Origin of the sequence: Nitrosomonas sp. Nm33, assembly GCF_900107265.1 — a bacterium.
Classification (GTDB): domain Bacteria; phylum Pseudomonadota; class Gammaproteobacteria; order Burkholderiales; family Nitrosomonadaceae; genus Nitrosomonas.
In genome coordinates this window covers 1-42643 of sequence record NZ_FNPJ01000018.1, presented here as the reverse complement: position 1 = coordinate 42643, position 42643 = coordinate 1, and the positions used below count along the sequence as shown (strand labels likewise).

General features: G+C 46.3%; 36 protein-coding genes, 1 tRNA gene and 1 pseudogene. 13 read left to right on the top strand and 25 right to left on the bottom strand.

Annotated elements, in window-relative coordinates; translation table 11 throughout:
- Positions 1 to 79 precede the first annotated feature (79 nt).
- Together BLV54_RS16715 and BLV54_RS05875 are read right to left on the bottom strand one after the other, a co-directional pair.
- Positions 80 to 559, bottom strand: a complete 480-nt coding sequence (locus BLV54_RS16715; RefSeq protein ID WP_256329185.1) for a hypothetical protein — start codon at positions 557 to 559, stop codon at positions 80 to 82.
- A 15-nt stretch (positions 560 to 574) separates the two neighbouring features.
- Positions 575 to 766 (bottom strand): hypothetical protein, encoded by a 192-nt coding sequence (locus tag BLV54_RS05875; RefSeq protein ID WP_090569130.1) that lies wholly within the window; start codon positions 764 to 766, stop codon positions 575 to 577.
- 168 nt (positions 767 to 934) lie between these two features.
- On the opposite strand from BLV54_RS05875, the gene BLV54_RS05870 reads away from it, so the two are divergent.
- The 4 genes from BLV54_RS05870 (at position 935) to BLV54_RS05855 (ending at position 5574) form a co-directional block, all read left to right on the top strand.
- Entirely contained in the window at positions 935 to 1459 is a 525-nt protein-coding gene (locus BLV54_RS05870; RefSeq protein WP_218132324.1) for a transposase, read from the top strand.
- Positions 1460 to 1627: 168 nt separating this feature from the next.
- Complete coding sequence (locus BLV54_RS05865; RefSeq protein WP_090569127.1) at positions 1628 to 2716, top strand: CobW family GTP-binding protein; 1089 nt, start codon at positions 1628 to 1630, stop codon at positions 2714 to 2716.
- Between the two features lie 254 nt (positions 2717 to 2970).
- Positions 2971 to 4599, top strand: a complete 1629-nt coding sequence (locus BLV54_RS05860) for a SagB/ThcOx family dehydrogenase (protein ID WP_090569123.1) — start codon at positions 2971 to 2973, stop codon at positions 4597 to 4599.
- A gap of 321 nt (positions 4600 to 4920) precedes the next feature.
- Positions 4921 to 5574 carry a hypothetical protein gene (locus tag BLV54_RS05855; protein ID WP_090569119.1) on the top strand — a complete coding sequence of 218 codons (654 nt, stop codon included), beginning with the start codon at positions 4921 to 4923 and terminating at the stop codon, positions 5572 to 5574.
- A gap of 414 nt (positions 5575 to 5988) precedes the next feature.
- Here the strand turns inward: BLV54_RS05855 and BLV54_RS05845 are convergent, their stop codons facing one another.
- The 3 genes from BLV54_RS05845 to zigA are packed head-to-tail and all read right to left on the bottom strand — an operon-like array spanning position 5989 to position 8407.
- Positions 5989 to 6453 carry a Fur family transcriptional regulator gene (locus BLV54_RS05845; RefSeq protein ID WP_090569113.1) on the bottom strand — a complete coding sequence of 155 codons (465 nt, stop codon included), beginning with the start codon at positions 6451 to 6453 and terminating at the stop codon, positions 5989 to 5991.
- A gap of 54 nt (positions 6454 to 6507) precedes the next feature.
- A complete protein-coding gene (locus tag BLV54_RS05840) occupies positions 6508 to 7179 on the bottom strand; it encodes a DUF1826 domain-containing protein (protein ID WP_176969690.1) in 672 nt (223 codons plus the stop codon).
- Between the two features lies 1 nt (position 7180).
- Positions 7181 to 8407: a zinc metallochaperone GTPase ZigA gene (gene zigA, locus BLV54_RS05835; RefSeq protein WP_090569107.1), complete on the bottom strand. Its 1227-nt coding sequence runs from the start codon at positions 8405 to 8407 to the stop codon at positions 7181 to 7183.
- Positions 8408 to 8658: 251 nt separating this feature from the next.
- On the opposite strand from zigA, the gene BLV54_RS05830 reads away from it, so the two are divergent.
- Entirely contained in the window at positions 8659 to 9474 is an 816-nt protein-coding gene (locus BLV54_RS05830; protein WP_090569104.1) for an SDR family NAD(P)-dependent oxidoreductase, read from the top strand.
- Between the two features lie 193 nt (positions 9475 to 9667).
- On the opposite strand, the gene BLV54_RS05825 is transcribed toward BLV54_RS05830, so the two are convergent.
- The 13 genes from BLV54_RS05825 to adk all read right to left on the bottom strand — a co-directional run bounded on the left by BLV54_RS05825 (position 9668) and on the right by adk (position 25414).
- On the bottom strand, positions 9668 to 10489 hold the full coding sequence (locus BLV54_RS05825; RefSeq protein WP_090569102.1) for a DODA-type extradiol aromatic ring-opening family dioxygenase: 822 nt from the start codon (positions 10487 to 10489) through the stop codon (positions 9668 to 9670).
- A 244-nt stretch (positions 10490 to 10733) separates the two neighbouring features.
- Positions 10734 to 11591 (bottom strand): hypothetical protein, encoded by an 858-nt coding sequence (locus BLV54_RS05820; RefSeq protein WP_090569099.1) that lies wholly within the window; start codon positions 11589 to 11591, stop codon positions 10734 to 10736.
- A gap of 460 nt (positions 11592 to 12051) precedes the next feature.
- Complete coding sequence (locus tag BLV54_RS15995) at positions 12052 to 12201, bottom strand: hypothetical protein (protein ID WP_176969689.1); 150 nt, start codon at positions 12199 to 12201, stop codon at positions 12052 to 12054.
- A gap of 262 nt (positions 12202 to 12463) precedes the next feature.
- Positions 12464 to 13564 (bottom strand): acetyltransferase domain-containing protein, encoded by a 1101-nt coding sequence (locus BLV54_RS05815; RefSeq protein ID WP_256329178.1) that lies wholly within the window; start codon positions 13562 to 13564, stop codon positions 12464 to 12466.
- A 40-nt stretch (positions 13565 to 13604) separates the two neighbouring features.
- Complete coding sequence (locus BLV54_RS05810; protein WP_090569093.1) at positions 13605 to 13946, bottom strand: P-II family nitrogen regulator; 342 nt, start codon at positions 13944 to 13946, stop codon at positions 13605 to 13607.
- Positions 13943 to 17020, bottom strand: a complete 3078-nt coding sequence (locus BLV54_RS05805; protein WP_090569090.1) for an efflux RND transporter permease subunit — start codon at positions 17018 to 17020, stop codon at positions 13943 to 13945. Before BLV54_RS05805 ends, BLV54_RS05810 begins: the two co-directional genes overlap by 4 nt.
- The gene (locus BLV54_RS05800; RefSeq protein WP_256329175.1) at positions 17010 to 18179 is read right to left on the bottom strand and encodes an efflux RND transporter periplasmic adaptor subunit; all 1170 of its coding nucleotides are present in this window, start codon (positions 18177 to 18179) and stop codon (positions 17010 to 17012) included. The genes BLV54_RS05805 and BLV54_RS05800 overlap by 11 nt, the downstream gene beginning before the upstream one ends.
- A 126-nt stretch (positions 18180 to 18305) precedes the next feature.
- Positions 18306 to 18437 (bottom strand): hypothetical protein, encoded by a 132-nt coding sequence (locus tag BLV54_RS16710; RefSeq protein WP_256329174.1) that lies wholly within the window; start codon positions 18435 to 18437, stop codon positions 18306 to 18308.
- Positions 18438 to 18702: 265 nt separating this feature from the next.
- The gene (locus tag BLV54_RS05790; RefSeq protein ID WP_090569085.1) at positions 18703 to 20457 is read right to left on the bottom strand and encodes a tetratricopeptide repeat protein; all 1755 of its coding nucleotides are present in this window, start codon (positions 20455 to 20457) and stop codon (positions 18703 to 18705) included.
- A gap of 212 nt (positions 20458 to 20669) precedes the next feature.
- Positions 20670 to 20951 carry a hypothetical protein gene (locus BLV54_RS05785; protein WP_090569082.1) on the bottom strand — a complete coding sequence of 94 codons (282 nt, stop codon included), beginning with the start codon at positions 20949 to 20951 and terminating at the stop codon, positions 20670 to 20672.
- A 251-nt stretch (positions 20952 to 21202) separates the two neighbouring features.
- Complete coding sequence (locus tag BLV54_RS05780) at positions 21203 to 23260, bottom strand: sodium-translocating pyrophosphatase (RefSeq protein ID WP_090569078.1); 2058 nt, start codon at positions 23258 to 23260, stop codon at positions 21203 to 21205.
- Between the two features lie 143 nt (positions 23261 to 23403).
- A complete protein-coding gene (locus BLV54_RS05775; RefSeq protein ID WP_090569075.1) occupies positions 23404 to 24663 on the bottom strand; it encodes a 6-phosphofructokinase in 1260 nt (419 codons plus the stop codon).
- An 88-nt stretch (positions 24664 to 24751) separates the two neighbouring features.
- On the bottom strand, positions 24752 to 25414 hold the full coding sequence (gene adk, locus BLV54_RS05770; RefSeq protein ID WP_090569136.1) for an adenylate kinase: 663 nt from the start codon (positions 25412 to 25414) through the stop codon (positions 24752 to 24754).
- A gap of 207 nt (positions 25415 to 25621) precedes the next feature.
- Here adk and recA point away from each other — a divergent pair, with 207 nt between their 5' ends.
- From recA to BLV54_RS05740, 6 genes are all read left to right on the top strand, one after another.
- A complete protein-coding gene (gene recA / locus BLV54_RS05765) occupies positions 25622 to 26656 on the top strand; it encodes a recombinase RecA (RefSeq protein ID WP_090569072.1) in 1035 nt (344 codons plus the stop codon).
- Entirely contained in the window at positions 26656 to 27105 is a 450-nt protein-coding gene (gene recX / locus BLV54_RS05760; protein WP_090569069.1) for a recombination regulator RecX, read from the top strand. Before recA ends, recX begins: the two co-directional genes overlap by 1 nt.
- 42 nt (positions 27106 to 27147) lie before the next feature.
- Positions 27148 to 29739 (top strand): alanine--tRNA ligase, encoded by a 2592-nt coding sequence (gene alaS, locus BLV54_RS05755; RefSeq protein WP_090569066.1) that lies wholly within the window; start codon positions 27148 to 27150, stop codon positions 29737 to 29739.
- Between the two features lie 75 nt (positions 29740 to 29814).
- Positions 29815 to 30477, top strand: coding sequence for a dioxygenase family protein (locus BLV54_RS05750; RefSeq protein ID WP_090569064.1), 663 nt, complete (start codon positions 29815 to 29817; stop codon positions 30475 to 30477).
- Between the two features lie 25 nt (positions 30478 to 30502).
- On the top strand, positions 30503 to 31453 hold the full coding sequence (gene trxB / locus BLV54_RS05745) for a thioredoxin-disulfide reductase (RefSeq protein WP_090569061.1): 951 nt from the start codon (positions 30503 to 30505) through the stop codon (positions 31451 to 31453).
- Positions 31450 to 32010 (top strand): Smr/MutS family protein, encoded by a 561-nt coding sequence (locus BLV54_RS05740; protein ID WP_256329173.1) that lies wholly within the window; start codon positions 31450 to 31452, stop codon positions 32008 to 32010. Before trxB ends, BLV54_RS05740 begins: the two co-directional genes overlap by 4 nt.
- On the opposite strand, the gene BLV54_RS05735 is transcribed toward BLV54_RS05740, so the two are convergent.
- Positions 32007 to 33254, bottom strand: coding sequence for an MFS transporter (locus tag BLV54_RS05735; protein ID WP_090569058.1), 1248 nt, complete (start codon positions 33252 to 33254; stop codon positions 32007 to 32009). The genes BLV54_RS05740 and BLV54_RS05735 overlap by 4 nt on opposite strands.
- Positions 33255 to 33284: 30 nt before the next feature.
- On the opposite strand from BLV54_RS05735, the gene BLV54_RS05730 reads away from it, so the two are divergent.
- Positions 33285 to 33360: transfer RNA gene (locus BLV54_RS05730), tRNA-Arg, on the top strand.
- Between the two features lie 419 nt (positions 33361 to 33779).
- On the opposite strand, the gene BLV54_RS05725 is transcribed toward BLV54_RS05730, so the two are convergent.
- From BLV54_RS05725 to BLV54_RS05700, 6 genes and pseudogenes are all read right to left on the bottom strand, one after another.
- Positions 33780 to 36923: a type I restriction endonuclease subunit R gene (locus BLV54_RS05725; protein WP_090569056.1), complete on the bottom strand. Its 3144-nt coding sequence runs from the start codon at positions 36921 to 36923 to the stop codon at positions 33780 to 33782.
- Positions 36920 to 38077, bottom strand: a complete 1158-nt coding sequence (locus tag BLV54_RS15990) for a restriction endonuclease subunit S (RefSeq protein WP_176969688.1) — start codon at positions 38075 to 38077, stop codon at positions 36920 to 36922. The genes BLV54_RS05725 and BLV54_RS15990 overlap by 4 nt, the downstream gene beginning before the upstream one ends.
- Positions 38061 to 39632 (bottom strand): annotated as a pseudogene (locus BLV54_RS05715) (N-6 DNA methylase). The gene BLV54_RS15990 and the pseudogene BLV54_RS05715 overlap by 17 nt, the downstream one beginning before the upstream one ends.
- A 1114-nt stretch (positions 39633 to 40746) precedes the next feature.
- Entirely contained in the window at positions 40747 to 41124 is a 378-nt protein-coding gene (locus BLV54_RS05710) for a hypothetical protein (RefSeq protein WP_090569053.1), read from the bottom strand.
- Positions 41125 to 41248: 124 nt separating this feature from the next.
- The gene (locus BLV54_RS05705) at positions 41249 to 41875 is read right to left on the bottom strand and encodes a deoxynucleoside kinase (protein ID WP_090569051.1); all 627 of its coding nucleotides are present in this window, start codon (positions 41873 to 41875) and stop codon (positions 41249 to 41251) included.
- A gap of 9 nt (positions 41876 to 41884) precedes the next feature.
- Positions 41885 to 42106, bottom strand: coding sequence for a hypothetical protein (locus BLV54_RS05700; RefSeq protein WP_090569047.1), 222 nt, complete (start codon positions 42104 to 42106; stop codon positions 41885 to 41887).
- A gap of 133 nt (positions 42107 to 42239) precedes the next feature.
- On the opposite strand from BLV54_RS05700, the gene BLV54_RS05695 reads away from it, so the two are divergent.
- On the top strand, positions 42240 to 42643 hold a 404-nt coding region (locus BLV54_RS05695; protein WP_143032426.1), incomplete at its 3' end, for an IS5 family transposase.

Sequence of the window (42643 nt, the reverse complement as noted above, 5' to 3'; positions counted from 1 at the left end):
ACCTACCGCCTTGACTACTCCTTTTTCCTCAAAATCCTTTTCACCCATTAGGTGACTCCTTCATCCAACCGTAAAACCTTTACAGTACTACGTTTGCAGCTGTTTTTATAGGGTCAACTGAGGAAAATAGGTTAATCGTTGCTTCGCGCTGATGCGGCAATTTAACCAACCGAGGCCAGCGATCATGTATCCAGCAATATTCAGGGGGCGTGTTGACCGTAACCACATAGACTCGCTGCTCCCCGTTTCTTTCTGCCAGAAGCCCCTGAATCACCATTTTGGTGCCCAATGGTATCCAGTGAGTTTGCTTCTCATGATCTTTCTCCATGAAACTATCGGCGGCTATAAGCACTGGTCTTGGGTGCCAAGGCTTCCATTTACCTATTTTTATGGATTCGATGCTTGCCCAGCCACCATTGGGAAAGCACCCTGGATCCTGATCTTTACGCCTTCCCCAGATAATCCAGATCACTCCGCCATTTCGCAGCCTGATGGGTAACCGGGCATCCAATTGCGGAAAATATATTTTTTGATGCTGGAATTCAATACCACCACACATAAACTAATTGCTATGCTAACGCCCACGGCCGCTAAAGTTTATCCACCCGCCATCTTCCGTAATCGCGCCTGTTCTGATTTTCCCGAACAAACCGTCCTGATGTCCTCTAAAATGAACATATCCCTCCTCACAAAGTGTGAAGGATTTTTCAGAACCATTCATAGCGATGACATCCCGTAACACCCCATGTTCAACTGCGCTTATCAATTTAGAGTGTCTGATATTGCTCCTATCCGTCACTGCAAAAACCGAGTTTATCCCGGAATTTCTGGCAAAACGCCGCAAATGTCCATGCAGTAGGTGATCCGATCTTTCTAGAACTCATTTCATAAATGCCGCTGTTCACAATGACGGAAGAATGTTAACTTCCGGTGGATGAGCAGATACGAACGACTGACAGACGAACAATGGACCATTCTTTCACCGCTGATTCCGCCATCGCCGGTTCGTGCCGACGGGAGAGGAAGACCGGAAGTCCACGACGACCGAGCAGTAATGGATGGCGTACTTTGGGTATTGCGCGCAGGCGCCTCGTGGGCTGATCTTTCCGACCGATTTCCCTCTCCCTCGACCTGCTTCCGACGGTTCAGCCGCTGGGTGAAGGCGGGCGTACTACGCAAGATACTGGAAGAACTGGCGAGAGATCTGGAGGAGCGAGGCGGAATCGATCTCACGGAATGCTTCATCGACGGCACCTTCGCGGTGGCGAAAATTGTGGGGGATCGTGCCTACGACAGTGATCCGCTCGATCAGCAGTTGGCAGCCCAAGGAATCGAGCTGATTGGCTTTGCACCGAAAGAACCGTGTCCGCCTGGCAACTCAGGATGGTCGTCGCCCACTCAGGCGCTACCGGCGTCGATGGAAAATCGAACGTTTATTTGCGTGGATGAACAAGTATAAGCGAACCCTGATCCGTTGGGATCGCTGTCATGAGCGTTTCACAGCCTTCGTTCATCTCGCCTTCTCGATGATCCTGATGCGCAAACTGCTGCGATTTATGAAATGAGTTCTAGTGATTTGGAGTATGCTAAAGTAGCAGCTGGCTTTATTCTACCCAGATAATTTACCATGACACTTACGTCCACTACCCCTTCGCTGATTCCTGTGACGTTGCTGACGGGTTATTTAGGTAGTGGCAAAACCACAATCCTGAACCATATCATGCAGCAATCCATGATGGCGGATACCTTGGTGATCATCAATGAATTCGGGGAAATCGCATTAGATCACCTGTTGGTCGTGCATAGCACTGACAACGTGGTGATGGAGATGGGCAGTGGTTGCCTGTGTTGCACTATTCGCAGCGATCTTGTTAAAACGCTGCAAGATCTCACCTGGCGGTTCTCGCGCAATGGAAAACGGCAATTTCATCGCGTTTTGATCGAAACGACCGGCCTGGCTGATCCAACTCCTATCATCCATACTTTGATGACGAATCTGCAGATTAGCAGCCGTTATCGGCTGGATGGTATCGTGGCAACCATCGACATGGCCACGGGAAACCACACCCTGAGCACGTATAATGAAGCGATCAAGCAAGCTGCGATTGCAGACTGCCTGCTGTTGACCAAGGCTGATCTGGTGACACCTCAAAACAAAACCGATCTGCTCCAGCGACTGAACGTCATTAACCCTGCCGCTTCACGCTGGCAAGTTGCACATGGTCAGATTGAAGCAGAAAAATTGTTGGATTTGGGATTATTCTCAACCCAGGAAAAAACGCCCGATGTGGAACGCTGGCTCCGGGAAGAAGCCTATTTGGCAGACGTTGCGAACAAGCCTCGCCATGATGAACAGGGTCATACAGAGGATCATCATGATCACGATAGCCACGTGCACGACATCAATCGCCATGATGATCATGTCCGGGCATATTGCTTCACCACCGATCAACCGGTTATCAAACAAATCTACCCGACCTTGCTGGATCTGCTGTTTTGTATGGGCAGCAATATCCTGCGTATCAAGGGTATCCTGAATATCCAAGGTAATGACCACCCTATGGTTCTGCATGGGGTACAGCACATACTCCACCCGCTGGTGCCATTGCCCGCCTGGCCGGGTGAAGACCGGCGCTCGAAAATCGTCTTCATTACCCGAGACATCGAGCGGGAAACAGTCGAAAATATTTTCAAATCCATTACTAATCATGTCTAATCGCAACTAAAGGAAGCCTCACATCAATTCGCTCACCCTGCTGCATAATGCGCTGCCCTGCTTTAGGGGAATGACTTAACTGGAACGCACTGCTCCATACTTATCGCATTCCAGAATTTTGCACGCCTGGCCTGGGTTTGCAGATGGCTTGATCGCGGCCGCCAACGAAACTTGGTGCAAGAAGAACAATAGAAACCAATCCCGAAAAATTGAAATTAGCAAGTACAGCGAAATATAATTTTTGTTAGTGAGCCATGAGTAAGAACGCATTATCAACCATTATCGCCTATCACGAAGCCAGTAAGCACCGTTTGGATGGCTATGCACCGGGGCCTGGTGGCCTGGACTGGGCTAATCAACCTGATCCGTTTCGCCGCTATGCAGGAACGCAACTCTGTAAGTTGCCTTTACGGATTGCTCCCTTGCAGATTCCGTTTACCGAGGTCCGCAGCGGCCGGCGGCAAATACTGGCAGTGATCAATCTGGCCGGTTTGGCGACGCTGCTGGAACTGAGTTTTGGCTTGTCTGCATGGAAAGAATACGGCGGCTCACGCTGGGCGTTGCGCTGCAATCCTTCCAGCGGAAATTTGCATCCTACTGAGTGCTATGTGCTCGCCGCTGCATGCAACGGCCTTCCGAGCGGCGTGCATCACTATGTCAGCTACGACCACAGCCTGGAACGGCGTGCCGAGGCCAATCCCGATTGGGGTGACATGCTGACTGGCGGCTTCGTGCTGATTCTTACTTCTATTCATTGGCGCGAAGCCTGGAAGTATGGCCTGCGCGCCTACCGCTATTGTCAACACGACTGCGGTCATGCCCTGGCGGCAGTCAGCTATGCTGCTGCCACGCTTGGCTGGCGTGCCCAGGTACTGGAGAACTGGCATGATGCGGTGCTTACTGCGCTAACTGGCGTCGCGCGCATGGGCGATTTTGCAGAGCATGAAAACGAAGCGGTAGATGTGGCGCTCTGGATTGGTTGCGGAAATATGCCTGAGTTTTTGGATTCAGCTCAGACAGCCGTAGCCCTGGCTAGCGAATTGAATTTTATCGGCGAGGCCAATCGTCTCAGCGCTAAACATGTCCATTGGGCGGGAATCGATACGGTGCACCATGCTGCTGAACGGCCTGTTCCTCCTTCCTCATCGTTGACTTTGTCAACGCAGTGGCCACCTCTAGCAGCGATTGATTGTTCGCAAGATGCAGGCTCACTGATTCGCCAGCGCCGAAGTGCTGTCGGTTTCGATGGCGTGACCACCATGCCGGCAGAACGGTGGTTCGCATTGCTCGACGCCCTGCTACCCCGTTCCGGGCTACCGCCTTGGGAGATTTGGCAGCGGCCACCGCGGGTGCATCTCATCCTATTCGTGCATCGTGTCGAAGGTGTGGCAGCAGGTGTCTACCTGCTTCTGCGGGATAAATCCGTCGCTCCCGCTTTACGCCAGGCGATACGCGAAGATGCCGAATGGGCCGAAGTGCCCGGTGCACCTCAGCATCTTGGCTTGTTTCGATTATTCTCCACCGATGCCCGAGATGCGGCGCGCTTGATCAGTTGTCACCAGGACATCGCTGCCGATAGCTGCTTTTCGCTGGGTATGCTGGCTGAATTCGAAGCCGCGTTAAACGAGGGAGCCTGGCGTTATCGCGAACTGTTTCATGAAGCCGGCATGCTCGGTCAGGTGCTCTACCTGGAAGCGGAAGCCGCAGGTCTGCGCGGCACTGGCATCGGCTGCTATTTCGATGATGCGCTGCACGCCATGCTCGGCTTATCAGGCCATGCGTGGCAGTCGCTCTATCATTTCACCGTCGGCGGCCCGCTGGATGACCCACGCCTGCGCACGCTGCCGCCTTATGCGCATCTTAGCGGCAGGGAGGTATGTTGATAAGATCAACCAGCCAAAAGCAGTAGAAGTATGGTAAAAGGATCACCCTTATAGCTAGCCGAAGTTACCAATTGCTCGTAAGTGGATCTAACAAAGTTTGTTGTCACGAAAGCCAAATCGATCTATTACCATAAAAAATAAGGAGATAGTATGAAGCTTAGCGTATTAGCTTTTATAATTGACGTCATAAATTGCGTCATTTCGGAGGCCTAATTCTAGTTAGCTGTAAATTTTTCCACCTGATACCCAGCCCAGGTTTTCTCTATAGAAAAATTAGCAAATTTACATATATTATCAAAGACCAAATAGAAGGATAAATGTATGAAACTATTTAGCTATTTTATTTTCTTAATTTCTCTATTTATTGGAAATGCTATCGCTAGCTCAGAAAATGATTATAAACAAATCGGGAAATTAGAGGACATAAGTTTAGCTAGCACTAAAAGGGTTCTAATTCGTATTGCGGTTCCTGATGGGCTATCTAGGGCGGAATTAACTACTATGCTTACAAATATAGCCATACAAGTTGATAATCAGCAAAGTGCAGCGGCTACGAACGTTTTTGCATATCGCCTTGAAGATATTAAAGTTGCAGGAAAGACTTCCTATACAGCAGGCATGGCAACATATGCTCCTAATGGAAGATGGGAAGATTCAATGGAAAATAGCCCAAAAAAGGTTACTATAAAACTCGCTGATATATATTTCCAACAAAAAAACAAGGTTAAAAACACTGGCGAAGACGTTACGCTTGTATCAAAAAATGGTGGAGATATATACGTTTCTAGCTCAAAGAGCAATTGGGGAGATGAGTATATTATCGGAAAAATTGCTAACGGAACAAAAGCAAAGGTATTAGAAATATATGAATTTCCCGTTTCATCGTCTCATATTTTTGTTAGATATAAAATTAGTCTCACGTATAAGAGAAAAAATATCGAAGGATGGATTTCTGATCATAATATAAAAATGTAGATAGATATGAATACTAGAGTTTAGAGTAAACCAACTCCACAGTTGGAGTTTTTTCCAACCTGAAAGATATAAAGCGCTTGATCTTTTTGTTGTATTACATGCTGTTGCATTATTCATATCCTGAATTCCAGTTTTTATTCCAACCTGGGGGCATGAATTTCTTACATTTTGCATTCCACCATGAGCGGATAGCGATATGCCTTAAAATATTGACCAGTCCTGTACGAATCTGCCCGACAGCTTGAGGCTGATGCTTGCGCCATGGGGAATACTGACACAGGCTTAGGATCAAGTCTTGCCTTTTGCCATCTTTGGCTGTTTCACAATACGATTCACCCAAGAATAGTGCAACCCAAAATAACACCTCATCTCTTTCATACGTTCAAGAGATGAAAATCTTGTGAGGCATGGCCATTACATGGAATCACCTTGACAGCGCTCGCAAAGTCCATGCAGCTCGAGTTGCTGATGGGCCAGGGTAAAGCCGGTGTTTTGAATGCTGCGCGCGAGTTCCGCCATGACATGCTTTTTGATTCCGATCTCTTTAACGCTATGACAGCGGTCACAAATCAGGAATTGCGGGGTTTCGTGCTGATGATCACAGGCGATATGGGCGCATGCTATATACAGACTAGTCGTTTCGAGCTTGTGGACCAATTTTTCATGAATCAGAAAATCCAGTATGCGGTAAACCGACATGACTGGCAATGATTCATTAAACTGTGTTTTATATCTTTCCGCGATTTCATATGCGGATAGGGGTATCGAGGAACGCAGCAACACGATGAGCACATTTTTGCGCTTGGTGGTTAATTTAACCCCTGCCGATATACATGCCTCTTGAGATTTCTTGATGATATGGTCGATATCGACGGTCATTTCTCACCACTTCCTGTGACTTAATTAAACGATTAAGCAGTATTCATAGTCGGTTCAAGCAAGGTCTAAAGTAAGCAGCAGCCGCGTTTCATTCGTATCAAGCGCAGGTGAACGATGAATCACGCCATGATTATTCTGTTCTCCCCATCGCTCACCTTTGAACAAAGCGATATCCCCTTCCTGCAAGCTCTGAATTGGGTATTGTCTTGCGAATGCTTCTGCCTTTTCTTTGGATTCGTTGCAAGCTGCAAGCATAACACGATCGATAGTTTTGCTATCTAACCATTCCGTCCCTTTGCCAGCATAGGTCGTGATCAGGCGGCAAGGCACTTTGTCCGTATGGAAACGCGGGCACATGGTTGTAGTAAGTATATTCAGCCGCAAGCCGACGCTTTCCAAATCAAATAAGCAGGCAAACATCTCAACCAGCCAGCTTACATCCTCAATGAAGGCATTAAGTGCGTGATGCTGGGGCAGCCATGCATTCAAGCGTTTTCTTATGTGCTCTATATTGATTGACTGCGCCAACTCGAAGCCAACGTGTTCTTTCCGTAAATACGCGACATACTGTTTGATATCGGTGCTGAGCACACGCTGCAAAATGCATATTTTGATAAGGCTATCATAGATTCGCGAGAGTATTTCTGGTTCGTGGCCTATTACACTTATACTTTGCCTGACTGAAAAGTGGGCGGATAAATCGGCTGATAATGTAGACGTACGCATGTCAATTTCTCTCCCAAGAAGGAAATGGGTCCTGCAATGTCGCCCAATAAGCTTTGCCAGCATGGAATTCGACATCGGTCAGTAGACATTCGTCTAACCATTGGTGAATTGCTTGTTCATCAAGATTCTGGCCGATAAAGACCAGTTCCTGTCGCATATCGCCAAATGGTTCTACCCACTGCTCCTTTATCGATGCCAGATAGTCCTCATCCTGGGGCCATTGTGATTTTGGCACCGCTTTCCAGAATATTCCGCCATAACCATAGCGCGCGATGCCTCCTGCCTGATTCCATTGCCCGACATAGTCTGGTCGCGTCGCCAGCCAGAAATAGCCTTTTGAGCGCAGTAATTTGCCCTCTGTCCAGGGTTGGTGAAGAAAATCGTAAAAACGTTGCGGATGAAACGGCCTTCTCGCTGTGTAAACAAAGCTGTTGATGCCATATTCTTCTGTTTCAGGAATATGTTCTCCACGTAATTCCTTGAGCCAGCCAGGCGCTTGTTGGGCACGCTCAAAACTGAATTTACGGGTATTCAGCACTTTGGTTAAATCCACCTGCCCATTTTCAATCGGGATGATCTCAGCTTGCGTATTAAGGCTGCATAAAATACCCTGTAGTTTGGTTAACGCATCTTGTTTAACCAGATCGATCTTATTGATCAGAATAACATCGCTGAACTCGACCTGATCGACCAGCAAATCAGCCACGCTACGCTCATCTCCCTCTCCAAGACTCTCTCCCGTCTCTTGCAGCATTTTCGCTTCTTCAAAATCTTTAAGAAAATTGACCGCATCAACTACGGTGACCATGGCATCCAGCCGCGCGATATCCGATAGACTGACGCCATTTTCATCCTCAAAGGTAAACGTTTCTGCAATCGGCAATGGCTCAGAAATGCCTGTCGACTCGATCACCAGATAATCAAATTTTCTTTCTGAGGCGAGCTTGCGCACCTCAATTAAGAGATCTTCGCGCAATGTGCAGCAAATACAGCCATTACTCATTTCGACTAATTTTTCTTCGGCGCGATTGAACGAGATTTCTTTCTCGATCATCGAGGCATCGATATTGATTTCGCTCATATCATTCACTATCACCGCTACGCGTTGGCCTTGCCGATTATTGAGAATATGATTCAGTACTGTGGTCTTACCTGCACCCAGGAAGCCTGAGAGAATAGTCACGGGCAAGCGGCAGGGAGGTTTATGCGAAACATTCGGAACAGACATACAATCGAACTCCAATATTACTTAATATCATTGATATGATACAACATATCATTTTATGAATGATAGTTTTTTTCTACTCCCTTGATAGATTTTGCCTTCATGGAAAAAAATATCATATAAAGTAAGTCACGAAGGTACGAATGAAGTACGAATCACTCATATATTTACAAACTATGACAATTTGTTGCGCTTTGATTGTCTTTTGGATAATAATTATTTATTATCAATAACTTACACAATTACATTAAATCATGACACAACGCGTTGCATTGGTTACCGGAGCATCCAGCGGTATTGGAAGAGCGACTGCCAAACTTCTTGCCAAGAATGGCTATTACGTATTTGCCATGGCACGGCGCATGCACCGCCTGGAACAGATACGTTCGGCTAATATCGAGCCTATTTGTCTAGATGTAACCGATGCCAATGCTATCCGAGTGGCGGTAAGCCATGCCATGGCAAGCAAAGATCGGATTGACCTGCTCGTGAACAACGCCGGTTATGGTCAGTTGGGTGCAATCGAATGTGTTTCCATGGAGGCTGCCCATCATCAATTTGAAGTTAACGTTTTCGGTTATGCCCGTTTCATTCAGGCAGTTGTGCCCCATATGCGGGCGCAGAAATCCGGTTGCATCATCAATATCACCTCAATCCTGGGGAAAATCTCCATTCCAGGTTTCGGCTGGTATGCTGCTTCCAAGCATGCCGTGGAAGCACTATCGGAAACCTTGCGCGGGGAAGTCATGAAATTTGGTATCAACGTGGTGCTCATTGCCCCAGGCCTGATCAAAACTGAATTTGCTGCAAAGGAGTTTGAATTGCTCAAAACAGTTGCCCATCCGTCCGTTTATCAGAAGTTGCTTACCGCGCTCCCTCGGCTGCTGGCTGGTGAACCCCAAGCACCCGGACCGGAAATTATCGCGAAAGCTGTACTCAATGCAGCTACCGCATCCTTTCCTCCTATGCGGCATGAACTACCTGCAGATTCTAAAATTGCGGTAGTATCAAGATGGCTGCTGGGTGGCCGTATTTTTGACCGGGCAGTTCGTCTTAAAATGAAAATCTGAGAGATTGGACGGCAAATATGGAAGTGATATCAGCGAGAAGGGATAGGGTGCAATTCCATTTCTAAATCAAACTTGACTTAGTCGGTTTGTCCTTGCCGTATTCCATATTATTTATACTGTCTGCGGCTCTCTCTTTCTCGATTCAGCAGCATGTTACTTTACCCTCTTCTGGATAGTTGTAAGGTTACCCATTCTATTGCCACAGTAAGCTCGTAACCCTTTTGCCCATGATTTCCTGATTAAAAACCACTTCGGCTATCGGCGTGTCGGCACAGGCGACACCGTAGCAAACATGTAACGGCAATAAATGATCTTCTCTTGGGTGACAAAATCGAGCAGACGGCGCTTTTTCCCACTCAATCAATCGCTGTTCACGCTCTTCAGGTGAAAGAATCTGGCCGGTGCACGTTTCGATTAGCCAGCTATCAAATTCATTGTTTTCTTTGCTGCCATCAATTTCTCGCGAGAAAAATGCTTTTAAATTATGAAACGACATACCTGAGCCGATAATCAAGATGTTTTTCTTTCGTAAAGACGTGATGGCTTTTCCTAGAGCAATATGCTTTCCAGGGTCTAAATTCTTGAGCAGCGATAACTCGATGCAGGGTATCTGCGCATTCGGATACATCAGCTTGAGCGGCACAAATAAACCATGATCAAAACCTCGCTGTTCATCAAGTCTTACTGGAATGCCATTTGCTGCTATCAGTTCAAACACTTTTTTAGCTAACTGTGGGTGACCAGCTGCAGCGTATTGAATTTGATAAGCTTCAGCAGGAAATCCGTAGTAATCGTAGATTATTCCAGGATGACTGCCACTTGTTATTGTCGCTATATCTTCCTCCCAGTGGGCACTAATGACTAAAATCGCTGACGGCTCACCCAGCTTGCTTACGATCTCTGTCAGAAAAGAAACCATCTTCTCATGTGTTTTATCACCTAGAATGGGCAATGGCCCACCACCATGCGGTAAATACAAAACCGGTGAAAGCGTTTCAGATGTTCGGCTGACCATATGAATTCCTAGTAGTGAAAAATGCTAAAGAAGGTCTGAATAATGAGCTGCTGTGGCACATTATTTCATTTCTAAATCAAACCTGACTTTGCCAACTTCTTTTTGCCGTATTATTTATACTGCCTGCGATTCGTTTTTGTGTCATGTTTGATTTGGAAATGGAATGAGTTCGTTGTGCGGTGCCTCTTCACCTAACTGTGTAGCTCCCCCAAAAGTATCTCCTGATAATGGGTTAGTTCTATGTTTAGGAAAGTAGAGTACGCAGTTTCTGTTCTAACGGATCGAGTACTCCGTCATCTACCCAGTATTGGGTATGAGATAGTGGATTCCAACTCTTTAAGAGCCAACCCATCATCCCTCCTCCTACGTTAATGGGGTGATCAACAACTACTTTTCCATACTGATCAGAAAGTACAGCTAATGGCCAACCCAGGACATCATCTTTGTCATAATAGTTATGCCATTCAAAGCTATTATTTGGGTGGATGGGAAGGATGTCATCCTTTGCATGCGCGGCAACGAAGATAGGGATATTGCAGCCTGTCGTAATGAATACGCGAAAATGCGAGCCTCGAAGAAAAGCAACTTCTTCCTCTTTAAGATTTCTTCCCCCAGTTATGTCCGCCGCTGCATCTGAAATATTCTGCCAGATACCAGTTGTAGGCAGCTTGTCAGGAGTAGTCTGATTGGCATCCCAGAAGTAGCATGAAATTACCTCACAACCAAGAGATTGCGCCAGAAAAACTACAGGGCCGTCGCCCTCCATTGCATCTCGCGCTTTAAGCAATTCCTTCGCGATTGTGACTTGTGCTTTCCAATAATCACTACCATTTCTGTCCTTATTGCTTTCAAGACCTGTTGCGTCGGCAAAGCCAAAAAGTAAAAATTTCCGAAGTTCATCCCATTTTAATTGGCGATCAACACTATGCCAGACGCGATCTTCATTTGATTGAAGAATATCTTGGTAATAAACTTTCCCCATGTAGATATTATCTGATAGTGATCCTAATCGTCTCTTTAGTTTCTGTACGATTTCCTGGTTGTAGTTGAGGTCGGTTCGTCCCATTCCATGAACGGTAATGAATGCAGCCTTCTTTGGCATAGATACCTCCTTTATGTGGTAAGGGTTAACCAGAATTGGGTCTCCGAAATGAAACTTCACTTGGCCGGATCAAAAAGTAAAAAACAACCAACAAAGCAGATCGGCGCTTGAAACTCTGCGGAAGCAACAGATCAAACCAATTCACTTTTATTGCAAGATAATGCTAAGGGATGATAAATAGGCGGGCAATAATGCAACTGTATACAATTTTCACCCCTTGCCATAAAATTGAAAAAAGATCTATCTTTGAGAAATTCTCTAAAACATACAAATTACTTCAATAACTTAATAAGATTTTTATAGGGGAATGGGAAAGCAGATAGTGCTCGTGGATCTGGTTACCATAACGACATCAGACTCTGGCCCCGATTAAGACGCCAATAACAAAAACCGCCCTGAAAGGGCGGTTAAAATATTTTAATCATCATATTTGCATCATATTGGAGCGATATGTTTAGCTCTAGCCTTTTGATTTTTTCTCATCAGCTTTGTCCGGCATAGATTCACGTTCCATCATCGCACTTGGCGGATACTGCCCTGGTTTTGGTTCCATACAGGCAGTTAGGGAAGATGCTGCTAAGAGTACAGCTAGTATGAGTGAAAGTTTCATTTTTGCAGTCTCCTATATAGAGAAAAAATACAAATAACTGAAGTCAGAGTAGCTTAATTATTTGACTCCAATTTTTCTGATTGACACTCCTGAAGCAGAGCAGAAGCAACGCGTCAAACTAATCCAGCTTCACTACATGATCATGCTAAGGGATAAAAAATAGGCAGGCAATAATGCAATTGCATACATTTTTATCCCTTCGTCCCAGAAACATCAGGAAAGAATAGTCACGTGCCCTAAGAGATGTGTGCGCTTACGCCCTTCAAACAAACCGCAGGATACTGTCTGGATAACGCCATTTCAAGGCGCGATAGAGACAACAAACCGGGTAGAGCGCCGCCAGCGTGATGATCGCAGCAAGATAAGCCTGTCCAAGTCCAGCGCGCTCCAGAAACAGGGTGAGCATAGCCAGCACGGGAAAATGCGCGAGGTAGAAAAAAAGTGCTGTCTGGCCGAATACCAGAATGGGACCATATGGACGGATGCCGATCTTCGGCTGCAACCATAGCATAGCCGCCAGCATGATCGCCATCAGTCCCAGTTCCAGTGAAATATAGCTGATGCTCGGCGGATACTTGCTGACATGCAGCCACTGGATGAGCGAATGGTCTTCGCGATACAGCAACATGTTGCCGTAGCCGTTAAAGCCACGCACGAGCAGGAAGCAAGCTAAGGCCAGCAGGCTTCCCACCAATAGTACGCGAGCAACTGACCAGGCGCTTTTCTTGCGGGTTATCAGCCAGTCGCCAAACACCCATCCCAGCATCATGATGGCGAGCCATGGAATCACCGGATAGAGTACCGTAAATGATTCGCTGAACCAGGGAGCGAAGGTCAGTGCCAGCCAAAGCGGCACCTCACCTTGAGGCTGCCAGAACAAGACGGTGAACGCTTCCCCACCAAAGAGCAGGGTCAGCGCGCTGATCAATAGCACGCACTTACCCAAACGATAAAGCAGCGCCATCATCATCATGCTGACACCGATCGCATACAGTACTTGCAGATACAGCTTTCCACTCAGGAATGAAAACACTACGATATCGAGCAGCGCAATGAATGCACCGCGAATGAATAGATCACGATCAATGGCTTTGCTATCCATGCCTTTTTCACGTCGTTGCACAATACTGAGCGCCATGGCTGTTCCCGTCAGGAACACAAAGGTAGGCGCACACAGATGCGTTACCCAGCGGGTGAAAAATTGTTCGGCAACAAAACCTGACCCGACCATATGCGTGACGATGGTATCGTTTGCGACACGCCCTTGGTTGAAAAAAGCGGAAGCGTGATCCAGCGCCATCAGTACCATGACCATACCCCGCATCCAGTCGAGAGCTGCAATGCGATTTATGTTTTTATCCATTTGCTCCAAGGCAATGAACCTTTGTTGCTAGTGATCATTTTTACACATTGTCGGTTGAGTCCCAGGAATATCCTGGAGCGCCCGCGCTAATATGCCCACTTTTTTCAACGTCAATGATGTAGACCCTGCCTGCACCAGGCTGATGCGTATTAGCTGCTGCCATCACTGTATTGAAAATAACATCCACTAATTCATCAGGAGCAAAAATTTCAATGCGCTTTCTCGGCATATACGGAGAATAATCCTGCTTACTGTTAATTTTCTTTTCTCCAAAACCTTCGCAGTCCGAGATACTCATCCCTGGAAAGCCAGGGATGGCTTGCAGAGTCTGAGTGAGTTTCGATAACATGAATGGCTGAATATAGGCACGAATTTCTTTCATGATATCCTCGTGTTGTGTTGTTTATCAAAATTGTGATAGAGCGCAGGAAGCAAGGTCAGAGTCGATATCGTCGCGGTTATCAGTCCACCAATAATAACCACTGCAAAAGGTTTGGCAGTTTCCGATCCCACACCAGTAGAAAGAGCAGCAGGCAATAGCCCCAGCATTGCCATCAACGCTGTCATCAAAATAGGACGCAATCTATCGACGGAACCCTGTAAGACCGCTTCAGAGATTGTCATGCCTTCGCGCCTTAGGGCATTAACATGAGAAACCAGGATTATCCCGTTCTGGACTGCAATACCGAACAACACGATAAACCCGACCGCTGCGGAAATGCTTAAATGGATGCCAGTAAGCAATAAAGTTATCAGTCCACCGATCATGGCGAAGGGCACAATCGACACAATCAGAAAGGCATTTCTGATCGAGAGGAAAGCCCAGAACAGCAACAGGAAAATCATGGTTAAACTGAGCGGTACGATAAACGACAGCCGTTTCATTGCACGCTGCTGATTTTCGAACTGACCACTCCAGACAGTACGATAACCGGGCTGCAGCACAACTTGTTCAGCAATTTTTTTCTGGGCTTCTCTTACAAAACTTCCCTGGTCACGTCCGATTAAATTGCATTTGATAGCGATGCGGCGCATACCACCCTCGCGAGTAATTCGTGAAGCGCCTTGATTAATCCTGATATCGGCTAACTCGGCTAATGGGATATGACTGCCATCCGAAGACAGGACGGTGATATTCTCAATTGCCCCCACCGAATCGCGCGCCGAACTAATTAACCGCACTGTAATGTCAAACAGCCGTTCGCCCTCCAACATTTGCGTAGCCGCTTTTCCTCCAATTGCCATTGCAATCACATTTTCCACATCAGCGATATTAATTCCATAACGTGCAATTTTTGCCCGGTTTATGGTAATGACCATCTGAGACAGACCTGCTTGCTGTTCAGCAGCCACATCCGTAGCACCCTCTGTAGAACGTAGTATATGGGTGATTTTATTCGCTTTTTCTTGCAGGATTTTAAGATTTGGGCCAAAAATTTTGATGGCAATTTCACCCTTGACACCAGAAATGGCTTCCTCTACGTTGTCTTGTATTACTTGAGAGAAATTAAACTGCATGCCAGGGAATATTGCTAGACGATCCTTCATCCTTTTAATCAATTCATCCTTGCTTGCATACCGCCAAGCACTCTTTGGCTTGAGATCTATTAAGACCTCGATGTTATTAAAGCCCTTCGGATCAGTTCCGTCCTCGGGACGTCCCAGTTGTGTAAGCACAGAGCTTGCTTCGGGGAATTCAAGCAAGCGCATACGCACATCTGTTTCCAGTTCTTTAGCTTTTCTCAAGGAAACTGAGGTAGGCATTGTGATTGTTAACCAAATATTGCCTTCGTCGAGCTTGGGCATAAATTCAGTACCAATCCATGGGATCGAAGCCAATGACAACGCCAGAGCCAAGCTCGCGCCCATGAATAACCTGGAAGAATGGCGTAATACCGCTTCCAATAGCTTCTGGTACCATTGTTGCATGCTATGCACCAACGGATTATGTCGTTCAATCAGTTTAGGGCCAATGAAATAACTTAACAGGACGGGGATTAAGGTTAAACTGATGATAAGCGCACCCGCCAAGGCAAAGCTGATTGTGAGCGCCATCGGAGAAAATATCTTTCCCTCGACTTGCTGAAACGTAAAAACAGGTATCATTGCAACAATGATGATGGTCTTAGTAAACAATATGGGGCGGGCCATTTCTCCCGCTGTTATCAGCATGGATTGACGCATATGTGCCACACTCATATGTTGACGCATTTCCAACGTCATTTTAACCATGACCGCCTCGACCATGACTACCGCGCTATCGACAAGGATGCCAAAATCGATAGCGCCGAGGGAAATCAAATTGGCGGAAACATTCGCAATATCAATCAAAATAAAAGCAAATAATAAAGACAGCGGAATAACAATAATGATCACCAATGAAGCTAATATCCGGCGGAGAAAAATAAGTATAATCACCAGAACCAGTGCGATACCCTCCAACATATTCCGCTCAACCGTATGTACAGTTTTCTGGACCAGATCTGTACGATCATAAATGGGAATAATCTTGACCCCGGGAGGTAAGCCATAATGGTTAAGGTGGTTGATTTTTTCTTTTACCCCATTCAACACTTCAATGGCATTTTTTCCTTTGATAAGTAAAACTATCCCCTGGACTACATTATCGTATTTGTTATAGCCAACAATACCACTGTATGTCTGTGGGCCAATAATGACCTCGGCGATATTTTTGACAAAAACAGGCGTGTCCTCCCGAGTAGAAACAACAATTTCTTTGATGTCATCAACAGATTGCAACAAGCCAGTTCCTCGTACTACCAATGCTTCATCACCATGCTCAATAAAACTGCCACCGATATTGGCATTACTGGCAGCGATGGCCTGATAGACTTCAGGAAGAGTGAGTTTGTAATTTTTTAGTTTATGAGGATCAATCTGGATCTGATATTGCTTGATGCCTCCACCGAAGCCCACTACGTCAGCTACCCCGGGAACACTGCGAAGCATAGGCTCAATCGTCCAATCTTGTATTGCTCGCTGTTCTATTAAAGTAGTTTCGGGCGCTTCAATGAGATAACGATAAATTTCACCTATGCCGGTAGTTAAAGGACCGAGTAATGGTGTTACATCCGCTGGCAAATGAATGCCACGTAATCGTTCAAGTACCTGCTGCCGGGAAAAATAATCTTCAGCAGTATCGTCGAAAGTCAACGTTACAACAGATAAGCCAAAAATCGATACGGAACGCATATTGAGCAAATGCGGAAGACCATTCATTGCCCTTTCGATCGGTAAGCTAATCAGTTTTTCCACTTCTTCCGGAGCCTGACCGGGATATTGAGTAACGACTTGTACAAAAACATTTTGTACATCTGGAAAAGCCTGGACTGGCAGACGTTCAAATGATCGAATACCTAGTGCAATCAGTAGGAGAGATGCGCCAATAATAATCAAATGCTGTTGCAGGCAGAATGCGATAACTCTAGTAATCATTGCGTGTTTCTTCTTTTAGCTGCTCAGCTTCTTGCTCGGCGCGCAGCAAGAGCGCGCCATCGGTCACGAGGCGCTCACCAGGCTTCAGGCCTTCATGAATCACTACTTTCTCTTTGAGACGCAACCCCGTTTTGACAAGCCGTTTCTGGTAGTGATAATTACCGATATTGACATATACCCATTCAGATTCATTTTCAGTAAATAATGCTGTTAACGGTACAACTATTGCCAGATCTGTCGGATCGCTTTGCACTTTGACACTGGCAAACATGAAAGGTAACAGACGACCATCTGTGTTAGACAATATGCAGCGCACCTTCACTGTGCGCGTCGTTTCATACACTATCTGACCAATGTAATCAACCGTTGCAGTGAAATCTTCACTGGGATACGCTTCGACGTTCAGCACTGCTTTGGCACCGGTATGGATCAAACCAATATCCTTCTCAAAGATATCAATTTGTACCCATAATCTAGAGAGATCAGAAATAACAAATAATGGTTCGCTCAGATCAGGTTTGATTTCCATGCCTGGATTGATATTGCGCTCTGTGATAACCCCTGAGAGGGGAGCATGTAAAACAAAACGGTTATTCATACGAAGACTGTCGCGTATCCCCAGGTTTGCAAGTCTGAGGCGGGCTCTTTCTGCTTCGCTACGAGCACGGATTAGATCATCTTCTGCTTGCTCCAATTGCTTACGTGGCGCGACATCATTATCGTATAGTAATCGCACACGCTGGAAAGTATGGTTAGCCAGGTTCAAATCAGCTAATGCTCCAGCGTAAGCAGCTTGCGCCTGCCCAAGCTCAGGACTATCCAATTCCGTTAATATGTCACCTATACGAACATGGCTTCCTACTTCGGCAATGGTTCCAACCACTCGCCCTGCAATCGGTGAAGAAACACGAACGGTGCGGGTTTCATCATAAGTAATTTTACCGGTTACTTGCTCCATGAGCGGACGCTGGATTAAGTCGACAACTGCTTCTTTGATATAGCTGTGCTTGGGTGATCTTTCGTCGAGTATCACCTCGTTCTTGGAGTGCGCAGTAGTCTGCTGAAATAATTGTTCATTGTTTTTTGGCTGGCAAGCCAGCAACGAGAGGCATAACAATCCGACGATTAGTTGCGCGATATTGAGAGACATTGTGCCCATAATTTTTCGCCCTAAGCCTATGGAAGTCCGACAACATTTAGCATTCTTGAACCTAGATTCCTCAGTTGATCGCTCGTTCTGATGTTAACATTATGAATATAATAATTTTTCCTACATATTTCATTTTCACCCTCTGGGTGTTTCCGCTGCAGGACGGATTGCGCAATTTTGCAAGCGCATGGCTGCGTTGCAACTCTTTGGAATGGAACGACCATTCCGCATCGTTGTGCCTTGCCCTGCACTCGCAAAATCACACACTCCATCCTGCCCAACTGAGGAATCTAGGTTGAAATATCTCCATTGTTAGGCAAGAAGATATAGATAAAAATCTTAATGCACGTTTTTCAACAAGAGTACTGTTTAGATGGATAAGAATTAAGGAAATTCTTAAGATGGATGCCTTTCAGAGATCACATGATTTTCGCATGGTGATCGACAGGTAAAGGATGTGATTTTCTATCCGGCCTGGAGCAGACAGACCAGCTGGTTCTAATGTACTTCCAGCAGATCTAGCGCGTTGTTATCACTCTCTTTTCATGACAATGGAGTCGACATCCCGCCCAAAGCGTGAGGCATTGAGCATGATGTCAGCACGCTCCCATGCCTTCTTGAAGCGAGCCTCGATAAGGACTGCCTGATCATTTTTCTGCTGAGCACGCAATGCTTGCAGCAGACCGTACAATGCCCAGCCATTATTGCGGTTACGCCGCAGGTCTTCCCAGTAAACTGTTTCTGCTTCGGCTGGACGCCCTGCTTCGAGCAGAATTGCCCCCAGCGCCAGACGTGGCGGGAAATGCCATTCAGCCGGTTCAGTATAAACCAGGCCATCTTCCAGGCGAACAGCGCGATCGAGATGTGCAATTGCTTCATCGAACTTCCCATGGGCAGCTTTGATCTCACCGGCCAATACCTCGAGGCCGATGGCGAGTACCGTGCGAGCTGTATTCTGCGAGAAGAGCGTTGCATCCAGGCTTGGGTTCTGCATGATCTTACGCAATGATGCGAGCTCTTGCTCCGCTTGCTGCAGTTGGCCCGTTGCCACAAATGCGAGACCCCGCACATAGTGCCAACTACCTGTCAGAAACGCATTGCTCGCAGGGGGTGCCGGTTCCTGGAGAACGGCTTGCCAGTGACCAAATCGTGCCAGCGACCAGTACGGGATGACACGAAATATCGCCGTTTCGGGTAACTCGTTCAGCACGGCATCATCAATCTTGGTTGCTGCCTTGCGGGCCGCCTCAATCGCAATCTTGCTTTGTCCATCCAGTGTGGCTGCAAACCAAAGAAAGTGGATGTTGTGCGGATAGTAACCCATCGGATAGATCCCTTGCGCTTGATATTGGGTAAGATAGTGTTCATCCGCAGTGATAGCGAGCTGATTGCTTTTCATCGAGTCTGCATAGCGCCCGATCCGCTGATAAATATGCGAGGGCATGTGTACCGTATGACCCGCATCTGGCATGAGTGTCAACAAGGTATCCGCTGCTTTTTCCGCACGCTCGGGTGTGCAGGTGGGTTCCATAAGATGGATATACATGTGCACGGCGCCGGGATGCTTCGGATTTTTGCGCATGATTTCTTCGGTGATCGCTACAATTTCAGTTGTGCCTTCATAGGGGTGCCCATCTGGCATCCAGTAGCCCCAAGGCCGAAGATCCATCATCGCTTCGACATAGAGCATGGCGATATCAAGATCATCCGGAAAACGTTGGTGTGCAGATCGCATGGCTGCTGCATAAGCTTGATTATTCACGCTGCGATCTTCTGCTTTACCCGAGTAACGCTTTTCCAGTGCACGAATCAGCACCTGTTCTCTCGGTGTTGCGGTTGCCATCAGCGCAACCGCTTTTTGAACAAGCTCAAGTGCCTGTTGCTCTTTCTTTGGATCCATCATTGCATTAATATTGGGCCCCAGCACGAGCGCCTGCCCCCAATAAGCCATTGCCAGGGTAGGATCAAGTCGCGCGGCTTCGCTGAAGGCACGACCTGCTTCGGCATGATTGAATCCATAGGCTAGATTCAATCCTTGATTCATGAATAATTGTGCCTGCGGGTTGTTGGTGCTTACTGGAAAAGTATGAGTGCCAAGATTTTGCAGCCTGGGCGCGAGCTGACCGGATGGTTCTGAATGATGAGCTTGCTCCGTGCGTTCATGCTTATGAACCGATGTGGATTGATCTGGCCCCTTTACTAAATTTGTCTGAGCATGTGCGCTTAACAAGGTAGCAACGGTGATTATGAAAACCCAGCTCAGGAAACGAATGATCTTGTATAACATAATTACCCTTTTCTAGTTTTTTTCCAACTCCAACTCAAAATTTGCTTTACCAGTTTTTCTTTGTTGCATCGTCTGGATAGAATGTGATTCCACCTGAGCATTATGTTTGATTTTGTAACGGAATGAGGTAGAGCTGAATGATTGAGTCGGGTCTGACTGATGATCAGTCAGACCCACAATAATTTGTAGAGTTTTTTAATTCCAGAATTTAGCTATTTGCCTTCTAAAACCAGCCTGCCATTTTTATCGACCTTCATTTTAAAAGTGTCACCGACATGTCTTTTGACATGAACCTCATAAGTGGTGACTGAATTCGCTATTTCCTTTTCAATCTTTTCAGCTTCCCCACCTTGTAAGTTTACAATGATAGTTTTCTGAACAGCTTCTGGAAGCTGATAAAGCTTGACCTCTGTTTCATATTTGTTAGCAAAGGTGAGCGTTGCAAAAGAGGTAAGTCCGATCGCTAGTATAAGTGTACGTGCTTTGACGTTCATCTTGATTCTCCTGTTAATGTTGTTAATACAAACAGTTACATAGAGTTTTGATAAAGATTGTAAACACGAGTGATTGCTGACGAGCTGATAGTACTTTAATTTGCTCACTGGCATTCACGATCAATCCTACGTAATGTAGCCAGAGAATGCAACGACAGGATGATAGCAATGATGAAAACGCAGTTAGTAGTTAGAAAAAAAGCCCACCAGCTTTAAGTGGTGGGCTTTTTCAAAGACCAACAATTATTCCATTACAGCAACGGAATGATCAGTAATGCCACGATGTTGATAATTTTGATCAGCGGATTGATGGCTGGGCCAGCCGTGTCTTTGTACGGATCGCCAACAGTGTCACCAGTAACTGCCGATTTGTGAGCTTCACTTCCTTTGCCACCATAGTGACCATCTTCAATGTATTTTTTTGCGTTATCCCACGCACCACCACCCGTTGTCATGGAAATAGCCACGAACAGACCGGTAATGATAGAGCCCATCAATACACCACCAAGTGCTTGTGGACCGAGGAATACGCCCACCAGTACAGGAACCAGAACTGGCAGCAATGATGGTGCGATCATTTCTTTAATGGCTGCTTTGGTCAGCATGTCAACCGCACGGGAATAATCTGGTTTAGCCGTTCCTTCCATGATGCCTGGAATTTCACTGAATTGACGGCGCACTTCAATGACCACTGAGCCCGCGGCACGCCCAACGGCTTCCATCGACATGGCACCAAACAAGTAAGGCACCATGCCACCAATGAACAGACCGATAATGACCAGGTGGTTAGACAAATCAAAAGTGAGCAACTTATTAGCATGCTCCAGGCCATAGGTATAATCAGCAAACAGCACCAGTGCGGCTAGCCCTGCCGAACCAATGGCATAACCTTTGGTTACAGCTTTGGTAGTGTTACCAACTGCATCGAGTGGATCAGTAATCGCACGCACGGACTCAGGCATGCCAGACATTTCAGCAATACCACCTGCATTGTCAGTAATGGGACCATAGGCATCAAGTGCAACAATAATACCGGTCATGGACAGCATGGCGGTAGCCGCAATGGCAATACCATACAGACCCGCCAATGAATAAGCAATCAGGATACTTGCACACACTGCCAGAACAGGTGCTGCAGTAGCACGCATGGATACGCCGAGACCTGCGATGATATTGGTACCATGTCCTGTAGTCGATGCGTTAGCGATATGCTGAACAGGTGGATATTCAGTCGAGGTGTAATATTCGGTGATGATTACCATCAATCCTGTCAGAATCAATCCAATAGCGGCGCAAATAAACAAGCGCATGACCAGTTCACCGCCGGCGATATCAACACCATCATGATTTAACGAGAGACCACCCATAAACCAGACAGTGACGGGCAGATAGGCAAAAAATGCAATGCCGCCTGCAACGGCTAGTCCACGATAAAGCGCATTCATGATTTTGCCGCCTTCACGCATTTTGACATAGTAGCAACCTATGATAGACGCGACAATCGAGACTGCACCCAGCATCAATGGATAAACAACAGCGCTGGCACCATCCGACGTGAACAACAAAGAACCCAGTATCATGGTCGCGATGATGGTAACGGCATAGGTTTCAAACAAATCGGCTGCCATTCCAGCGCAATCACCAACATTATCGCCCACGTTATCCGCGATTACTGCCGGATTACGTGGATCATCTTCAGGGATTCCCGCTTCTACCTTGCCTACCAGGTCTGCACCAACGTCTGCACCTTTTGTGAAAATACCTCCACCCAGGCGCGCGAAGATGGAAATCAGCGAACCACCAAAAGCGAAGCCAACCAATGGGTGAATGATGTCACTCATTGGTTGATCCGCGGTTGAATTACTGTATAACAGTGCACAATACCCTGCTACCCCTAATAATCCAAGCCCTACTACCAGCATGCCAGTAACTGCTCCGCCGCGGAATGCAATTTCCAATGCTTCATTGAGGCCAGTACGTGCCGCTTCGGCCGTGCGTACATTGGATTGTACAGATACGGACATACCCATGAAGCCAGCAACACCAGAAAGCACTGCGCCTAAAGCAAAACCAAAGGCTGTGCTCCACGTGAGCGCCACGCCTATGGCAAGAAATAAAAGCACACCAACCATACTGATCGTCATGTATTGGCGCTTGAGATAAGCCGACGCACCTTCTTGTACGGCAGCAGCGATTTCCTGCATACGTGCATTGCCGGGAGACTGAGCATAGATACGCCGGATCCAGATGCCACTGAAAACCAGGGCAAGAATCGCGCTGAAAATTGCGATCGTTAAACCGTTTGCCATAAAGAACTCCAATTAAAGCCAGACCACCTGAAAAACATGCGAAATTTGGTCTGAAAATTTCGCATCAATCATCTAATTTGAACCAGAAACAGCGAGAGCGCCTATTTTATACGTTCTTGCCATCAGAATGTAACTGTATGAGATTAAAGCTTGAATTCACCCAATTTCTTACTGACCGCGATGTTCTGCAGCCGGACATAATCGGGCAATCCATTCTTATAGGGAGGATAATCCTCGCCCTCGATCAGCGGTGAGAGGTATTCACGGCATTTTTCCGTAATGCCAAAGCCGTCCTCGGTAATAAAGTCTGCTGGCATCATTTTTTCTACATTGGCGACTTTGGATAATTCAGCCATGCCTACTTTCCAGCTGTAAGGTGTATTGGAGACACGTTCAACCGTTGGCATGACTGAGTTATGCCCGGCGATCGCATATTCAACTGCTGCTTTGCCCATTGCATAGGCTTGCTCCACATCGGCTTTGGAAGCAATATGTCGTGCTGCACGTTGGAGATAATCAGCTACCCCCCAGTGATATTTAAGACCTAGCCCATCCTTGATGATATTTGCGACTACCGGCGCAACACCGCCTAACTGTGCATGACCAAACGCATCACGTAGCCCCTGGTCAGAAAGGAAATTGCCATCCGCGCCTTTGACGCCTTCTGACACCACTACCGAACAATAGCCGAATTGCTTGACATAGCTATCGACTTTTGCAAGAAATTTTTCTTTATTAAAAGTAATTTCCGGAAACAGGATCACAATGGGAATTTCGCAGTCTTTACTCGAAGCTAATCCGCCCGCAGCAGCAATCCAGCCTGCATGACGGCCCATTACTTCCAGCACAAACACTTTGGTGGATGTTTTAGCCATGCTTGCGACGTCAAAACTGGCCTCACGCGTCGATACTGCTATATATTTTGCAACCGAACCAAACCCGGGGCAGCAATCGGTAATGGGCAAATCGTTATCGACCGTTTTAGGAACATGAATGGCTTTGAGAGGATAACCGAGTGTGTCTGACAACTGTGATACTTTAAGACAGGTATCCGCTGAATCTCCGCCGCCGTTATAGAAAAAATAACCGATGTCGTGTGCCTTGAACACTTCGATCAAACGTTCGTATTCACGCCGGTTCTGTTCGAGGCTTTTCAATTTATAACGACAGGAACCGAAAGCGCCGGAAGGCGTATGACGTAATGCTCTGATTGCTTCGGCAGATTCTGCGCTGGTATCGATCAAGTCCTCCGTTAGTGCACCAATGATGCCATTACGGCCAGCGAACACTTTGCCGATTTTGTCGCTATGCGCACGGGCTGTTTCCAGAACACCCGCCGCAGAGGCATTAATAACGGCAGTTACACCGCCAGATTGTGCATAGAATGCATTTTTTATTGCCATATGATTTTTTCTCCTGATTGATTAAAACGTTAGCACATCTTTTTTATTTATTTTCGGAAAGAGCTCACAAAAACTTATCAAAAAAGTTTTAGGACTTATTTGTGAGCGATGTCATGATGCTGCGGCAAATGGCTTCCACATCACCAATACCGGCGATTTTGATATAACGCGGCGCACCGGGCTTTCCACTGGCTGACCAATTCGAGTAGTACTGGATGAGTGGTTTGGTTTGATCATGGTAAACCTGCAAACGCTTTCTCACAGTTTCTTCTCGGTCATCGTCCCGCTGGATCAATGGTTCACCTGTTACATCATCTTTGCCGTCTACTTTGGGTGGGTTGAATTCAATATGATAGGTACGACCCGAAGCTGGATGTACCCGGCGACCGGACATGCGCTTGATAATTTCGGCATCCACCACATCGATTTCGACGACATAATCGATCGGTATATTGGCTGCTTTTAGTGCTTCTGCTTGAGGAATGGTGCGGGGAAAGCCATCAAACAAAAAGCCATTGACGCAATCAGGTTCAGCAATACGCTCTTTGACGAGATTGATAATGATGTCATCTGACACCAGACCCCCTGACTCCATAATTTTTTTTGCCATGATACCAAGCTCTGTCCCGGCCTTGACAGCATTACGCAGCATGTCCCCAGTCGAGATTTGTGGGATACCAAAATGTTCTTTGATATGGTTGGCCTGAGTGCCTTTACCCGCTCCAGGGGCACCTAACAAAATGATTCTAATGATTTTCTCCCTATTATCGCCAAGACTATAAGAAAAGAATTGTCTCAATGTCAGCAAATGCAAATTATATCGCAGGCGAGCCATATACTTGAAGTTTTTGCTGATTTTTCGCGAAGCTTGATACGCATCGTGCAATACGCTGCCGCAAGTTTGTTTTTTCCTGGATTGAATATGCGATAATTCAATGAATTGTTAACAGGAAAAAAGATGGACGAAAATAGAAATAAAGCGCTAGCTGCTGCGCTTTCCCAGATTGAAAAGCAGTTTGGTAAAGGCTCGATCATGCGGATGGATGCTAGCGATGTGGCTAACGATATTCAGGTGGTTTCCACTGGCTCCTTGGGGCTGGATATCGCGTTGGGTGTGGGTGGATTGCCACGAGGGCGGGTCATTGAAATTTATGGTCCTGAATCATCCGGTAAAACTACGCTGACTTTGCAGGTGATTGCCGAAATGCAGAAATTGGGCGGGACGGCTGCCTTTATTGATGCTGAGCATGCGCTGGATCCGCAATATGCCAAGAAAATAGGAGTCAATATTCAGGAGCTGCTGATTTCGCAGCCCGATAATGGCGAGCAGGCACTCGAAATTACCGATATGCTGGTTCGCTCCGGCTCGGTCGATATCGTCGTGGTGGATTCTGTGGCCGCCTTGACACCGCGCGCAGAGATCGAAGGCGAAATGGGTGAGCCGCAGATGGGGCTGCAAGCAAGACTGATGTCGCAGGCGCTGCGTAAATTGACTGCCAATATCAAGCGAAGCAATACCATGGTGATTTTTATCAACCAGATCCGTATGAAGATCGGTGTGATATTTGGCAGTCCTGAAACGACAACCGGTGGAAATGCCTTGAAGTTCTATGCTTCGGTACGACTGGATATACGCCGCACTGGCTCGCTCAAAAAGGGAGATGAAGTGATCGGCAATGAAACCCGAGTGAAAGTTGTCAAGAACAAGGTGGCGCCACCATTCAAGGAAGCTGATTTCGATATTCTCTATGGGGAAGGCATCTCGCGGGAAAGTGAAATCATTGAATTGGGTGTATTGCATAAATTGGTCGAGAAAGCAGGTGCCTGGTATTCCTACAATGGCGAAAAGATCGGTCAAGGTAGAGACAATGCGCGCGATTATCTGAAAGAGCATAAGGAAATGGCCAAAGAAATCGAGCAAAAAATCCGGGTTGCTGCGGGTTTGGCTGAGCCGCCTAAAGTTGTTCAAGCAGAAGAGAAATTCGGTGATTGATGAATATCAAGCTGAGTTTACAAACCCGGGCAGTGAGCCTTTTGGCCAGACGGGAATATTCTCGGCTTGAACTGGAAAAGAAGTTAGCCAGCCATGCTCAGACGCCTGAAGCACTGTCGGAAGTACTGGATGTGCTGGAACAACGTGGCCTTCTTTCAGCGGAACGGCTAGTCGAGCAAGTAGTGCATGGTCGCAGGCACAAATATGGTGCGCAGCGAATCCGCCATGAGTTGAAAGAAAAAGGCATTGCCGATCATTTGATCAGTACGGCTATGGCTGATTTAAAAGAAACCGAATTGCAGACTGCTTGTGAAATATGGCGCAAGAAATTCGGTGTGATTCCTGAAAATCTGAAAGAACGCAGTAAACAGGCACGCTTTCTGGCAGGAAGAGGGTTTTCCGCAGAAATCATCCGCCAGGTTTTGGTTTGCTCAGATCAACAAGAATAAAGACTTACCCTCATTGATACGTGTATGTGAAATGGAACAAACATGAAAAGCAGTGAAATAAGACAAAAATTCCTTGAATTCTTTGAGTCGCATGGTCATACCATCGTCGCGTCCAGTCCGCTTGTTCCTGGCAATGATCCTACCTTGCTGTTCACTAATGCTGGGATGGTGCAATTCAAGGATGTTTTTCTTGGGTTGGACAAACGGCCCTATGTGCGGGCAACTAGTTCACAGCGCTGTGTGCGGGCGGGTGGTAAACATAATGACTTGGAGAATGTCGGCTATACCGCACGGCATCATACGTTTTTTGAGATGTTGGGCAATTTCAGTTTCGGTGATTATTTCAAGCGCAATGCTATCCAGTATGCCTGGGAGTTTCTGACCAAAGTGCTGGAAATTCCCGAGGAAAGACTATGGGTGACAGTCTATGTCGAAGATGATGAGGCGGCTGATATCTGGTTGAACGAAGTCGGTATTGCGCCCGCACGCTTTGTGCGCATTGCTACCATGGATAACTTCTGGCAGATGGGCGAGACCGGTCCTTGCGGCCCTTGCTCTGAGATTTTTTATGATCATGGTCCCGAAGTAGCTGGGGGGCCGCCGGGCTCAGCCAATGCAGACGGGGATCGGTATATCGAAATCTGGAATCTGGTATTCATGCAATACAATCGTGATACGAGCGGCACGCTACATCCGTTGCCAAAACCTTCTGTCGATACCGGCATGGGATTGGAGCGGATTTCAGCAGTTATGCAGGGAGTGCACAGCAACTACGAAATCGATCTGTTTCAGGATTTGATCAAAGCAGCGGCACGCGAGACGCAAACTGATGATTTATCAAACAACTCCCTCAAAGTGATCGCGGATCACATTCGTGCCTGTGCTTTTCTGATCACTGATGGAGTCATTCCAGGTAATGAGGGACGTGGTTATGTATTGCGCCGTATTATTCGGCGCGCGATCCGGCATGGTTACCGGCTGGAACAGAAAGTGCCTTTCTTTCATCGGTTGGTGGATGATCTGGCCAAAGTAATGGGGCAGGCTTATCCTGAGCTCGTGGCCGCCAAAGATCGCGTTGCGAGCGTACTCAAGCAAGAAGAGGAGCGTTTTGCGGAAACATTGGAAAACGGTATGCAGGTGCTGGAAGCGGCTTTGCGCGAACAAAGCGGTATGTTGGCTGGTGATACCGTTTTCCGGCTGTATGATACTTTTGGGTTTCCGGTCGATCTGACAGCCGATATTGCCCGGGAACGCGGTATCAGTATCGATTATGCCGGTTTCGAGAAAGCCATGACAGACCAGCGCGAGCGTGCACGGGCCGCAGGCAAGTTCACCATGCAGGGCGGTATAGAGTATCACGGCATCCCTACCGAATTTTATGGCTATGACAGCTTGCAACAGGAGGGATGCGTTCTGGCAATTTACAAGCAAGGCAGTCAGGTTGATTTTGTCGAAGCTGCTGAGGAAGCAGTGATCGTGCTCGACCGCACGCCCTTTTATGCGGAATCGGGTGGGCAAGTCGGCGATTGTGGTGAGTTGCTGGCGGCCAATGGCACCTTTATGGTGTCCGATACACAGAAAATTCAGGCAACCGTGTTTGGTCACAAGGGATTACTAAGCAGTGGACGACTGGTCGTTGGCGATTCAGTGTTGGCGAAAGTCAATCCAGTCGCACGTGCCAATACTGCCAATAATCATTCAGCCACACATTTACTGCATGCGGCATTGCGCAAAGTACTTGGTAATCATGTTACGCAGAAAGGCTCGTTGGTTAATGCAGATCGGTTACGTTTTGATTTTTCTCATCATGCACCAATGCAGCTCAATGAGTTACGTACAGTCGAGCATCTGGTAAATGAGCAAATACGTTGTAATCATAACGTAGATACGCAGCAGATGAGATACGACGACGCCATCAAGCGCGGTGCAATGGCGCTGTTTGGTGAAAAATACAGTACTGACGTGCGCGTGGTGGCAATGGGTGATTTTTCGACAGAGCTATGTGGCGGCACCCATGTGGCTCATAGCGGTGATATCGGATTCTTCAAGATTATCAGTGAATCAGGCGTTGCTGCAGGCATCCGGCGGGTTGAGGCCGTTACTGGGCAGACTGCAGTGGATTATGCGCAGCAGCGCGAGACACAATTGCTCGAAATTACCGATACCCTAAAAGCACCACCCCAGGAAATCAGTCAGAAATTATCGCAACTACTCGACCATGTCAGGCAACTGGAAAGAGAGCTAACCTCATTGAAATCAAAGCTGGCTACGCTGCAAAGTGGCGAACTTGGTAAGCAAGTGCGTGAAATCAAAGGAGCGAAAATATTAGCGGCCAGCTTGGAAGGTGCAAATGCAAAAATCCTGCGTGAAACTCTAGATAATTTTAAGTATCAATTGAAATCATGCATCGTCGTTCTGGCAGCGACAGAAGGCGGAAAAGTGACACTCATTGCTGGGGTTACCGATGATTTGACAGCAAAAGTAAAGGCAGGAGAGTTGATCAATTATGTTGCCCAGCAAGTAGGTGGTAAAGGGGGCGGGCGGGCGGATATGGCGCAGGCTGGCGGTACCTTGCCAGATAAACTGCCCGGTGCATTAGAGAGTGTGGCCGGTTGGGTAGAGCAAAAATTATAACAATAATATTCAGTTACTCGACTCAAGCAAGCCTAACCGGTTGATAGTAAATTAATCTGGTCTGAGGAGAGAAGAATGAAAAGCCTATCCAGAAGAAAGCTAATCAAGTTCGGGATAACGGGTGGGTTAGTAGGTGCTTTTACTACGAAAGGAAGTATGGCCAAAGCACTGCTGCCACCTACCCCTGCTGAAACAGAGGGTCCGTTTTATCCAGTCACACCACAGGACGATAAAGATTTTGATTTGACGCGCGTGCAAGGCCGCGATGGGGTGGCAAAGGGTAAATATATCATCGTTATGGGAAGTGTGTTGGATAGTCATGGTCAGCCAGTATCTCAGGCTACCGTGGAAATCTGGCAGGCAAATGCCAAAGGACGTTACCGTCACCCGCGTGATCCCAATCCTGCGCCACTGGATCCAAATTTCCAGGGCTGGGCAATTGTGTTGACGGATGAGAATGGTGAGTTTCGTTTCAAAACAGTCATGCCAGGCTCGTATCCGGCGTCACCAACTTGGGTGCGGCCACCTCATATTCATTTCAAAGTATCCAAAAAGGGCTACGCTGAATTGACTACCCAAATGTATTTTCCTGGAGAAGCACTGAATGAAACCGATTTGTTGCTCAACCAGAAAAAACCTTCAGAGCGTTTGTTGATGATAGCCAAAAAAAGAGGCCCATCAGAAACAGAAGCGCTGGATGTTTACGAGCACGCTATCGTGCTCAAACAAAAATCTTAAATTATATTTTTATTAAAACAAAAACATGACCACCAAACATTCACCATTGCTCATTCTTGGTTCTGGCCCTGCAGGCTATACGGCCGCGATCTATGCTGCGCGCGCCAATCTTAATCCCGTTGTTATCACTGGGCTGGCACAAGGGGGGCAGCTCATGACGACTACTGATGTTGATAATTGGCCGGCTGATGTGCAAGGCGTTCAAGGCCCGGAATTGATGGAACGTTTCCAGAAACACGCGGAGCGTTTTCAAACCGAAATCATTTTTGATCATATTCATACGGCCAAACTCACGGAAAAACCCTTCGTCCTGATAGGTGATCAAGGTACTTATACCTGTGATGCATTGATTATCGCTACGGGTGCTTCAGCTAAATACCTGGGATTGCCTTCAGAAGAGACCTATATGGGCAAAGGTGTATCGGCGTGTGCGACCTGCGATGGCTTTTTCTATAAAGGCCAGGATGTCGCTGTAATCGGTGGCGGCAATACTGCAGTGGAAGAAGCCTTGTATCTTTCTCATATCGCTCGCCAAGTGACCGTGGTGCACCGGCGTGATAAATTTCGTTCAGAAAAAATTCTGATCGATAAACTGATGAACAAGGCGCAAACCGGTAATGTTAAGTTATCGCTCAATCACGTGCTGGATGAAATACTAGGTGATGAATCTGGTGTGACCGGCGTTCGCATCAAAAATATTCATGATGGCACCTCGCGCACGCTGGATTTAAAGGGTGTCTTTATTGCCATTGGGCATCAGCCCAATACCGATCTTTTTCAAGGGCAACTGCAAATGAGAAATGGCTATATCGTCACCCGCGGCGGCAATGAAGGCAATGCCACCGCCACCAGTATTGAGGGTGTATTTGCTGCGGGCGATGTGCAGGATCAGGTTTATCGCCAAGCAGTGACCAGTGCTGGCACCGGTTGTATGGCTGCGCTGGATGCGGAGAAATATCTTGATAGTTTAAAGTGAAGCAAGACAAAAAAGCATTTACTTCCAAGAAAACAAGTAACGAAGAGGAGATTGCCTTATTTCGTGAGGCGATGCAGGATGTCATCCCGCTTGCTCCCTCTAAGCAAGTCGTTCATCGACAAAAGCCGCCGCAGCCGATACCTCGGCCTGCGGTGGAAACAGCTACTAGCAAGGATACGCTGTCAGATCATATCTCACTCGAAATCCCGGAAGGCGATGAGTGGTCTTATCTACGCCCAGGCTTATCGCGCCAGATGCTGCGCAAATTGCGGCGAGGCCACTGGAAAATTCAAGCTGAGCTGGATATGCACGGCATGACACGGGATGAAGCACGTTATGCTTTGGTCGCATTTCTCGATGAGTGCGGCAAGTATGGTGTTCGCTGTGTATGCGTCATTCATGGGCGAGGGTTGAGCTCGAAAAACGGTGAGCCTGTGCTGAAATCGAGGGTTGGCAGCTGGCTCGCACAACGTGATGATGTGCTGGCATTTTGTCAGGCGAATCCTGAGCAGGGCGGCAGTGGTGCCGTGCTGGTACTTCTTAAATTATCTGCTTAATGGGACGGAGTATTTTTGGCGGGCCAAGCGTATAGCCGCAATAATATCGCCGCCAAGGCAGCAAATCCGCCTGCCACAAAGAACGCCAGCGAGGCACTATGTAACTGCCATAGGGAGCCGAACAGTACACCAGCAGGAATGGCCGCCAGTCCGACCGCCAGATAATACCAGCCAAAGGCAGTGCCTCGCTCCAGAGGAGGAGCATAATCACTAATTAGGGCACGTTCAGCACCTTCATTCATACCAATGAACAGGCCGTAAAAAATACTGACCAGCCATAATTCGTTACCACTTGTTACCAGACCAAACAGTAGGAACGATACTGCAAACGCAACCCAGCTGATCAATATCAAACTGCCTCGTCCATAACGATCAGTCAGCTGCCCACCGGCAGTCGAGGTCATGGTTTTAGCGAGGTTGATGGCAGACCAGATCAGCAACAACTCTACTACCCCCACGCCTAGTTGATATCCCAACAATAAAATAAACGTTTCGGAAGCGCGCGCAAAGGTGAAGAGCGTCAGAACCAGCAGATACCGCCGTATTGGCCTGGATAATAATGACCAGCGCAAGGGAGGTAAAGGTGGCATGGCTTTGGATGTGGCATCTTTCTCATGTGCAATAGTGCGCTGGTTTTCTTCCTTGATACCCATACTCAGCAGCAGGACTGCAGCAAAGCCCGGTACCGCAGACCATAAAATCACCTCGATCAGATCCAGCCCTGACCAGGCGAGTATAGCTGCCGCAGCGAGACTCCCTGCCACTGCTCCGCCATTATCCAGCGCGCGGTGAAATCCAAAGGCATAACCGCGCATATGTGAAGGCGTAGCATCTACCACCAGCGCATCGCGCGGTGCGCTGCGTATCCCTTTACCCACACGATCGATGCTGCGCAGCAACAACACTACCGGCCAGGAAACAGCCAAACCCAGCAGCGGGCGGGCAATGTTGGATAGTATATAGCCCATTAATGTCAATTTCTTGCGGCGGCCACCCATGATGTCAGAATGCCGCCCCGACCACAGCTTCAGCAAACTAGCCAGCGCATCGGCAATACCCTCGATCAAACCCAATGCCACCGGCCCGGCCGCCAGGACGGATGCCAGCAAAATCGGAATAAGCGGCACAACGATATCAGATGCAAAATCATTGAAAAAGCTGACCAGACCAAGTACAACGACGGTACGCGGTAATTTTTTTTGTGCTGCAGCAGTATGCTCAGGAAACGGTTTCTGTTTATCCATCCCTACATAATAGCGTAAAATGTAGGTTCAGCCCTGGTAGCTCAGTGGATAGAGCGACCCCCTCCTAAGGGGTAGGTCGGACGTTCGATTCGTCTCTAGGGCGCCAATAAAATCAGACAATTATGTGTTTTTAAATATCTTACATAAAACACATTGCTACTATATTGCTACCTTATGTGATTAAAGGTGATAGTTAGGGAAGATGAGCAGTGCATCGAATAGCTGCTTTCTTGTAAATTTTTGTACATTTACCTATCGCAAATAAAAGACTTTTGATACTTTGGTAGTCTGATTAGCACGTGGATTCAAGTTTGGAATACAATTTATGAAAGGAAATGCTGCGATGATCCGAATATGGAGTGTGTAAAGAGCTATTGGAGCAAACAAAGGAATTACTAATGAATTCGTAAGCATCTAACGTTACGATCATTTTTAACTCGATTTATGAGTCCTGATTCAAGAGGCTTAAAAATAAGTAATTTGAATTTTCAAATTAAAATTTAACCGCATTGTAATTTGTGAGATCTAAGCGGCCCGATGCTTCTTGAAATTCGCCGCCTGTTCGAAAATTTCCATGTAAACCTCATCCCTATCCACTGGGGGATAACCATGCTCCGCCAATAAAATAATCAAGCTGACTTTCAATTCTGCCTTGATGTCATCACGTTGATTCCAGTCTGTATATTTAGCTTTATCGTCAACCACAGCACGAACAGCTTTTGCCAATTTAACCAGCTTGTCTTCCGGGTACTCAAAATCGTATTTTTTAGCCAATAATTTGAGAATGTCATAAAACGCTTTGTCTTCCAAATCGATACCCAAATCTTCAAACGAAGCTTTCTCATTCTGCAAGGCGCGGACCAAATCGATGATTTCATCGGTGAAATCTTCCAGAACATTACTGACTAAAACATCCTGTTCTTTGCGCTCGTTGTATTTGTCCACCAATGCTTTGAAGCGCTTGGAAAAATCCATCCCTTGAGCCTTGTTGACCTTCTTGAAATCTACAATCGCCTTGGCTAATAGTTGTTGCAACACCTTGATTTTGGTGTTGGGTAATTTGATTTTGTCGAGCTTCGCCAAAAAATCATCGTTGAACAAATCGATTTCCCCTTGCGCTTCACCCATCTTAAAGATTTCTTCCACGCCATCACTTTGCAAAGCAGCTTGAATCATTTCTTTAACTTTGGCGTTCATTTGTGCCGTATCTGGTGCATCGCCCTTGGTCAGTTTGAAGACAATGGAGCGCACGGCTATAAAAAAATGAATTTGGTCGCGTTCCTCGTGGGTAATCTTTTCATGACCACAACAAATGTCATATGCCGCTTTCAAGCGTTGCACTAGATACATAAAGCGCTTTTCAATCTCGCTGGTTACTTGCACGAATTCGGCTGCCATATTCAGGCAATGCAGTTGTTCCAAAGAATCACCTTGAAAATAAGGCCTGCTGTCGAATTTATGAAAGATTTTGCCCAGTAAATCCAGGTGGTCTTTAACCACGATAACTGATTGTTCGATTTGCTCAAAATTCTGGCTGTCAGCTTTGTTATAATGCGCCAGCGCCAAATTCATCTGCTTTTTGATGCCGATATAGTCCACCACCAAGCCTTTATCCTTGTCCTCAAACTTGCGATTGACACGGGAAATGGTCTGAATCAGGTTATGCCGTTGCACCGGTTTGTCGATGTAAATCGTGTCCAGAAATGGCACATCAAAACCGGTCAGCCACATATCTACCACAATAGCGATTTTGAAATTGGACTTAGCATTTTTAAACTGTCGATCCAGTTCCTTGCGGTAATCCTTATTACCTAGCAAATCGTACAGCGGTTTGTCATCATCCTTGTTGCGAGTCATCACCAGCTTAATTCGCTCCATCGGTTTGATGTCCTTCCGTTCTTTTTCGCTCAGTTCGCTACCGTCCTCGCATGTTTTGATTTCCGCCCACTCCGGGCGTAAAGCAATCACTTCCTGATGCAGCGCATAGGCAATCTGGCGGCTACTGGAAACAAAAATCGCTTTGCCTTTGATTGTTGCGCCCTCGGCAATCCGGTTTTCATAATGCTCGATAAAATCCTTGACCAAAGCTTTGATGCGGCTGGGATCGCCCAGAATCGCATTCATATTGGCTGACACTTTTTTGCTAGCTTCAATCTGATAATCGCTGGCACCATCTTCGGAGCATTCCTGATAATAGTCTTCAATAGCCTTGAGCTTATCATTATCCAGCAACACCTTGGCCGCACGGCCTTCGTACACGATGCGCACGGTAATTTCATCCTGCACCGATTCGGTCATGGTGTAGCTGTCCACCACCTCGCCGAATACATCCAGCGTGGCATCAATCGGCGTGCCGGTAAAACCAACGAACGTCGCATTGGGCAAGGAATCGTGCAGATACTTGGCAAAGCCGTAAGTCCGTTTCACGCCTTTTTCGGTGATACGGATTTTTTGATCCAGGTTGATCTGGCTACGGTGTGCCTCGTCAGAAATGCAAATCACATTATCCCGCTCGGTCAGTAACTCGGTATCTTCAGTGAACTTGTGGATGGTGGTTAAAAACACCCCGCCGCTGTTACGGCCTTTTAACAGTTCACGCAAATGGGCGCGGCTTTCCACGCTGATGACTGTTTCATCACCGATATAGCCTTTGGCATTAGTAAATTGCCCGGATAATTGATCCTCCAAATCGGTACGGTCGGTAATCAACACGATGGTCGGGCTGGAAAAATCCACACTTTTCATCAATAAGCGAGTCAAAAACAGCATGGTGTAACTCTTGCCGCAGCCGGTTGCACCGAAATACGTGCCGCCCTTACCGTCACCCAACGGCTTGCGATGTTGCATGATACTTTGATACAGCTTGGTAGCCGCGTAATACTGCGGATAACGGCAAACGATTTTCTCGTCTTTTTTGGAAGTATCCGGGAAAAACACAAAATGCCGGATCACCTCGCGCAAGCGTTGCCGGTTAAGCAAACCATGCACCAAGGTATAAAGTGAATCAATGCCATCCTTGTCTAACGCCTCATCGCCAGTGATCTTGCGCCAGGCATAAAAGAACTCGTACGGCGCGAAAAATGAACCAGTCTTGTTATTCACGCCATCGCTAATCACGCACAGCGCATTGTATTTAAATAACTCCGGAATATCGCGCCGATAGCGGGTAGTCAGTTGCACATAGGCATCATAAATGTTTGCTTCTTCGCGGATCGCGCTTTTGAACTCAAACACCACCAGCGGTAAACCGTTGGTGTACAAAATCGCATCGGGGATGCGGGTTTCAAGGCCCTGAATTTCCAACTGATTGACCACCTTATAGCAGTTACAGTCTGCTGCGGAATAATCGATCAGTTGAATGTATAAATCTTTTTGACTACGGTTTTCGCGCTTTAACAAAAAGCCATCGGAAACCATTTTCATGATGACCTTGTTGGATTCGTATAAATCCGAGCCGGGAAAAGCCGACAATTGGCGGATGACGGCATTGATTTCGTTGGGTGTAATGCCGTCGTCAGCGTATTGTTTGGCCAGAAATTCACGCAAATCACTTTGAATTAGAACTTCTTCAAAATTACGCTGCAAAGTCTCTCCGTGAATGTGGGAAATGGACTCCTTGGCGAGCAATTCGATGATGGCTTGTTCTAGGCGTTCTTCGGTGAATTTCATGTTGCAGTTGCCACAAACTGAACAGAAATACGGGAGAGAATAATGTTTTTTAATTTTCTCAAAATCTTATTTTGCTGTTGATTTGAATGTACTAAAGCAAAAACTGGAGAAGCTAATTCCTCAAAATATGTAACTGATTGATAACTGGGATAAGGCACTTCAAACCTTTTTAAATCACCAAGTAATAAATTTGATTGTGAAGTGCCGCCAGCTAACTCTATTAGCTTAGAGAGATTGTATTTTAATAAACAGTACATAAAACAACTACTGCTTACATTTTCCAGAGGCTTTAGTATTGCCACGCTTTTTTGACATGTAGACTTAGTTGTTTCAGGAGTATTTTTCAGTATCGCTATACGCCCAATAGTTCCACTATTTGAAAGAAGAATATCGCCAGCAGAAAATTTTGTTCTTCTATGAGTCTCATCAAAATCACTCTTAATAATCTGCCTAGCATTTTCATAAATTACATCACCATCGCATATATCCTTTACACTGAGGAAATAATAGCCAGAGTTGTCTTGGTTTTTGCAATCCCCATGTTTTCCATCAGTTATAAGAGCGCACAACTCTTGTAATTTTTTAACTTGTTGTTCCTCAGAAAACAAATGACGATAGAGAGCTTCTGCAGTCTCTTCCAGCTTTTGAATCAGTTGTTCTTTGAGTTTAATCCGCTCGACAATGGTGTTGTATTCGCGGACGATTTCACGCTGTTTGTCGGGATGCGGCACGGGTAATGTTATGTCGCAGAAATCATCCCAATTAAATCCACCACGCACGCTGCTATCCGTCGTAAACCAGGCATTACGGTCAAACTCCGGCCTACGAAACCACATCATCAAATATTCCGGTAATAACAATTCCGGCTCAACAATTTCAAACACAACGTAAGCTGGCGAGACGATAACGGATTCATCGGCTTCAAGCAAAGAGATTGGCAGCACTTCATCGCGACCAACGTGCATGGGGTTGTAAGCAAACTGATTTTTGCCAACAAGTTTGTAGGTCGATAAATCAGTACCATTAATATTGGCTACGGATGGCATGAACTGTTTGTTGATACTGATCCCTTTCAAGTCAACAACAGACAGTCCTGTATTGCGGTTATTGACTTGGCGGACAAATTGACCGATACGCTTATAGTTCGATCGCATAACCCAATTCCTTGAATACGTTGAGCAACTCCTGTTTCGATTGGTCTTCGGCTTTCAGCAATTCAGCGAATCCGCTTTGTAACTGCGTCATTTTTTCGTCAAAGTCGATATTTTCGTCGCGGTTGATGAATTCAATGTATTTGCTGGGAACCAGAGAATAATCCTTGGCGCGGATTTCTTCCAAGGTTGCCGAGTAGCAATATTCGGGGATATTCTGGTATTCATCGGTTGCGCGGGTTTCCTGCCTCGTGTGAAAAGTATTGGCAATATCTTTGATGTGTTGTTCGGAGAGCTGAACGTATTTTTTCTCGAACGGCTCACCGATTTTTCTTAAATCTAGAAACAGCACTTCCTGTTCTCGATTACGATAATGTCGGGTTAGGTCGCCGTGGGGTACGGTATGGGCTTTTTTGTTGCGGTTGAGTATCCACAAGGTCACGCTGATATCGGTAGTATAAAACATTCGCATCGGCAAAACGGCAATGGCTTCCACCAAATGCTTTTCCAGCAGGGCTTTGCGGATGGCTTTTTCAGTGCCATCACCGGATAAGGCGCCATTCGCCAAAATGAAACCCGCCACGCCGTTTTCCGAAAGCTTGGATACCATGTGCAAAATCCAGCCATAGTTGGCGTTGCCGGTCGACGGGGTTTCAAAGCCATCCCAACGCGGATCGTTTACCAGTTCATTGTCTGCCCGCCAAGCTTTTTGATTGAACGGCGGATTGGCCATGATGAAATCGGCTTTCAAATCGGGATGCTGGTCTTTGGTAAAGGTATCCCGCGCGGCCGCGCCCAAGTTGGCGGCAATCCCGCGAATGGCAAGGTTCATTTTCGCCAGTTTGTAGGTGGTGGTGGTTTGTTCCTGCCCATAGATGGAAACATCCTTGCGGTTGCCTTTGTGGCTATCGACAAACTTCATCGACTGCACAAACATACCGCCCGAACCGCAACAAGGGTCGTAAATCTTGCCTTTGTAGGGTTCGATCATTTCGGCAATCAGGTTGACGATGCTCTTGGGCGTATAGAACTCACCCTTGCCTTTACCTTCCGCCAGCGCAAATTTGCCCAGGAAGTATTCGTACACCCGACCCACCACGTCTTCATGCTGGCTGTTGATAGTCTGGATGTTGTTGATTTCGTCGAGCAAGGCTGCCAGCTTGCTGACTTCCAAATCCAACCGGGAAAAGTAGTTGTCCGTCAATGCGCCCGCCAGCGCTTTGTTTTTCTTTTCGATGTCGTGCAGAGCAGTGTCAATCTTGACTGCAATATCGTCCTGCTTGGCGTATTTGAGAATGTAGCTCCAGCGCGAGTCTTCCGGTAAATAGAACACGTTCTTCATGGTGTAAAACGCATCGTTATCGACGTATTACTCGCCATATTCGGCAATGATCTCCTTGCGCCGTGCTTCGAAAGTGTCGCTGACGAATTTCAGGAAGATCAAACTCAGCACAACGTGCCTGTATTCCGATGGTTCAACGCTGCCGCGCAGTTTGTTGGCTGATTCCCAGAGTGATTCTTCAAAATTTTTTTGATTTTTTGCAGTTGTTTTTGCCATGCTATGTTATTCCAGGAATAAATTTTAAAAATAGTAGCAATTTTATAATTCCGCTTCTGTGTCAAAATGGAATTACATTGATGTCTTTTTCCCACACAGTTAAATAATCACTAATACTTGTATCATTTTTTAACATTCGAGTAAGCGTACTGGGGTGGCAGTAAATACGGCGATTAATATCGCTTAATTCTTGGACATGGGCAGGATGATATTCAATGAATTCAGGTTTTACTCATCCATCTTCCGCAACAAAATCAGTTCAATACCGTTTGATGGTTGAGGCTGAGAGTAATAGATTGAGTGTGTCAGATTCAATAATTGACATTGGTGGGATCGACTCGGCTTGCTGTGGAATTCAATCATTATCTTGCACTTTGCAAGACTTAATGATTGAACTTTCTGGCTAAAATATCGCGTTCCACCGTTAATTGATCAATAGTCGTCTCCAACTATTTATATCGGTGATGTCGGTGCGCCCTATAATGAGCTACCAATTGTAGTTATGTTTCATCCCACGTATCGCTGCTAATATCTCTTTTGCCTTGAATTCCGCTGAATATTGTTTACGTTTCTTGCTAATGGTCATTGCTCTCTTCAATTAGCATTGTCAGAGCTTAGCTACTTGTCCAGTTTTACTGGTACCACTTTACCCAGTCTCCAGAATCTTTGGCTCCTCGAATATCATGTAGCATGCGCTGATGATCGATTGCAATATTCATACACGCTGATGAAGATACACACCAAAGAATGGCATTTCGCTGATTCCAACATTGTGATCTCCTCATCAGACTAACGCTAAATTCACCTTCCGGTTGGCTGGTGACGCAAAGTGACACTGGCAGGAGGTCATGTGCAATGATTTGTTGGGCAAAGTCAATTTCCCTTTAATAAAAAACCAGTGTAGAAAACGCTGGGCTTGCGATAAAGCTTTCCATGCGACCAGTAAAATATGCTGCAGACTCTCACTGCCACAGGATGAACATACGTTAAGGCAAACAAGTGCGCCACTTCGTTGGAAAATAATAGAATTCCACCCGCATGATTAACAGACTAATTTATTGGTTTTATATGGACATATTAGATACTCTACTAAACTTTCCAAACTAGCTTTCCATTAGTTTTTCTCTAAAATTATTTCACCTTCAACTTCGGTACCATAAGGCATAGTTATTTTTCCTTTTGCTTTGATGTTGTAATCGTTGTAAATACCCCAGATTAACGATGCACCAAGGCCTAAAGCAACAATAGCAGCTATCGTTGAACCACCAGCAACAGCCCCAACAAAGCCTGCACTCCAGCCAACAGGATTCCAGAAGTTTGTTGCAGCTACCCCAATTGCTGCGATCGCAGTTGTTAAGGCTGCTCTAGAAGCGTATTTAACATTTTTAATGTTACGAGCAAGTTCAGGGTCAGTAACAATTATCATGTCTATTTTACGCTCAAGCGCTTTTTCAAGTTCTTGCTTGGTTGAGACAATTGCATAATTACTCATCGATACTCCCTACGCATAGTAAATGTTCAACTAAAATTATATGTCTGAAACAATGCAATTTGAATAATTTTCGAATACACTGAACTAAGATTTTAATTAACATCAGCGCACAAAATTCCTGCCACTACACACAAGTTTTTGTGTGTCTTGGTAATTCCAAAGAGAAGGAAGTGTTTATTTTATTAAGTACCGATTGTTTTACGTCTTCATCGTGTGCAAAATCAAGTAAACCGCTGTTAATAACAAACAGCTTATGTGGATTAGCTTTTTCAATGAGAATTTTCTCTAATTGAGTATTTATCTGTTGTAAGTACTCAATAGTAATCAAATTTTCGACATCTCTTCCTCTCTCACGAATCCGCTTTAACTCTGTTTCAGGATCGCACTTGAGATGGATAAGTAAAGCAGGTACGCCTAGTTCTTTTTCTACTTCCCGATAAACAGAAAGAAAGGTTTCGCGTTTATCTTCCTGAAGTGTGACATGCGCATAGGCAAGATCCAGATACATAGCAAAATCGCTAACTATTTTACTTTCGCTTTTTCCTGCTAGTTTGATTTGATGATAATGCTGTAGAAGAAAAGTTATTTCTGTTTCGAAGGCTGTGCCTATTGGGTCAGCATAAAAAGCTTTCCAGAAAGGGTTAATTTGGAAATTCTCCAGAATCGGTTTGATATTCAGGCTTGCTAATAGATTAGCAAGTGTAGTTTTACCTGAAGCTATGCCGCCACATATTTCGATGCGACAAGTCATCTTCTTTGATTACTTTTTCCGAGCATTCTTTATTGTGTTCTTCTTTGCTTCCTTCAAGGATTCAGTTAGAGACTTAATTTGCGCTTCTAGAGATTCGATCTTTTTATCTGAATTATTCATTTTTTCGATAAAATCCTTCATTTGATCGCGTGCTGTCACAATATTTTGATTAGCATTTGAAGTAAGTTCCGCAATACTTTGTTGAGCATTTGAAGTGAGATCCCATGTCATATATAACAGGCCTAAAATTCCTACAATACCGACTCTACTAGGGTCTGTTGACGTTTTGAGATAAGTATTTCATAAATAGAAGCAAACTCGTAATATTGAGGTGTTCTCACACCACCGATAAAACGAGTTTGCGATGCCCCGATTGATGCTCAACGATGAGTTCTGGTCGAAGCTGGAGAAGATTCTGCGTCAAGAAGCGATTTATAACAAGCGCAATTTGCGCATGACAGTAGAAGGTATGCTATACCGAATGCGGGTTGGTTGTCCGTGGCGAGACTTACCTGAGGTGTTTGGATGCTGGAATTCCATCTACAAGAGATTCAATGCCTGGTCATTAAGTAACAAGTGGAGCAGAATTTTCAAGGCACTGATTATTGATCCAGATTGGGAGTGGGAATTTATTGATGGCAGCTACGTTAAAGCGCATCAGCATAGTGCGGGCGCGGTAGGTCAAGAGCCGCAGGCCATCGGGAAAAGCCGTGCGGGCAACACTACAAAGATTCATTTGGCGGTTGATGGTTGTGGTTTACCAGTTGA

Coding starts and splice junctions, on each gene's coding strand:
- BLV54_RS05705 (WP_090569051.1), bottom strand. CDS start 41,875: ATGACTTGTCGCATCGAAATATGTGGCGGCATAGCTTCAGGTAAAACT.
- recA (WP_090569072.1), top strand. CDS start 25,622: ATGGACGAAAATAGAAATAAAGCGCTAGCTGCTGCGCTTTCCCAGATT.
- BLV54_RS05830 (WP_090569104.1), top strand. CDS start 8,659: ATGACACAACGCGTTGCATTGGTTACCGGAGCATCCAGCGGTATTGGA.
- recX (WP_090569069.1), top strand. CDS start 26,656: ATGAATATCAAGCTGAGTTTACAAACCCGGGCAGTGAGCCTTTTGGCC.
- BLV54_RS05710 (WP_090569053.1), bottom strand. CDS start 41,124: ATGAGTAATTATGCAATTGTCTCAACCAAGCAAGAACTTGAAAAAGCG.
- BLV54_RS15995 (WP_176969689.1), bottom strand. CDS start 12,201: ATGAAACTTTCACTCATACTAGCTGTACTCTTAGCAGCATCTTCCCTA.
- trxB (WP_090569061.1), top strand. CDS start 30,503: ATGACCACCAAACATTCACCATTGCTCATTCTTGGTTCTGGCCCTGCA.
- BLV54_RS16715 (WP_256329185.1), bottom strand. CDS start 559: ATGTGTGGTGGTATTGAATTCCAGCATCAAAAAATATATTTTCCGCAA.
- BLV54_RS05845 (WP_090569113.1), bottom strand. CDS start 6,453: ATGACCGTCGATATCGACCATATCATCAAGAAATCTCAAGAGGCATGT.
- BLV54_RS05820 (WP_090569099.1), bottom strand. CDS start 11,591: ATGCCAAAGAAGGCTGCATTCATTACCGTTCATGGAATGGGACGAACC.
- BLV54_RS05840 (WP_176969690.1), bottom strand. CDS start 7,179: ATGCGTACGTCTACATTATCAGCCGATTTATCCGCCCACTTTTCAGTC.
- BLV54_RS05825 (WP_090569102.1), bottom strand. CDS start 10,489: ATGGTCAGCCGAACATCTGAAACGCTTTCACCGGTTTTGTATTTACCG.
- BLV54_RS05700 (WP_090569047.1), bottom strand. CDS start 42,106: ATGACATGGGATCTCACTTCAAATGCTCAACAAAGTATTGCGGAACTT.
- BLV54_RS05790 (WP_090569085.1), bottom strand. CDS start 20,457: ATGTTATACAAGATCATTCGTTTCCTGAGCTGGGTTTTCATAATCACC.
- BLV54_RS15990 (WP_176969688.1), bottom strand. CDS start 38,077: ATGCGATCGAACTATAAGCGTATCGGTCAATTTGTCCGCCAAGTCAAT.
- BLV54_RS05805 (WP_090569090.1), bottom strand. CDS start 17,020: ATGATTACTAGAGTTATCGCATTCTGCCTGCAACAGCATTTGATTATT.
- BLV54_RS05860 (WP_090569123.1), top strand. CDS start 2,971: ATGAGTAAGAACGCATTATCAACCATTATCGCCTATCACGAAGCCAGT.
- alaS (WP_090569066.1), top strand. CDS start 27,148: ATGAAAAGCAGTGAAATAAGACAAAAATTCCTTGAATTCTTTGAGTCG.
- BLV54_RS05775 (WP_090569075.1), bottom strand. CDS start 24,663: ATGGCAATAAAAAATGCATTCTATGCACAATCTGGCGGTGTAACTGCC.
- BLV54_RS05855 (WP_090569119.1), top strand. CDS start 4,921: ATGAAACTATTTAGCTATTTTATTTTCTTAATTTCTCTATTTATTGGA.
- BLV54_RS05800 (WP_256329175.1), bottom strand. CDS start 18,179: ATGGGCACAATGTCTCTCAATATCGCGCAACTAATCGTCGGATTGTTA.
- BLV54_RS05865 (WP_090569127.1), top strand. CDS start 1,628: ATGACACTTACGTCCACTACCCCTTCGCTGATTCCTGTGACGTTGCTG.
- BLV54_RS05750 (WP_090569064.1), top strand. CDS start 29,815: ATGAAAAGCCTATCCAGAAGAAAGCTAATCAAGTTCGGGATAACGGGT.
- BLV54_RS05815 (WP_256329178.1), bottom strand. CDS start 13,564: ATGGATAAAAACATAAATCGCATTGCAGCTCTCGACTGGATGCGGGGT.
- zigA (WP_090569107.1), bottom strand. CDS start 8,407: ATGTCTGTTCCGAATGTTTCGCATAAACCTCCCTGCCGCTTGCCCGTG.
- BLV54_RS05870 (WP_218132324.1), top strand. CDS start 935: ATGAGCAGATACGAACGACTGACAGACGAACAATGGACCATTCTTTCA.
- BLV54_RS05780 (WP_090569078.1), bottom strand. CDS start 23,260: ATGGCAAACGGTTTAACGATCGCAATTTTCAGCGCGATTCTTGCCCTG.
- BLV54_RS05810 (WP_090569093.1), bottom strand. CDS start 13,946: ATGAAAGAAATTCGTGCCTATATTCAGCCATTCATGTTATCGAAACTC.
- BLV54_RS05735 (WP_090569058.1), bottom strand. CDS start 33,254: ATGGATAAACAGAAACCGTTTCCTGAGCATACTGCTGCAGCACAAAAA.
- BLV54_RS05785 (WP_090569082.1), bottom strand. CDS start 20,951: ATGAACGTCAAAGCACGTACACTTATACTAGCGATCGGACTTACCTCT.
- BLV54_RS05725 (WP_090569056.1), bottom strand. CDS start 36,923: ATGAAATTCACCGAAGAACGCCTAGAACAAGCCATCATCGAATTGCTC.